Source organism: Sphingobium sp. PNB (assembly GCF_019873065.1).
GTDB lineage: Bacteria > Pseudomonadota > Alphaproteobacteria > Sphingomonadales > Sphingomonadaceae > Sphingobium > Sphingobium fuliginis.
In genome coordinates, this window is sequence record NZ_JAINEZ010000028.1 from 1 (window position 1) to 57,671 (window position 57,671).

Sequence of the window (57,671 nt, forward strand, 5' to 3'; positions counted from 1 at the left end):
TCGCCAGCCTGACCGTCAGCGCCGACGGCATCGGCAGCATGGGCGGCGGCGGGGGGACCGGCGGCGCCGGCGGTACGGGGACGGGCGGCGTTGCGACGCTCGATCTGGCGTTCGGCACGACGACGGTGAGCGGCGCGCTGCGCGTCACCGCCGCCGGCCTGGGCGGTGCTGGCGGCACGGGCCATGACGGCAGCGGCGGGCGCGGCGGCGATGCCTTTGGCGGTAGCGCGACGTTCGGCCTGACCGGATCGTCCACCCTGCTGGATGCCGGCGACATCGGCGTGCTGGCCGAGGCGCTAGGCGGGGCGGGCGGCCAGAGCGGCGTGCGCAGCGGCGCAGGCCTTGCCGGGGCGGATGGCGGCGACGCGACCGGCGGCACAGCGCTGCTCGATCTCAATGCTGGAGCGGCGGCGATAACAGGGCTCGCGCTGCGTATCAGCGGCAATGCCACGGGTGGCGATGGAGCCATCGGTACGGCCGGGCCGGTTGGCGGCAATGGCGGTGCGGGCGGCAATGGGTTCGCCGGCTCCGCCACCTTGCATATTGCGGATGCGCGCATGACGACTGGCAGCGCTTTGCCCCAGATGCCGGCCTACAGCATCACGGCGGTCGGCCTGGGTGGCAACGGAGCCGATGGCAGCGCGGGCAGCAATGCGGGCCTCACCGGCGGCCTGGGTGGTAGCGGCGGGAACGGCACCGGCGGCCTTGCGGCGTTCGACGCGGGTAATGGCGATTATGTGCTGGGCGGCCTCGCCCTGCGCGCGGATGGATTGGGCGGGCCTGGCGGAATCGGCGGCGCCGGGCCGGCTGGCGCGTCGGCCGGGGGCGCGGCAGGCCTGGGCAGCGGCGGCACCGCCAGTCTTGCCAATGGCGATGGCGGCCTGCTGTCACCGGGCGCGCAGCGGCTGATCGACGCATTGTTCATGGGCGCGAGCGGTGACATGAGCGGGCTGGTCCGCTTCACCGACAGCAGCACCGCCGCGAACGGTGGGCTGCGCGTCAACGGATCGCTCGCGCTTTCCAGCCTCGGTGTTCCGGTGGCCGGATTTTCCGGGATCTCCTTTGCGGCGAGCAATGCCGTGCAGGTGGGTGGGAATGCCGGCTTCACGAGCGATGGACCGCTTTCCTTCGCCTTCACAGGGTCGGGGGGGCTGGCCGCGACCGGCGCCCTCACCGGAACTTCGGGCACGCGCATCGACCTGAGCCATGCCGCGCGGCCACTGGGCAGCGACAGCCTGTTTGCGAACAGCATCCTGTTCACGACTCCCGGCGATGTCACCCTGTTGACGGCGGGCAGCCTGCGCGCGGTGGCAGGTTTGACGATCCTCGCCACGGGGGGCAATATCGGCCTCGGCAGCGGCAGCGCCCTGACGGCGGGCGGCGACCTGCGGCTGTTCGCGCAGGGCAGCGTCAACGGCACGGGCGCTGCCGCCAGGGCGGGCGGCACGGCAGCCATCGGCCTGGGCGGGGCGGGCGACATAGTGCTGGGTGATCTGGCGTCAGGCACATTGCTCGATCAGGTTGATTCCGCCGGCAATATGTTGGGGACGGGCGGCATTGCGATCGGGGGCGACTTCGCCGTCTCCGGCCGGCTGGACATTGGCGCGGGCACCGGCACCCTGTCCGCCGCCAATATCGACATCGGGACGCTGTCCGCCGATACCCAGCGATTGGCGGCGTCCGGCGCTCCGGTCCGCATCGGCAATGCGCTGATGAGCGGCGATCTGATCGTCAATTCCAGCCTGCTGCTGCGCAATGCCGATATTGCAGGACTCCTCCAGGTGCGCGCGCCGGGGCCGTCGGGCCTTGCGCAGCTTGGCGGCGCAGTGGCGGCGGGCGCGATCGACATCGCCGCGGGCGCCATCGTCAGCAGCGGCCTGACGGCGCGCAATGGCGACCTGTTGCTGCAATCCTCAACCGACCTGAATGTGACGGATGCCCGTGCATCAGGCGCGATCGTCATGGCCGCCGCCAATCGCCTGACCATCGGCAACGCAGCATCAGGCAGCAGTCTGGCCCTGTCCGGGCAGGGGATCGACGCCGCCAGCCTAAGCGCGGGCGGCCAGAGCCTGCTGAACGCGGGCGCCGGCAGCCTGATGGTGGGCGACATCGCATCGGCTGGAGCGATAACGGCCAGCGGAGACGTGGTGAGTCTCGGCGCGACCGGCAACATGGCCGTAGCGCAGGCCACGGCATCGGCAGGCGCGTTGCTGTTGAACGCTGGCGGCGCTCTTTCCATTGTCGATGCGAGTGCGGGGGGCAATATGACGCTCACCGGCGGATCGATCGATGCGACCGCGCTCGACGCCACGGGATCGCTGACGGCCACCGCCTCGGGCGTGGCGAGTTTCGGCAATGTGACGTCGCAAACGGGCGGCATCCTGTTGAATGCGGGAGGGTTGCTGAGCCTGACGGCTTCCGTCGGCGCACGGACGATCACGATGGCGTCCGGCGACATCGTCCTTGGCGGGGCAGCGCGGATCGGCAGCCTGAGCGGAACGAGCCGCATCGTCTTCAACGCGGTGAACCTGCAACAGCCCGCTTATGTCGGCGGCAGCGACGTCGCCGGAACCTACAGCCTGTCGGCGGCGGAACTGGCGCGGGTAGCGGCGGCGGACATCGCCATCGGCGCGCCCGGGCGGGGCGTTGCGGGATCGCCCGACATCGTCGTGCGGGATCTGACCCTTGGCACCGCCAATCTGCCGGGTGGCGGCCTGCTAACGATCGGCGCCGGCGGGCATCTGCGCGTCGAGGGGGCGGTACGGCTGACCGGACGCTCGGGGCAGGGCGGGCTGATCCTGTCGGCGGGGCAGATGTTGGACATCGTCGCCGGTCCCGGCTCCATCGACATCAGCGACGGCAATGGCGGATTGGGCGGCGTCTTGACACTGGACAGCCCGAACATCATCGCCGCGTCCCTGTCGGCCATGGCGGACGTCGCTTCGACAGGCTCGCTCATCGCCAGGGAATTGCGGCTGGCGCAGAATGATGGGCTGGTGAACGATACGGGCATCCTGCGCGCGGGGACGATCCTGGCGAATGCGAGCCAGACCTTCTTCATCCAGAATAGCGGCCTCTCCAGCACGATCCCGGACCGGCGCGGCTTCACGGCCAATGCGCTGCTGATCGGCTCGGGCGGCTCCGCGTTGCAGATCGCCATCAACGGGCGGCTTGCCCTGCCCATGGGCGGTTTCGCGCAGGGGCTGGAGACGGTTCCGCTGGTCGCCGTCAATGGTTCCTATGCCCTGGGGTCGAAGGTCAACGGCTGTCTCATCGGCAATCCCGCCGCCTGTACCGGCACCGGCTTCGACAGCCGGGATACCTGGAACGGCGTGCTCGATCCTTCGGTGTCGGTCAGCCGCATCTTCACCCTCTCCCTCATCGAATTGCGCGACATCGTGGCGCAGGGCTATCCGCCGCTGATCGACGAGCCGGTGACGGGCGCTGGCAATGAGGATCTGTGGGAACGCTCCTGCGGCGGACCGGATGAACCGAACTGCGCGGAAGGCGGCGCGCGATGATCGGCGGACAAAGGTAAAACGGGATTGAAACAACGGGTTGAACCCGTAGAGAGAAATGCACGGCGGACGCAGGGGAAAGCGTCCGAATCAGCCGGCACGGGGGCGTGACGAATGGGGGGCGGTAAGCGCAGGGTGATAGGCAGGTCCTTGGGCGGCATGGCGCTGTGCGTCATGCTGCTGGGATGGCTGCTGCTGTCCGGCCTGCCCGGTGGCGAATGGGGCGTGGCGGATGCCGCGCCGGCGGCGCGCGCCTATACCGGCGTAGCCTCCTGCGCGGGGTCCACCTGCCATGGCCGGATGGAGGGGGACGGCAAGGTCGTGCGTCAGGACGAACTGATGCGGTGGCAGGAGCCGTCGACGCCGGGCGGTGCCCATAGCCGCGCCCATGCCGTGCTGAACGGCACGCGCGGCCAGCAGATCGCGGCGACATTGGGGCTGGGCGACGCCGCCTCCGCGCCGGCCTGTCTTGGCTGCCATTCCACCCCGGCGGCGGCGCGCGGCGCGCGCTTCCTGACGCAGGATGGCGTCGGCTGCGAGGCCTGCCATGGCCCGGCGAGCGGCTGGATCGCCTCCCACTATGCCGTGGGCGCGAGCCATGCCGCCAATGTCGCGGCGGGCATGACGCCGCTCGACCGGCCGCAGGCACGGGCATCGGTCTGCCTCGATTGCCATTTCGGCAGCGCGCGGGACGGTCAGTTCGTCACGCACCGCATCATGGCGGCGGGTCATCCGCGCATCTCCTTCGAACTCGACCTCTTCTCCTCCATGCAGGCGCATCATGACGAGGATGGCGACTATGCGCAGCGCAAGGGGCGGACAGACAGCCTGAAGCTCTGGGCCGTGGGGCAGGCGATGGCGGTGGAACGGGCGCTGACCCTCTATGCCGGGGAAAAGGGGACGGAGGGGGCCTTCCCCGAATTCTATTTCTTCGATTGCCAGAGCTGCCACCGCCGCATCTACGACCAGGCGGAGCGCAGCAAGACCTGGGAAGCCAATCCGGGCCGGCCCATTCCAGCGGGCATGCCGCCCTTCAATGACGAGAACATGATCCTGCTGTCCGCGGCGGCGCGTGTGGCTGCGCCGGGACTGGCCGGGCGCTTCGATGCGGACAGCCGCGCCTTCCATGCTGCGATTGCGCGGGATCGGGCCGGGGCGGTCGCGGCGGCGGGCAGGCTGGCGGGCAGCGCGCGAGCGCTGGCGGATGCCTTTGCGGCTGGCGGGATGCAGGGCGACATGGCCTTCGCCATCGTGCGCGAGATTGCGGGCAGCGCCATTTCGCCGCGCTTCACCGATTATGAAGGGTCGGTGCAGGCGGTGATGGCGGTCGACACGCTGCTCAACGGTCTGGTGAAATCCGGGCGCGTCACCATCGGCGCGGCGGCGGGCATCCGGGCGGACGTCAACCGCGCCTATGCAGCCGTCAGGGAACCGAACGGCTATCGCCCCGGCGATTTCCGCGCCGCACTGGGCAGCGCGGCGCGCAGCATCGGGGCGCTGCAATGAGGGCGCAGCATCATCGGCTGAGCGCACTCGCCGCGAGCGCAGCGTTGATCCTCTCCTCCTGCGGCGGGGGAGGCGGCGACAGCAGCGGCACGCCGACGCCAGCGCCCACCCCGACGCCAACGCCGGCCAGCCTCTATGGGACGCCCGCGCAGGAATCGCTGACGGTCGCGGATGTCGAAACCGTGGTGGCGCATGCCGTGGCGGAGGCAAAGGCGCGCAACCTGCCCGCCGTGATCGCCGTGACCGACCGGGTGGGCAATGTGCTCACGGTCTTCCGCATGACCGGCGCGCGGGCAGGCGCCACCACCAGCGCCGCACCCAATGGCGACAATATCGACGCGCAGAACCTGACCGTTCCCGCAGAGGCCGGCGCCATCGCCAAGGCGATCACCGGCGCCTATCTGTCGAGCGGCGGCAACGCCTTTTCGACCCGCACGGCGAGCATGATCGTGCAGCAGCATTTTCCGCCCGCGCCGACCACGGCCGGGCTGGAAAGCGGGCCGCTGTTCGGCGTGCAGTTCAGCCAATTGCCCTGTTCCGACCTTTCGGCGCGCTTCGTCTCCTCGGGCGCGCAGGCGATGATCGGGCCGAAGCGGTCGCCCTTGGGGCTGGCGGCCGATCCGGGGGGCTTCCCGCTCTACAAGAATGGCGTGGTGGTCGGCGGCATCGGCGTCATGGCGGACGGCGTCTATGGTTCCGACGGCAATGTGCTGGACGACGACAATGATCCGGAAGAATATATCGCGCTGGCGGGGACCCTGGGGTTCGAGGCGCCCGAGACTGTCCGCGCTGATCGCATCACGGTGGACGGCACCTCGCTGCGCTATTCCGATGCGGCCTATTCCGGGCTGATCGCGACGGGTGCGTTGAGCTTCGCCGCGATCAACGGAAGCGAAGGCGCGCTGGTCGCGGTGCGCGGCTATTATGGCGATCCCGCACCGATGATCCTGGCGGGTGTCGCTTATGGTACAGAGGCGTCGGGCGTCCGCCGGGCCCGGTCCGCCGAATTTTCCAAGACCGACGCCTTCGTCCTGACCGACGGGTCGGGCAATGACCGCTTCCCCATCCGCGCCGGAACCGACGCGGGCGATGTGGCGCAGCCGCTCACGACGGCGGAAGTGACTGCGATCCTCGAAGAAGCCTTCACCGTCATGAGCCGGGCGCGGGCGCAGATCCGCCAGCCGCTGGACAGCCGGGCGCAGGTGACGATCAGCCTGGTCGATACGCGCGGGCAGTCGCTGGGCATCGTCCGGTCGCCCGACGCGCCGATATTCGGCACCGACGTCAGCCTGCAAAAGGCCCGGACGGCGGCCTTCTTCTCCGGTTCCCATGCGGCGTCGGACCTGCTGGGCAGCAGCAGCGCCGATGTGGCGGCCTTCGTGGGGAAGGCGCGGACCTTCCTTAACGATCCGTCCGCGTTGACCGGGCGATATGCCTTCACCGATCGCGCCAATGGCAATCTTTCCCGTCCTTATTTTCCCGATGGCGAGGTTGGGCGGCCCAACGGGCCCTTTTCGCGTCCCATAGCGCAGTTCAACCCCTTCTCCACCGGCTTGCAATCGGCGCTGGTGGTGGGCGATCTCGCCGCCCATCTCGCCTTCGTGACGGGGGCCAGCGCGACAGACGCGCCGCAGCGCTGTTCGGCCGTGCCGACCGTCTCCGACCGGAACCGGGTGCAGAACGGCATCCAGATCTTTCCCGGTTCCGTGCCCATCTATCGCGGCAATGTGCTGGTCGGCGCCATCGGCGTGTCGGGCGACGGCATCGATCAGGATGACATGATCAGCTTCCTTGGCCTGCACAATGCCGGCCTGCGCATGGGCGGCGTCGGCAATGCGCCCGCCGCGATCCGCGCCGACCGGATCGTGGTGGACCTGGGCAATGCGACGGTGCGGCTGCGCTATGTGGGCTGTCCCTTCGCGCCGTTCCTGGACAGCGCATCGCAAAATGTCTGCACGGGGCTGTAGGGGATGGGCCTTGTCTCGCTCATGCCCCTGTTCGCGCTGGCCCAGCCGGGCGAGCCTGTGCCGCCCCCTCCGCCGGAAAACTGGCAGGAGCTTTTGGATGCCGACCGTCAATCCATAGAGGGCCGCCGTCGCCCCGGCTATGAAGCGCCGCTGCCCCAAGCCGTGACGCAGGACAATAAGGGTGCGGTTCGAGCGCCGCCGCCGGAGGCCTTTCCGACCGATCAGGTGCCGATCCCGGATCGCTGGCGCCTGATCGAAAGCCTGGGGGTGGTGAAGGAACGCTGGTTCGATCCCTATAACCAGAATATGCTGAAGGGCGACCGGCCGATCGACCGGGAAAAGGCGAAGTGGCTGCCGATCAAGGGCGACGACTGGTTCTTCGTCGCCAATGCAGTGAGCGATACCGTGCTGGAACCACGGACCTTCCCGATTCCGGTGGGCGTGCAGACGACGGAGCGGCCGGGCAGCATCGATGTCTTCGGCAAGGATGCGAGCTATGTGTTCAGCCAGACCTTCATCGGCGGCGTGGCGCTCATCAAGGGCGCGACCGCCTTCAAGCCGCCGGAGATCGAATATCGCCTGACGCTGGCGCTCAACGTCAATCATGTGAACGTGCCCGAACGCCGCGTGCTGTTCGTGCAACCCTCCCGGCCGTCGCGCCGCACCGACCATTTTCTGGGCGTGCAGGAAGCCTTTGTCGACTATCACCTCGCCAACACGTCGGACCGCTATGACTTCCGCTCGCTGCGCGTCGGTATCCAGCCCTTCCAGTCGGATTTCCGCGGCTTTCTGTTCAATGATCAGCAATTGGGCATCCGGCTGTTCGGCAATCGCGACAATAACCGCTTCCAGTTCAATCTGGCGGCTTTCTGGCGGTTGGAAAAGGACACCAATAGCGGCCTCAATTCGGTCGTGCAGTCGCCGCGCAGGGACTGGATATTCCTTGCCAATCTCTACCGGCAGGATTTCCTGATCCCCGGCCTCACCAGCCAGATCACCGCCGTCTACAACATGAACCGCGAGAAGCGGGACATAGAGATCGACGACAACGGCTTTCCGGTGCGTCCGGCGCTGCTGGGCGACCTGCGCGGGCGGGAATATGATGTCGTCTATCTCGGCTATAATGCCGACGGGCGGATCGGCCGGCTGAATCTGACGGGGTCGCTTTACGGTGCGCTGGGGGAGGATCGGAACAGCATCTTCACTTCGCGGCCCGCGCAGATCAGGGCTTTTTTCGCCGCCGCCGAAGCGAGCGTCGACAAGGACTGGATGCGGTTCCGCATTTCCGGCCTCTATGCCAGCGGCGACGGCGATCCCCATGACAATCGCGAAAACGGGTTCGATGCGATTTTCGAGAATCCCGTCTTTGCCGGCGCGGACACCAGCTATTGGATCAGGCAGTCCATTCCCTTTGCCGGCGGTGGGCGCGTGATCGGGATCAACGGACGCAACGGCATATTGAACTCCCTGCGTTCCTCGAAGGAACAGGGGCAGTCGAACTTCAACAATCCCGGCACGATGCTGCTGGGCGCGGGGGCCGATTTCGACCTGATGCCGGAACTGCGGCTGTCGGCCAACGCCAATCACCTCTGGTTCCAGAACACGGCTACGCTTCGGGCGCTGCGCAACGAGGGCAGCATTCCCAGGGCCATCGGCTGGGATTTGTCGACGGCGGCGATCTGGCGACCCAGGGCGACGCAGAACATCGTCTTCCGCCTGTCGGGCGCGACCCTGTTGCCGGGCGCGGGATTTCGCGACCTCTTCACCAATAGCGAGCGCAACAGGAACTATTATTCCGTGCTCGCCAATTTGATCTTGAGTTACTGATGCGTTGGCCTTTTTCCCCTCTGTCATTCCCGCGAAGGCGGGAATCCATCTCCGGCGCTGCGTCCAGACGACGGGGTGGGAGGTGGATTCCCGCCTTCGCGGGAATGACGGTGGCGGTGGTGCTTGCGGCGTTGCTCCTTCCCGTGGCTATCCTCTACGCTTCCGACGCCGAAAAGCCGGTCGAGCGCCACTATGCCCCCGCGCCGCCAGCGCCTATGAGCCAGACCGCCGAGCAGGTCGCGGCGAAATCGGACGGCTGCTATAGCTGCCACAGCAAGACCGACGAGCCGTCCATGCACGCGACCCCTGCGGTGATGCTGGGCTGCACCGACTGCCATGGGGGCAATGCGGCGGTGCGGGGCGATCCCGCATTGGGCTTCGAAGACCCCGCCTATGTCGCAGCGCGGGAGAGGGCGCATGTGCTGCCGCGCTATCCCAAGAGCTGGCACTATCCCTCCTCCGCCAATCCGCAGCGAACTTACACGTTGCTGAACCGGGAGGCGCCGGAGTTCGTGCGCTTCGTCAATCCCAGCGACTATCGGGTGGCGCGGGACGCCTGCGGGTCATGCCATATGCAGGTCATCGAGGCGGCGGAGCGTTCGCTGATGGCGTCGGGCGCGATGCTGTGGGGTGGGGCGGCCTATAATAACGGCATCGTGCCGTTCAAGAACTACATCTTCGGCGAGGCCTATACCAAGGATGGGAAACCCGCGAAGATCGTCTCGCCCGGCAGCCCGCCCGGCACGCTGACCGCCGAACAGAAGGCGCGCGGCGCCCTGGCGGAACTCTATCCGCTGCCGACATGGCAGGTGATCCCGCCCGGCGACGTCTTCCGCGTGTTCGAGCGGGGCGGGCGCAATATCGGCACGCAATTTCCCGAAATCGGCCTGCCCAATCCCACCGGATCGATCCAGCGGCTGGAGGAGCCGGGGCGGCCCGACCTCAAACAATCCAATCGCGGCCCCGGAACGGGTTTGCGCGTGGCGATTCCGGCGCTCAACATCCACAAGACCCGCCTCAACGATCCCTATATGTGGTTCATGGGGACGAACGACCAGCCGGGCGATTATCGCCATTCGGGCTGTTCGGGGTGCCATGTCGTCTATGCCAACGACCGCGAACCGCGCCACAGCCTGATCTACGCCCAATATGGCCGGGACGGGCAGACCGCCACGGTCGATCCCACCATCGCGGCCAAGACGAGCCATGGCGGATTGAAAGGCCCGCATGGCGAGACCGTCAAGCCGGATCATCCGGCCAGCCCCGAACACCCTGTCGGCGCCGTCAAGGAAAGCGGCCATCCGATCCGCCACGCCTTCACCCGCGCCATCCCGACTGCCCAGTGCATGAACTGCCACATGCACCAGCCCAATATCTTCCTGAACAGCTATCTGGGCTATACGATGTGGGACTATGAGTCCGACGCGCCGCTGATGTGGCCGGAAAAGCAGAAATATCCGACCGCCGCGCAAGTGCATGAGACTCTGGAGCGCAATCCGGAAGGGGCTTCCCCACGCGGCAAATGGGCGGACCTGGAATTTCTGCGCAACGTCTACGACCTGAACGACAAGGCGAAGGATACGCAGTTCGCGGACTATCACGGCCATGGCTGGAATTTCCGGGGCGTGTTCAAGCGCGACCGGGAGGGCAATCTGCTCGACGCGGACGGCAATATCGTGTCGGCCGACGATCCGGAAAAATGGCGCAGGAAGGGGGAGGACAAGTTCGTCCCCGTCGGCACCAATCCCGGCAAGTCCGTACACCTGATGGACATTCATGCCGAAAAGGGCCTGCAATGCGCCGACTGCCATTTCGCGCAGGACAGCCATGGCAACGGCTTCATCTATGGCGAAGTGGCCAATGCCATAGAGATCGGATGCAAGGACTGCCATGGCACGGCGGATGCCTATCCGACGTTGCTGACCTCCGGTCCGGCCGCGCCGCCCAAGGGCACCAATCTCGCCCTGCTGCGCAATCCGGACGGCAAGCGGCGCTTCGAATGGTATTTCGACGCCAGCGGGCGGCAACGGCTGATCCAGCGGTCGATCGTCGATCCGAAACTGGAGTGGGAAGTGAGCCTGGTGAAGGATTCGGTCGACCCCGCCAATCCGCACTTCAACGCCAAGGCCGCCCGCGCCAAGCTGGTGAGCCGTTCGGGCGCGGAGGATGGCAGCTTCGCCTTCGGTCCCGGCGTGGCGAAGGCGGACCGGGCGCATGGCGACGACAACATGGCATGCTTCACCTGCCACCTGAGTTGGACGACCAGTTGCGGCGGTTGCCATTTGCCCATCGAGGCGAACTGGAAGACGTCGCTCCACCATTATGACGGGGAGGAGACGCGCAACTTCGCCACCTATAACCCGCAGGTGGCGCGGGACGAGATGTTCCAGCTTGGCAAGCATATGACCACCAAAGGCAATGAAACCGCCCCGGTTCGCTCGACTTCGGCGCTGGTCCTGTCGTCCACCAACATCAACCGTGAACGCATCTACATCCAGCAGCCGCCCATATCCGGCATCGGCTTCTCGTCCCAGGCCTTCGCGCCGCATTTCCCGCATACGGTGCGCAGGACCGAGACGAAGACTTGCTCCGACTGCCATTTGTCGGCCAAGGACGACAACAACGCCATCATGTCGCAATTGCTGCTGCTCGGCACCAATTTCGTGAACTTCGTGGGGTTGAATGCCTGGACCGGGCTGGAGGGTGGGTTCGAGGCGATCCGCGTTACCGAATGGGATGAGCCGCAGGCGGTGATCGGCAGCTATCTCCAGAAATATGCCTATCCCGACTATTGGAAGCTGCATGTCGAGCAGAACAAGCGGGAACTCAAGGATTGGGTGCGCGGCAAATATTTCGACAAGAAGGCGTCGGGCGAGACCCATGCCGTAGAAGAGTTCCGCAATGTCGTGAAGGGCACGGCGGGGCGCGTCGGATGCCTGCAACTGCGCGGCGAATATATGTATGTGGCCGAAGGGAAGGGCGGTTTCCGCGTCTATGACGTGGCGTCCATCGCGAACAAGGGCTTTTCCGAGCCGATCCTGAGCGCGCCTTTCTCGAAGCTGGGTCACAATAGCGGCGTGCCGTCGAAGAACGCGACATGCATGGCGCTGGCCACCAACCAGCCGGTCAACCCGCTGCGCAACACGCCGGAACTGCGCCGGATCAATCAGGAGCAGGCGTTCCTGCCGATCTACAGCTATGCGGCGGTGACGGACAGCGTCGAGGGGCTGATCATGGTCAATATCGAGACCATGGCCGATGGCGAATTCCGCAACAATTTCCTAAAGCGGGCCGTGACCTGGAACCCCGATGGCGTGCTGAACGGCGCGCGGCACATCCAGCTGGCGGGGCAGATCGCCTATATCACGGCGGATGTCGGGCTGGTGGTGGTGGACCTCAGCGATCCGCTCCACCCCCGTCTCGCCGCCGTCCGCCCGATGAAGGATGCGCGGGCAAGCGCGATCCAGTTCCGCTATCTGTGGGTCACGGATGCGGAAGGATTGAAGCTCTTCGACGTGACGAAGCTCACCGATCCGGTGGTGGTGCCGTCCGCCACCGTGCCGCTGGCCGATGCGCGCCGCATCTATCTCGCCCGGACCTATGCCTATGTCGCGGCCAAGTCCGAAGGGCTGGCGATCGTCAACATCACCAACCCGTTGCGGCCGGTCGTCTACGCGAAGGAGACGTTCGGCGGGCAGATGACCGATGTGGAGGATGTGATCGTCGGCACCACCAATGCGTCGCTGTTCGCCTATGTCGCGGACGGCCGGAACGGGCTCAAGGTCATCCAGCTCACCAGTCCGGCGAGCCAGCCGAATTTCTATGGCTTTTCACCCGCGCCCAAGCCGGAACTGATTGGCTGGGCAAGGACGCCTTCGGCGGCTTTGGCGCTGTCCAAGGGGCTGGACCGCGACCGGGCGGTCGATGAAACGGGCGGGCAGATCGCGGTGTTCGGACGCCTCGGCTCGCGGCCCTTCACCCGCCCGGAAATGGAGCGACTGTTCCTGAACTCCAGGGGGATTCCCTATAAGGTCAGCGACGAGGTGGATATGAAGGGCTGGCGGCCGCCTCTGCTGCGCTGAGCCGGGTTTCAGACGCCCGGCACGCCCAATGTCCGCGCCTCATCCCTGATCCGTCCCGCCTGCGCCGGATTGGCCGACCGCGCCTGCGCATAGGCCGCCGTCGCCTTGCCCGTCTCGCCCAGCGTCATGCGGCTGCGCATCAGCATGATCCAGCCGTCGACATTGCCCGGATTGGCCTTCAGCCTGGCCTCCAGGCTGGCCACCATGCCCTCGACCATCGCATCCTGCTGCCCCTTGGGAAGCTGCGCCGCGGCCTGCATCTGCTCGCGGCTTGGACCCGGTATCGCCGCTGCCGCCACGGACATGCCGGCGCCCATGGGAGGATGCGGTGCGGTCGGCTTCACCGCCGCCAGCCGCTCCGCGACATTGATGCCGTTGATCTTTCCCACCTGCTCTATCGTCCGGCGCAGATCGGCTTCCCATGGCGCGCCCGGCGGCGTGTCGCCCAGCAGGGCCAGCCAGTCGCGGATCGCGCCGTCATGATCCTTCGCCAGATCCTTGCGCACCGCCAGGAAATAACGTGCCCTGGGGTCCTTGGGGTCGAGCGAGATCGCCTTGTCGAAGGCGTCGGCCGCCTCCTTCGGCATGGGATCGCGCTCGCTCGCCATCACTGCCGCTTCGCCAAGCGAGGACCAGAAGGTGGCGTTCCCCGGCGCCAGCTTCGTCGCATGGCGATAGGCGCGCACCGCATCGGCATGGCGGCCGCTCTCGAAATAGGCCCAGCCCAGCCTCTGCCAGCCCTCCGCATCGTTGGGATTTGCCCCGACCCGGTCCTGTAGCGCGCGGATCGCCGCTTCCGGGTCGCTCGGCCCTTCGTTCGTCAGCGGCGAGGGCAGGACGGGCGCTTTCGTCTCCTCCGGCGCGTGCGTCAGATTATAGCCGATCGATAGGGCGGCGATGCCGACCGCGCCCATCAGGACCACGCGCCTCCAGTTCCAACCCATTATTCTTCCACTCCCCGGCTGTTCCCCGCGATCTTCTCTAGCGTGACGCTGCGGAAATGATAGAGTGCCGCCCGGGACAGGCATCCGGTAACAGCCGGAACGCAGGGGCATATTGGGGGATAATCATTGACTGACCGCGTGCGTATCGCGATCGTCGGATCGGGGCCGGCGGGGCTGAGTGCGGCCGCGCGCGCCGCTGCACTGGGGCTTTCGCACCTGCTGATCGAGAAGACGGACCATCTGTCCGACACCATCTTCAAATATCAGAAGGGCAAGCATGTGATGGCGACGCCCAGCCAACTCGTGCTGCGGTCCGACTGCGATTTCGAGGCAGGCAAGCGCGAAGCGATTCTCGACCGCTGGAACGCGCAGGCGGCGGACCAAGGCGTCAATGTCGCCTATAATGCGGAGGTGAAGGCGATTGTCGGCATCGGCGATCCCATCCCCGGCAGCATCCAGAAGATCGTCGAGCGCAGGCGCGACGGCACGACCGAAACGAAGGAAATCCAGCGGCTCGCTCCGCCCTATCGACTGACCCTGAGCGACGGGCGGGATGTGATTGCCGATGCGGTCGTCATGGCCATCGGCACGCAGGGCAATCCCAATCTGATGCGTGTGCCCGGCGCCGACCTGCCCCATGTCCAATATCAGCTGGACGATCCGGGGGAATATAATGACGAGCATATCTTCGTCGTCGGCACGGGCGATGCGGGCATAGAAAACGCCCTGGGCCTGGCCGCCGACGTGGCGCAGGGCAATGCCGTCACGATCCTCAACCGCTCGACCGAGTTCGCCAGCGCCAAGGCCGCGAACGTCAAGGCGCTGATGGCCGCCGCCGAAGCGGGACGCCTTGCCATCATGACCGAAACCACCACGGCGAAGGTCGAACCCGGTTTCATCACGCTCGACAGCCGCGACGGCGAGGTGAAGCTGAAATGCGACCGCATCATCGCCCGCATGGGTTCCGCCCCGCCGCGCGCCTTTGTGGAGAGTTGCGGCATTGAGTTCACCAGCGGCGACCGCCTGGCCTTCCCCAAATTGTCGCCGGTATTCGAAAGCACCGCCCCCGGCATTTTCGTAATCGGCGCGCTGGCGGGCTATCCGCTGATCAAGCATTGCATGAACCAGGGTTATGACGTCGTCGAATATATCAACGGCAATCGCGACCTGAAGCCCGCCGACGAACCCATACTCGCCGCCAAATTCGCGGGTTTGCCGGAAAAGAAGAGCGTCGCGGACTGGCTGGAGCATCTGCGCGCCAACGTCGCCATCCTGGAGGGCCTTTCTCCCCTCCAGATGCGCGAATTCATGCTGGACAGCGAAGTGCGCGCCTATCGCAGGGACGATGTGATCTTCGAGAAGTTCGATCCCGGCTCCTCGCTCTTCGGCATCGCGCGGGGGCAGGCGCTGGTGGAGGTCGCGCCGGGCGTCGACATACCCATCGACCAGGGATCGATCTTCGGAGAAGTCGGCCTCATTTCCGGCCGCCGCCGCGGCGCGACCGTGCGGGCGGGCGCGGACTCGATCATGGTGGAGGTGTCGCGCACGGCGGCGCTCAAGCTCATGTCCTCCAACCCGCCGGCCAAGCGCGCCATCACCCGCATCTCGACCGAACGGCAACTGCTCCAGATGTTCGGCGCCGGCCTGACCCCGGCGGATCTTGCCGACATTCTCGACACGGCGGAAATCCGGACCGTGAAGGCGGGGGAAGCGATCCTCAGCGAAGGCGACCTTGGCAATGACATCTATGTGATCCGGGTCGGCTCCATGATCGTGGAGAAGAAGATCGGCGGGAAAAACGTCTTCCTCTCCTATCTTCCCGCCGGCAGCTATGTGGGCGAAATGGCGCTGATCGCGGGCGGGCCGCGCACGGCCACGGTCAAGGCGACGGTCAAGTCGGAGGTCATCAGGCTGAATGGCGACGCCTTCGCCCGGCTGATGGCCGCCAAGCCCGCCCTGCTGGAACGCGCCCGCCGCGACATGGCGGCGCGGCAGGACGTCAACGCCTTCATCGAAAGCCGCAAGGACAGCTTCTCCACCATTGTCGACATGTATTCGGAAACGGCGAAGTTCCTGGTCGACAACGGCATCGGCGAAGCGACGGACGTGCTGCTGATCGACGAACATCTCTGTGTCGGCTGCGACAATTGCGAAAAGGCCTGCGCGGACAGTCACGACGGCCTCTCCCGCCTCGATCGGGAGGCGGGCCGGACCTATGCCCATCTGCATGTGCCGACGAGCTGCCGCCATTGCGAGCATCCGCACTGCATGGCCGACTGCCCGCCCAACGCCATCCATCGCGGCCCCGATGGAGAGGTCTTCATCGACGAGACCTGCATCGGCTGCGGCAATTGCCAGCGCAACTGCCCCTATGGCGTGATCCGCATGGACAGCGTGCCGCCCAGGAAGCCGGGCCTGCTGAACTGGATGTTCTTCGGCGCAGGCCCCGGCCCCGGCGAACCATCGAAGAAATGGCGCACCAAAAATGCGGAGCCCGGCGTCGAAAAGCCGAAGAAGGCCATCAAATGCGACATGTGCTCCGGCATTGATGGCGGCCCGGCCTGCGTGCGCGCCTGCCCCACCGGCGCGGCCATCCGTGTCGCGCCGGAGGATTTCCTGACGGTCGCCCGGCTGGGCGGGGAGGCGCGCTGATGGCTGCCGGAGCCGCCAGCCCCATTCGCCGCGCCAAGGGTGAAGTGCTGCATGACGGCTTTCTTCGTCACGCCGGTTTCCGCTGGCTGAAGATCGCGACGCTGATCTGCGTCCTGTCGATCGCCAGCTACATGCTGGTCGACGTCACGCCGCGTCATAATGGCGGCAGCTGGTACGGCTATACCATGGGCACGATCGGCGTGCTGCTGATCCTTTGGCTGACCCTGCTCGGCCTGCGCAAGCGGGCGATGACTCGGGGACGCTGGTCGCTCAAGGCCTGGACCTCCGCCCATGTCTATCTCGGCCTCAGCCTGATCGTCATCGCCACGCTGCACACCGGCTTCCAGCTCGGATGGAATGTCCATACCCTCGCCTATGCGCTGATGATGCTGGTGATCCTGTCGGGCCTGTTCGGCATCACCGTCTATGCGACCCTGCCCGCCGCGCTCAGCAACAACCGCGCCGAAATGACGCAGGTGCAGATGCTCGACGCGGTGCGCGCCATCGACCGGCAACTGCATGATGCCGCGCAGCCATTGACCCATGAACAGGCCGCGCTGGTGCGCCAGTCGCTGGAGGATGATCCCTTCGGCGGCGGCCTGATCGCCCGCCTGTCGGGCCGCTATCCCCGCTGCGCCACGGCGAGGGCGCAGGCTGCGCTGCGCCGCTGGACGGGCGAGACGCCCGATACCGGCAACGACCCGCTGGAGAGGATCGACGCCCTGCTGGAGCGCAAGCAGGCCATGCTGGCCCGTCTGCGCCGCCACCTGAAGCTGAAGGCGCTGCTGGAAATCTGGCTCTACGTCCATGTGCCTGCCACCTTCGCCCTGCTGGCCGCGCTGACCGCGCATGTCGTCAGCGTCTTCTTCTACTGGTGAGCCTGAGATGAGCTTTCTAGTCCGCCAGATCAGCCTCACCGCCGATGGCCGTGAGATCGTTCGCGCCGCCACCATCGCCCAGGCGCAACTCTCCCTTGGACGAGCGGCGGAAAGCGACATCCACTTGCCCGACCTGGCGCTGGAGCCCGACCATGCCCGGATCGAGCAGGTCGACGAACGCACCATCCGCGTGCGCGCCACCGGCACCTTGGGCTTCGAGCTGGAGGGCCGCACGGTGCTGCGTGCGGAGATCGACCCAGCCAAGGGCGCGGAACTGCGCTTCGGCGGTCATCGCGTCACCCTGTCGCGGGGCGACGACGGCGCGACCATTCTCTCCATCCGCCGCGTCGACGCCGTGTCAGAAGCCTCGGAGGAAAAGGAGGAGACGAAGGTCTTCTCCCTGCGCGGCCTGCTGCCCGGCAAGCGGCTGACGGCCTGGGCGCTGGCGCTGGCGATCCTGATCGGCTTCCTCGCCATTCCGATCTGGAGCTATGCCGGTCGTCCCGCGGACGACACGCGCAACATCTACAAGATGGTAGGCGACAAGGCCTGGTCCTCCGGTCCGCTCAGCCAGGCCCACCACGCCCTCGAAGGCCGCTGCGAAACCTGCCATCAAAAGGCGTTCGTCTCGGTCCGCGACAGCGCCTGCCAGACATGCCACAGGGATGCGCACGACCATGCACCGGCCGCCCGCATCGCCATGGCACGGGCTGAAGGGGGGCTGGGCGTCAAGCTGCTGGCGGGAGTGGCCGCCGCTTTCGGCAAGCCGCCTGAGGGCGCCTGCATCGACTGCCACCGCGAACATGAGGGCGCAGGTCCGATGCAGCCGACGCCGCAGGCCTTCTGCACCGACTGCCACGGTACGCTGAAGGACCGCCTGAAGGACGCGAAACTGGGCAATGCCGCCGATTTCGGCACCAGCCATCCGCAATTTTCCGCGCTGGTGCAGGCGCGGCCGGGCCAGCATCCCCGTTTCTCCCGCGCATCGCTCGACAGCAGGCCGATGGACGATAGCGGCCTCAAATTCCCGCACGACATCCACCTGTCCGCGAGCGGCGGCGTCGCGAAAATGGCGCGGACGATGAAGGCGCAATATGGCTTTGGCGACGCGCTTGCCTGCAAGGATTGCCACAAGCCGACCGCCGACGGCGTGCGCTTCCTGCCAGTGGACATGGAGCGCGACTGCCAGATGTGCCACAGCCTCGCCTTCGAGACGATCGGCGGCACCGTCCGCACGCTGCGCCACGGCCAGCCGGATCAGGTTGTCGCGGACCTGCGGGCCTATTTCCGTTCGACCGGCCCGGCCCAGCCGGCGGCCTTGGGCGGAACGGCGCGGCGGCGGCCCGGCGATTATGCGCAGGGGCGGCTCTACCATGCCTATTTCGGGGCGGCGGCGGCACGTCCGTCGCGCGCGGACGACGCCGTCACGGCGGTCTTCTCCAGGGGCGGCGCCTGCTACGACTGCCATATCGTCACGCCGCCGGGCACGAACGGCAATGCGGGTTGGCAGGTGCTGCCGGTGCATCAGCCGATGCGCTATATGATGAACGGCTGGTTCGACCATGCCGCACACCGGACCGAGAAATGCGAAAGCTGCCATGCCGCGCCCAAATCGCACGATGCCAAGCAGCTACTGCTGCCCGGCATCGACAGTTGCCGCACCTGCCATGGCGGGGAAAAGGCCAAGGCGGACGTGCCATCGGGTTGCGCCATGTGTCACAGCTATCATGCCGGCGATGACGCGCCATGGGTTCCCGCCAGCCGTTCGATCGGGAAAGATGCGGCCGACAAGCGGAAGGCGCTGAGCACATCAGCCTATCGCGTGCTGCTGCGCGGGCGGGAGCCCGGTTGAAACGGCGGAACCGGGCATAGCCTTTGCAGGAGCGGATGGCGCCGAAGAGTGGCCGAGGACACGAATAAGGGGAGCAAGGACCAATGCTGATCGCGCAGGTCACGGACATCCATCTGGGGTTCGATCCGGACAATCCCGCCGAGTTCAACCGCAAGCGGCTGGACCAGGTCCTGCGTGCCCTGAATGATGGTCCCAACCGGCCCGATCTGTTGCTGGCGACCGGCGACCTGACCGACCGGGGCGATGCGGACAGCTACCGCCGCCTCGCCAACGCCTTCAGCCAGTGCGATTTCCCGGTGTGGCCCTGCATGGGCAATCATGACGACCGGGCGCATTTCGCAGCGCATTTCCCCCACATTCCCCAGGAGGATGGCTTCGTCCACTATGCGATCGCGCAGGATGGGCGGCGGATCATCATGCTCGACACGCTGGAGCCGGGGCGTCATGGCGGCGCCTTCTGCGAGCGGCGCGCGCAATGGCTCGCCGCGCGGCTGGACGAGGACAGCATCACTCCGACGCTGATCGTCATGCACCATCCCCCGGTGGAGGTCGGCATCGACTGGATGAACACCCATCCCGAAGAAGCCTGGGTCCGGCGCTTCGCTGCGACGATCGCCGGTCGCCCCAATCTGCAAGCGATCCTCTGCGGTCATATTCACCGATCCGCAGTGGCGCCGTGGAAAGGCACGACCATTGCGATCTGCTCGTCGACCGCGCCGCAGCTTGCCCTCGACATGCGGCCAATGGACCCGGACGCTCCGGACAACCGCCCGATGATCGTTGCCGATCCGCCGGCCTATGCACTCCACCGATGGACCGAAGAGGGGCTGATCACCCATTTCGAAACCGCGGACGATCATGTGATGCTCGCGAAATTCGACGGCAGCATGCAGCTTCTGGTCCGGACGCTGATGAACGAGCGGCCCTGAGGCAAGGGTTGTACATTGCCGGACCGGTTTGGTTCGTTCCGGGCTGCTGCCGGATGCCTCGGCATGCGTTATCCTTGTTCACAATTGGATATGGCCGGGGCAAAGCCGGCAAAAGGAAGGAGCCGATATGTCGCGCATTTTCATAACCGGCAGCACCGAAGGCCTGGGACGTGCCGCCGCCGAAGCGCTGATGGACGATGGGCATGAGGTGATCCTGCATGCGCGTTCGCCGGAGCGGGCCGCGGCACTGGACGGGCTGGGCAACCGGTCCGGCGGGCTTGTCGTGGGCGATCTCGGCAGCGCCGCCGAAACACGCGACGTGGCCGTTCAGGTCAATGCCCTGGGCAGGATGGACGCCATCATCCACAATGCCGGGATCTACAGCACGGCGGACCGGGGACCGGCTGCAGCGGGACATGCGACGATCTTCGCCGTGAACAGCCTGGCGCCCTATATGCTCACCGCCCTCATCGATCGGCCGTCACGCCTCGTCTATCTCAGCAGCAGCCTGCATCGGGGCGGCGAGGGCTCCCTTGACGATCTCGACTGGGAAAAGCGCGAATGGGACGCGGGCAAGGCCTATGCGGAGACCAAGCTTCATGTCGCTGCCCTTGCCGCCGCGCTGTCGCGCCGCTGGCCGGATGTCGTCTGCAGCGCCGTCGACCCCGGATGGGTGCGCGCGCGCATGGGCGGGGCCAGCGCGCCCGTCGACATAGACACAGGCCGCAGGACTCAGGTTTGGCTTGCCGCCAGCAACGACCCGGCGGCGCTGGTCAGCGGTCGCTATTGGCACGATCTTCAGATGGAGGAGCCGGCCGGCGAAGTGACCGACACCGGCTTTCAGGACCGGCTGCTTCAGAGGCTGGAGGAGATAACGGGCATAGGCCTGCCCTGATTGCGGCAGCCTGCCGGACATGACCTGCCGCCGCGATCAGGCGGCGAGCGCACCCCGCGTCGAGGAGATCAGAAGGGCCTCAGCCAGCGCCAGACATTGTTCGAGCGACGGGCCGGCCAGATGCGTGTCGCTGCCGTCCCAATGCCGGATGCTCAATTCCCAGAGCGTTCCGCTGTCGATGCAGGCGGCGCGAGCGTCCTGACCGGCGAAATGCAGCACGTCGCCGAGCCGCTCGCGGTGGAGAAGATGACGCGCAACCGTCGTGTGGCTTTCATGATGCGCGTTGAAGTGCAACTGGATATTTTCGCTATTGGCTGCCAACCATGGAAGAATATTGCTGTCGATCATCGTGCCTGCTTTGCATGATGCGGCCGGTACACAGATCGCCGCTTCTGGCGTATACTCGCGGAACCTGCTTATGTTCCTCGACATTTCTCCTTATTCACTCAGGTTAATGAAATAGGGGGTGCTGGCGAACATTTCGGCTGCCAGCGGATCGACATCACCCTCCAACCGGCTGTCGCTCCACCATTGGGCCGGGGGCAGGGCGCCCTGTTCGGTCAAAATCCGTCCGCAGCGGATCATGACGGCGCAGCAAAGGCGCACGCCCGCATGACGGCGTTCGAACGCGAACATATGCGCCGCCAGGGGGCCAGCCGGGCAAAGCGGACGATAGCTGCCCAGCGCGAACAGGTCGGGATGATCCTTCCGGTAGCGGAGCAGGCGCTGGATGAGGGCCATCTTCTCCCCCTCTGCCACGTCGCCGTGGTCCAACAGGCGGAGCCGGCGTGCATAGTCGACGGGCCGCCGGTTGTCGGGATCGACGAGGCTCAGGTCTTCCAGTTCGCTACCCTGATAGATGTCGGGCATGCCGGGCAGGGTGAATTTGAGGGCGGTCTGGACCAGGCTGTCGGCGCGCGCCGCGGGGAGGAGCCGCGTCACGAAGGCCCCCATGTCCTGCGTGAATTCCGGTTTTGCCAGAAGGTGATGCAGCAGCTTACGGGCGTCCGCCTCATAGCCCGCTTCGGGTTGTTCCCAGCTCGATCGCAGCCGCGCTTCGCGGAGGGACTTTTCAAGCCAGCCGGAAATGCGGCCGGGAAAATCCTCCGGCAAAGCCCGATCGGCCGATGCCGGCCATGCGCCGAAAAGCGTCTGAAAGAGCTGGTAACGATCAGCGGGATGAATGTCGGCGCCGCATTCGTCCGCCATGCGCGACCATCGGCCGACCGCCTCCTCCCACAGTCGCGGGACGGCGCTCAGCACCGCAAGCCGCGCACGAACATCCTCGCCGCGCTTATGGTCGTGGGTCGCCGTCGCGAGCATGGCATGGGGAAAGACCTCTGCACGGGCCTGCACCCTTCGGTGAAATTCCTCCGGAGAAAGGGCGAACCGTTCCGGATCGGCGCCCACATCATTGGCAGATAGCAGCGGAGCGTAGCGGTAGAAGGCGGTGTCCTCCACGCCCTTGGCGGCGATGGGTGCGGAAAGCTGCTGGAAGCGCCGCACGGCCTCCGCAGCGCAGTCGGCATCGCCCGGACCAGTGCCTCCCAACCAGTCAAGGATATGCCTTGCCACCTCTGCCTCGCCGGGTGGGAGGTGCGGCTGAACGGCGTTCCAGGCCCGTTCACGGACCGTCGCGTCGCTCATCGGCGCAGCGCGGCCGTCGCCATAGGTGCGATAGACGGGAAAGACCCAGAGCAGCCGTTCGATCGCCCTGCGGATCATTGCGGGGGTGACGGCTTCCAGTGCGGCGTCGGCGGTCCGCGCCGAACCGGCAAGGGCAGCGAACGCAGCGACGCAGGCGGCAAGCTGGCCTTCGAACTGCCAGGACAGCATGTCGCGGCGCGCCTCCAGCAGCACCCTGGCCGGATCGCCATGATCGGGATCGAGGTTCTGCCACAATGCCCGGAGCGGCGCTTCACCGGACGGATCGTGGAGAAGCGCCGTCATGTCGCTCATGAAATCATAGCCGCTGGTGCCGTCGACTCCCCAATCGTGCGAAAGCGGCTCGTCCGCGGCCAGGATCTTCTCCACCACGATATAGGCGCGATCCGGTCCGGAACGGATCGCATCGAATGCGGCGCGCAGGGACCGGCAATAGGCGGCGGGGTCGGACAGGCCATCGACATGGTCGACCCGCACGCCGTCGATCAGCCCCTCCCCGAACAGGTCGAAATATAGCCGGTGCGTGGCATGGAATATGGCGGCGTCCTCGATCCGCAGGCCCGCCAGATCGTTGATCGAGAAAAAGCGCCGCCAGTTCAGCAGGTCATTGGCGGCGCGCCAGTGGACCAGCCGGTAATGCTGCATGTCCAGCAGGCGGCGCAGCTCGTCAGGTTCCTGTTCCAGCGATCCGGGCTTTAGCGGCAGCCGTTGGTCGCCATAGAGCAGCAGGTGCGGATCGTTTCCGGCTGAAAGCCTGATGTCGCCATCCTCGATCGCTTGGGTCAGGGGCGCCCCCAGCAGCGGCAGCACCAGCGGACCGCTCTGCCAGTCGATGTCGAACCAGCCCGCATAGGGGCTATCCGGGCCAAGGCGAAGAACGTCGTTCCAATAAGGGTTTTCGCCGCCCGCCACGCCCATGTGATTGGGCACGATGTCGATGACGATGCCCATGCCCCGCGCGCGAAGCGCGGCGACGAGGCTGCGGAAGCCGCTTTCGCCCCCCAGTTCGGGATTGATGCGGGTCGGATCGATCACGTCATAGCCATGGCTCGATCCGCTGCGCGCCATCGTGATCGGGGATGCATAGACATGGCTCACCCCCAGCGCCGCCAGATAGGGGACGATGTCCTCCGCCGCCGCGAAGGGGAAGTCGCGGGTCAGTTGCAGGCGGTAGGTAGCGCGCGGGATCAAGCGCCCCGCTCCCGGTTCAGCCGGTCGATGCGGCGGGATACATCCGGCCGGTCGAGCAGCTTTTCCATCCTGTCGGGCAGGCGCCGCCGCCAATTGGGATGCGTGTCGACGGTGCCCGGCAGATTGGGCTGTTCGATCATGCCGACCATATCCTCCATCGGAACAAGAAGCAGGGACGAAGGCGTCCCGGCCAGAAAGGCGAGCGCCCGGTCGATCACCATGTCCGGATCGTCTTTCGCGGGCATGGGCGTTGCTTCACCGATGGCGCGCCACAGCGCCTTGCGGTTCTGGTCCCGCTCCGCCCCGCTGTCCCCGCCGCGATCCAGCAGGTGGCTCCACTCAAGATCGCGTCCGGTCCACCAGCCCGCCAGCGTCGGCGTGTCATGCGTCCCGCTCATCGCCACCGATCGCGCCGGATAGGCGGCGGCGGGCAGGAATTCGCCAGCCTCATCGCGCGAGAAGGGCAGCACCGCCATGCCATGGATGCCCGCCGCCTCCAGCGCGGCGCTGAAGCCTGCAGGCCGGGTGCCCAGATCTTCCGCGATCACGATGGCGCGGGCGCGCCACGCCTCCAGCTTCACCAGCCGCAGCAGATCGTCGAACGGATAGCGGAGATAGGCGCCTTCGCTCGCCGCCCGTCCCTCCGGCACGACCCAGAGCCGTTGCAGGCCAAAGCCGTGATCGATGCGGATGCCGCCGCCCGCGGGCATATTGGCGCGCAACATGGCGATGAAGGGTTCGAAACCCCGTTCGACCAGCGCCAGCGGGCTAAAGCCCGTCAGCCCCCAATCCTGCCCCCGGGGGCCGAGCGGGTCGGGCGGCGCGCCGATCCGCAATCCCTGAAGAAAGGCGGCGGGATCGGATCGGGCGTCGCTGCCGCCGGGATCGACGCCGACGGCAAGATCGGCGATGAGGCCGATGGCCATGCCCGCCTCCCGCGCCGCTTGCTGGACGGCATCCAATCCACGCCGGGCATGGGATTGCAACAAGCCGGCGTCGTCACCGCCGACAGTCCGGCGGAGCGCCGCCAATTTGGCCGGGCCGGCCTTGCTCCAGTCGATCAGGTCCGATCCATCCGCTGCGGCTATGGGCTCGGCTTCCCCGAAAAGGATGTTGAGGGCAAGGCGGCTGGAAGGGGAATAGGGCGCGAAGCGGGCAGGGTCGTCCAGCGCATGGACCGGGCTGATCGCCACGGCATCGGCGCCCTTCGCGCCCAGCAGCCGCACCGCCTCGCAAAGCGTGCCGAAATCCCCGAAATCGCCGGAGCCGCGAAGGGATGGGATCTGGATGGCGACACCCCAGCAACGGCGGCCTATCGGCGGGCAGCGATCCGGCGCGATGGCGATGCGGATGCTGCCCTGTGCGGATTCCAGGCGGTAATAGCCCGGTTCCCCCACGCCGGATCGACGCAGGCTGTCCATGCCGATGTCGACGGCATGGCCTGCTTCGTCCAGCAATTGCGCGTCATGCAGCCGGTCGGGCAGGGGGATGGGCTTGTTCCGGTCCGCCGTGATCATGGCCGGCAGGCGATCCAGCCGGTGGCGGAGCGAGGCCCTGCTTCTGGCGATCTCCTCCGGCGTCCCGGCCGGCAGGTCCAGCGCCGTCAATATGGCGCGCAGGCTGCCGTCGCTGACCTCCTGCCGCGCGCCATCGGCATCGGTCCAGCATCGCATCAGCCCGGCTTCGGCGGCAAGGCGGTGAAGGTCGCTCATGGCTCCTCGATCCAAGCGGCGAAGCTGGCAGGGGCGCCGGGGGAATTGGTGGCGAACAGGGGTGGATCGGCCAGGATCGGATCGACGGGTGCGTCGCCCAGATTGAGCAGAATGGAAAGATGGCGGCCTGTTCCCAGCCGCCACCGGGCGCTGACGCAGTTCGGGGACAGCGCCCGGGCGCCCATTGCGCGGCATCCTTCCAGACCGGGCACGACATAGGCGTGGCGCAGGGCAAGCAGATTGCGGTAGAGGGCGCGCCATTCCTCCGCATCCTCGCCCGCGACGATGCGGGATTGCCCGAAAGCCTCAATGGCATTGGGGTCGGGAATGCGCGCGCGGGCTTCCGCGCTGGAAAAGCCGGCAAAACCGGCGAATTCACGCCGCCGCCCCTCGCGCACGGCATCGGCCAGTTCGTCATGGAAATCGGTGAAGAAGAGGAACGGGCTGCGCGCGCCCACCTCCTCCCCCATGAACAGCATCGGGATTTGCGGCATCAGCAGCAGCAGCGCCGTCGCCGCCCTGAGCCGCGCCGGATCGGTCAGGTCGATGATCCGCTCGCCCATCGCCCGGTTGCCGACCTGATCGTGATTCTGGAGGAAGGCGATGAAGGCCGTGGGCGGCAGATGCCCGCTGGGTGCGCCCCGCGTCCTGCCCTGCTGGTGCGGCGAGGCTTCGCCCTGATAGATGAAGCCCTGTTCGAGGCAGCGGGCGAGCTTTTCCGTAGGCTGCCGGGCGAAGTCGGCATAATAGGCGTCCCGCTCGCCGGTCAGCAGCACATGCAGGACATTGTGGAAATCGTCGTTCCATTGCGCGTCATAGCGGCGGCCGGGCATGAGCCGGTCGGGATCGTTGCGTTCATTTTCCAGCATCAGGTGGACATGGCGCTGGGGCCCGATGGCGCCGCGGATTTCGCCCGCCAGCCAGTCGAGGAACCGGTCGTCGCCTATGGCATGGACGGCATCGAAGCGCAGACCGTCGAAGCCATAGTCGTTGAGCCACATCAGCGCGTTTTCGCGGAAGAAGGCGGCGACCGGAGGACGGTCCACGGCGACCGCGCCACCCCAGGGCGTATGCCGCTCCGCATGGAAGAAGGGCGAGGCATAGGCGCCGAGATAATTTCCGTCCGGCCCGAAATGATTATAGACCACGTCCATGAAGATCATGAGGCCATGGCCATGGGCGGCATCGACCAGCGCGCGCAGGTCTTCCGGCGAGCCATAGGCTTCGGCCGGGGCGAAGGGCAGGACACCGTCATAACCCCAGTTCCGTGCCCCGCTGAAGGCATTGACCGGCATCAGTTCGATCGCTGTCACGCCCAGTTCCGCAAGTTCCGGCAACCGGGCCCGGACTCCAGCGAAGCCCTCTGCAAGACCGGCATGGATTTCATAGATGACCGTTTCGGTCCAGGGACGGCCGCGCCAGCTTTCGGCCGGCGGGTCGAGCGCCGTGATGACGCTCCACCCATGGACTCCGCCGGATTGCCGTCGGGAGGCGGGGTCGGGCACCGCCCGTTCCGGATCGAGGCGGAAGCGGTAGCGCGTTCCGGGCCCGGCGGGCGCTTCGGCAAGGAACCATCCGTCCGCCTGCGCGGCCATGGCGATCGGCGCGGCGTCTTCGATCTCCAGCGTCACCGCATCCCGGTCCGGTGCCCAGAGGCGGAAGCGCCAGCGGCCTTCTTCCAGTTCGACAGGGCCCCAGAGCGTCATGCGTCCGGCTTCTCGCCCACCCAGCGCACCAGCACGGCCGAATGGGCCTGCACGCCATAATCGCCGGCGATCTCGAACGATTCCCGCTCGGGCTGGGCGCTGTCGATCAGCACTTCATGCGAAGCGGAGGGCGCCGACAGGTGGAAGTCGATGGGCGCATCGCTGGCGTTCAACAGCAACGAAAGGGCCTCTACCCGTCCGTCCTCCAATCGGTGCGCGCGGCGCATCGCCAGCGCGCGCCCCTCCGGATTGTTCCAGTCCTCCTCGCTCAGCGGGTTCCCGCGCTCGTCCCACCATTCGATGTCGCCCACACCGGAGCCCGGGCCGTCCTGGCCGTAGAGAAAGGTCGATGCGCGCAGCACGGGATGGCTCCTGCGCAGGGCGATTAGCCGGGCGGTGAAGTCGAACAAGGCCTGGCCGGCCTCGCCCTCCATCATCGACCAGTCGAGCCAGCTTATCTCATTATCCTGGCAATAGGCATTGTTGTTGCCGCCCTGGGTCCGCCCGAACTCGTCCCCCGCCACCAGCATCGGCGTGCCGAGCGAGGCGAGCAGCGTCGTCAGCATGGCCCGCCGCACCCGGTTGCGCATGTCGTTGATGGCGGGATCGTCCGTCGGTCCCTCCGCGCCCCAGTTGCGCGAGAGATTATTGTCATGCCCGTCGCGATTATCCTCTCCATTGGCCTCATTATGCCGCTCCTCATAGGAAACGAGGTCGGCCAGCGTGTAGCCGTCATGGCTGGTGAGGAAATTGACGCTGGCCCAGGGCCGGCGGGCGCGGCGGTCGAACAGGTCGCCGGACCCGGAAAGCCGCGCGGCGAGATCGGCGCGCTGCCCCGGATCGCCGCGCCAGAAGCGGCGGGTGGTGTCGCGGAAGCGGTCGTTCCATTCGGCAAAACCCGGCGGGAAATTGCCGAGCTGGTATCCGCCCATGCCGACGTCCCATGGTTCCGCGATCAGCTTCAGCCGGCCCAATATCGGGTCCTGCCGCAGCACGTCGAACAGCCCGGCATTGGGATCGAACCCATGGTCGGTGCGCCCCAGCGTCAGCCCCAGGTCGAAGCGGAAACCGTCGACGCCGAAGCTGGTCGCCCAGTAACGCAGCGAATCCGCCACCATCTGGATCACGCGGGCATGGGTCAGTTTGAAGGTGTTGCCGGTGCCGGTGTCGTTCAGGCAATAGCGTGGCTCGCCCGGCACCAGCCTGTAATAGGTCGCATTGTCGATACCGCGCCAGGACAGGGTCGGCCCCAGTTCGCTCCCTTCGCAGCTATGATTATAGACGACGTCGAGAATGACCTCGATCCCCGCGGCATGCAGCCGGCGCACCGCGACGCGCAGTTCATCATGCGTATCCCCGGCGAAATAGCTGGGTTCCGGCGCGAAGAAGCTGAGCGTGTTATAGCCCCAATAGTTGCGCAGCCCCTTTTCCTGAAGGAAGCGGTCCTGCACGAAGGCGTGGATCGGCATCAGCTCCAGCGTCGTGACGCCCAGTCGCTTCATATGGTCGATGACCCTGGGGTGCGCGAGCGCGGCGAAGGTGCCCCGTTCCTGCGGCGGCGCGGCCTCCAGCAATTTGGTCAGTCCCTTCGCATGGGCTTCGTAGATGACGGTTTCCGACCAGGGCACGTTGGGCCGCACGTCGCGGGACCAGTCGAAACTGTCATGAGTCACCACCGCCTTGGGCATGGCCGCCGCGCTGTCCCGCCGGTCGAAGCCCAGATCGGTGCGCCGCCCCCGTACCGGATAGCCGTGCAGCACGTCGTTCCATCGCAGGCTGCCCGTCAGGCGCCGGGCATAGGGGTCGAGCAGCAGCTTGTTCGGGTTGAAGCGATGCCCCTGTTCCGGCGCATAGGGTCCGTGCACGCGATAGCCATAGAGCAGGCCGGGCCGCGCATCGGGAAGATAGCCGTGCCAGACCTCATCCGTGCATTCCGGCAGGGTCAGGCGGGCGATTTCCTTGCGGCCTTTCGGATCGAACAGGCAGAGGTCAACCCGGTCTGCATTGGCGGAGAAAAGGGCGAAATTGACGCCCAACCCGTCGAAGGTGGCGCCCAGGGGGTAGGGTGATCCGCCCTCAAGGCGGTCGGGATATTGGCTCAAGCGGGCTCCGGCTATGCTGGAATGGACGGATCAGGCCGATTTCGTTCGGGAGGCGGGCCTGGAGAGCAGCTCGGCGGCGGCACCGGTCGCCAGCGGATTGGGGAGGGTGCTGTCCTCCGGAAGTCCGCCGATCTCCGCCTCGGCCTGCCGCCAATGATCCTCGGCCAATCCTTCGGGGTGGCCCTGCGCCTCCCATATGGCATAGGCGCGCTCTCGAATCCTGTCTTCGGTATCGTCCGGCATGGAGCCTCCCTCGGCGGCCCTGATGGCTGCCTCGGTCAAATGCGTGGGATGCGAATAGGATGCGCAGTCTGATCTGGATCAGTAAAATTTCAGCCCGGACGTCAGCCCCGCCCAGCGCCATTGCGCGTCATTCGGTAGCAAGTTCGGGATATTTCTCCATGATCGCGCTGGTCACGCCATTGGTCCAACCGAAGCCGTCCTGTGTCGGATATTCGCCGCCGCCGCCGGGCTTGCGTTTCTCCACATCATATTTTTCCAGCATCCGGCCGGTCTCGACATAGGCGGCCGTCACCGTGCCCAGCCAGCGCCTGGCGATTTCGCGCGCCAGCGCGGCTTCACCCGACCGCTCAAGTCCCGCAATCGCGATCCATTGCAGCGGCGCCCAGCCATTGGGCGTATCCCATTGCTGGCCGGTGCGCAGCGTCGTTGTGCGCAGCCCGCCCACCGCCAGCAACCGGCTCCGCACGGTCGCGCCGACCGCCTTCGCCTGGGCGGGCGAAGCGGCGCCGGCGAACAGCGGGTAGAGCGTGGCGGCCGACAGAACCGGCGTCGGCTTGCGGGCGGTGCGGTCCCAATCGGCATAGCGGCCCTCGCGCGCTACCCAGAAATAGCGGTCCAGCGCTCCGCGCCTCTGCCTTGCCAGACGGGTGAAGCGATCGGCGCAGGCGCCGTCCCGCGCTTCGCCGCAACGGCGGGCGATGGTCTCCTCCACGATCAGCATCAGGCTGTTGAGGTCGACGGGCACGATGTCGGCGGTGCGGATCGATGAAAGCCGGCGCGGGTCCGCTAGCCAGCGGCTGCTGAAGTCCCATCCGCTTTCCGCCCCGGCGCGCAGATGGCGGTAGAGCGCCTGGGCGGGGCGCGTCCGGTCCTCTGCCGCCGTCGCCACATCTTCGGCATAGGATTCGTCGCGGGGCTGCGGAACATCGTCCCAATAGCGGTTGAGCAGCGTGCCGTCCGGCATTTTGACGACCCGCGCGCATGCGCCGCCGGCGTCGACACAGCTGGCGCCCCTCATCCAATAATCATATTCGCGGCGCAACGCGGCAAGCCGTCGGGCGTCGACCGTGGGATCGCCCTGTTTCGACAGGCCCAGCATCAGCGCGAAAAAGGGCGGCTGCGACCGGCCCAGATAATAGCTGCGCATGCCGTTGGGAATATGGCCATAGCGCTCGATGGCCGCCGTGAAATCCGTCAGCATGGATTCGATCAGCGGCTGCTGCCCGTCGACGGCCAGGCCGAGCATGGTGAAATAGCTGTCCCAATAATAGATTTCGCGGAAGCGGCCGCCCGGCACGACATAGGGCGCCTCCATCGGCAGGGCGGAACTGCCCGGCGCCACGGCTTCGGGCTGGCGCACCAGCGTGGGCCAGAGCGTCCGGATGTGCCGGCGCAGGGTGCCGGCGTTACGGTCATTGACGCCCGGCACGGCGAAATTGGCAAGGACGAAGCTGCGCAGCGCTTCCTTGTCCTGCGGCCTGCTGCTTCGGAAATCGGCCATGATCGCGTCCGGCGCGCGCCGGGGCACTGCGTCGACGAAGGTCTTGCCGTCGGGGAACAGCCGCTGCGTTTGCACGGCCCGGAACAGGTCGCCATAAATCTCCGCCGGGGAGGTTTGGGCCGAAATCGACGCCGGCAGCGTCAATATTGCAGCCAGCATGACGATACGCCGCCAGGGCGACGACTTCATGGCCGATCGGACGTGCATGGTTCCTCTCTCCTTGACCGAAGACTTTATTATGATGCGCTCCCGTGCCGCGCGGACCGGCTTCTTCTCGCTCTCTTCACCGGAGGGATCAAAGGAAAACCTCTCTCCATTGAGACATTAATGCAACGATTGCGCGGAAAAAAGAAGAGCATAGCGGCTATGGATGCACTTTCCATTCCGTCATCGAAAACAGATGCAGTATGTCAGCGGCAGATCGGCGGGGCATCGATCGCGCCGACTTCGGAAGAGGGAGGAAGTCATGCCGAAAAGCCTTCAACGCCGCCTGATGGCGGGTGTTACCGTCAGCGCCTTTTTCACCGCCTTTCCCGCCCTGGCCCAGGTTGCAGGCGGCAGCGCCGCTCCGCCGGAAGAAGCCAGCGACGTGGAGATCGTGGTCGTCGGCACCGCCGGCGCGGGCACGCGGCGGCAGGATGCGTCCTTCGCCGTCACCTCGCTCAATAGCGAAGCGATCACGCGGGCGGCGCCCAACAGCACCGCCGACCTTCTGCGCACCGTGCCGGGCGTCATGGCGGAAAGCTCCGGTGGCCAGAACGGCGCCAATATCTTCGTGCGCGGCTATCCGTCGGGTGGCGACGCGCAGTTCGTGACCTTCCAGCTTGCCGGCGTGCCGATCTTTCCGCCGCCGACATTGTCCTTCCTGGAAAACTCGCAACTCATCCGGCTGGACGAGACGGTGCAGCGCGTCGAAGCGGTGCGCGGCGGCACCGGCTCCCTCTTCTCCAGCGGCCAGCCGGGCCTGACCGTAAACGTCGTGCCGCGGATCGGCGGGGCGGATTTCAAGGGTTCCGCCAAGATTTCCTATACCGATTATGACGAGATTCGCGGCGACGCCTGGGTCTCCGGCCCGCTCGGCCCCGACACGGGTTTCATGGTCGGCGGCTTCTACGCGCAGGGCAACGGCATTCGCGATCCGCGCTATCGGGCGGAAAAGGGCGGCCAGATCACCGCGAACATCCATCATGACTTTGGCGGCCGCGGTTCGGTGGAGGTATATGCCCGCTATCTCAACGATCACGGCCAGTGGCTGCTGCCGATCCCCGTCGTCTCGAACGGCGGCAAGATCAGCGCCTATCCCGGCTTCGATGCGGGGACGGACACGCTGAACGGTCCGGATACGCGCCGCGTCACCAATCTGGTCGGGCGCGCCGTCGATCTGGCCGACGGACGCGGGGCCAAGGTGATCAACACCGGCATCACCTTCGACTACGAACTGGTCGACGGGCTGCGTTTCCGCGAGCGCATGAGCTTCCTGGGCGGGCGCGCCGACACGGTCGGGCTGGTGCCGGTGGCGGCGCCGGTAGCCGCTTCCGCCATGGTGCAGACGCTGGGCGGAACGGGCGCGACGCTGGCCTCGCTCACCTATGCCAATGGCGGTGGCGTGGTTCCGACCGGAGCCAATACGCAGGTGCTGCGCGCCGGCATCTGGGAAGTGCGCAAGAAGATCTCCTCCTTCGTCGCAGACAGCGCGCTGGAATGGGCATCGGGCAACAACAAGCTGACCGGCGGCTATTATTTCGCGGACTACACCACCCGCGACCAATGGGTGCTGGGCAATCAGGTGCTGTTGCAGGCGGAACCCAATGCGCGGCGGCTCGACATGACGCTGACCAGTGGAGCCGGGGTGTTGCAGGCAGCGACGCTCAACGGTTTCTCCAGCGGGCCCGCCTTCCAGGTGCGCGGCAATTATGAGGGCAAGGACTATGCCTTCTACGCGGTGGATGAATTGCAGATCACGCCCGAACTGCGCGTGGATGGCGGCGTGCGGTGGCAGCGCCATGTGGTCGATGCGACGCTCAGCACATCGGCCGATGGCGGTTCGTTCGATCTGGATGGCAATCCCAACACATTGTACGACAATGCGATTACTCGGCTGGGGCCGCCACGCTCAATCCGTTACCGGGACTCGGCCTGGTCGTGGACCGTCGGCGCGAATTACGATTTCAGCCGGGAGATCGGTGTGTTCGCCCGGTACAGTCGGGGCAACAGCTTCCCGCAATTCGACAATCTGCGCGAGGCGTCCGCCACCAATATTGCAGACAAGACTGGTCTTGCCGCCGTTGCCGAGGTGGATACCTATGAGGCGGGCGTGAAAATATCGACTGCCTTCGCCAATCTCTATGCGACGGTATTCCACAACAAGTTCGATGGTCTTGCCACCACGACGCTGATCAACAATGTGCCGATCAGTTCGAATGGCGGCGCGAAGGCGACGGGCGTGGAACTGGAAGGCGCGCTGCGGCCGTTCGAGGGGTTCAGCATTTCCGGCGCGCTGACCTGGCTGGACGCCACCTATCGCGGCTTTTTCAGCGGCGGCGGCACGATCGACAACACCGGCAACCGCGTGCAGCGGCAGCCCAAATGGGCCTGGCGCGTCACCCCTGCCTATGAAGTGACGGTGGGCAGCCTCAAACCCTCCGTCTTCGCGACGCTGCAATATACCGGGGACCGCTTCTCCGATCCGGAGAACAACCAGTTGCTGCCGAATTTCTACCAGCTTGACGCGGGCGTGGCTGTCACCGTCAACGACCGCATCCGCCTGGCCGTCACGGGCAACAACCTGACCGACGAGATCGGATTGACGGAGGGCAATCCGCGCATCATCGGCGGGCAAGGCTCCGGCCCGATCCTGGCGCGCCCGATCCTGGGCCGATCCTTCCGGTTCAGCGCCGCGGTCAATTTCTGATCGCTGATGGACCGGCGCGACCTTCTGAAGGGAATGGCCGGGGCGGCGGCAGCGTCCGTCGCCCCGACCGGCCTGTCCCAGACGCGGCGGGGCAGGGCGCGCAACGTGCTGCTGCTGATTTCCGACGATCAGGGCCTGGACCTCGGCTGTTATGGCGTGCCGATCCGCACCCCGCGCATCGATCGGCTGGCGGGGGAGGGGACGCGCTTCACCCAGGGCTTTGCCGCCGTATCCTCCTGCAGTCCCAGCCGGGCGGTGATCAATAGCGGGCTCTACACGCACCAGAACGGCATGTACGGGCTCCAGCACGACATCCATCACCAGTCGTTGCTGCCGGGAATAGAAACGCTGCCCTCGCTCCTGCGGCGGGCGGGCCATGCGACGGCGCTTGTGGGCAAGAAGCATGTGGGGCCGGACTCGGCCTTTCCCTATGAGGCGGAACTTGTGCCCGAACGGTCGGGCATCCGCGATGTCCGCGAACTGGCGATTGCGGCGTCCAGCTTCATCCGCTCCACGGACGATCGGCCTTTCTTCGTCACCATCGCCTATAGCGATCCGCATCGCGCCGCCGTCGATTATGGCAACGACCGGCCGTGGCCGGGCGTGAAGCCGGCCCGCTACGATCCGCGCAAAGTGCCCGTTCCGTCCCATCTGCCCGATCTGCCGGCCGTCAGAGCCGACCTGGCGGAATATTATGAGTCCGTCAGCCGCCTGGACAGCGGGGTCGGCATGGTCCTGGACGATCTTGCCGCGACCGGCCGCGCCGACGATACGCTGGTGATCTTCCTCAGCGACAATGGGCGGCCCTTTCCCGGCGCGAAGACCAATCTCTACGACGCCGGACTGCACCTGCCGCTGATCATCCGCGCCCCGGGAAGCGCGACCGCGGTCAACGATGCGATGGTGAGCTGGGTCGACATCGCGCCGACCATATTGGAATGGACCGGCGTCGCCGCGCCGACCGCCTATGCGCTTTCCGGCCGTTCGCTGCTGCCGCTGCTGGGCCGCCGCGCCGATCCGCAATGCGACGCCGTGTTCGCCAGCCACGACTTTCATGAGATCAACCAATATTATCCCATGCGGGCCATCCGCACGCGGACGCACAGCTATATTCTCAACCTCGCCTCGCCGCTGGACTATCCCATCGCCGGAGACGTGGCGGGTTCTCCGGCGTGGAAGGCGATCAGCGCCGATCCCGCCATCCGCCTGGGGAAGAGGACGCAGGCAGCCTATCTCAAGCGGGACGCGGAGGAGCTTTACGACCTGACGCGAGATCCGGATGAGCTGGGGAACGTCGCCGCCGATCCCGCCTATGCCGGGGTCAAGCGGACGCTGGCCGAACGTCTTCATGCCATGCGGGCGGCGACCAAAGACCCCTGGCTGGCCGGACAGACCGATCCCTATTCGCATATGGGACGGCCGTGATGGCGGACGAGCTGGACCGGCGCGGCCTGTTGCTGGCCGGCAGCGCGGGGGCATTCGGCCTTTACAGTTGGGCGACGGCGGATGCCGCGGCCGTTCCGGCCAAAAAGAAGCGGTTGAAGCTGCGCCGCCGCGCGGGGACCAGGCCGAAGAATATCCTGGTCGTCCTCACCGACGATCATCGCTACGACGCGATCGGCTTCATGAAGGCGCAATCCTTCGGGGAGACGCCGACGCTGGACCGGCTGGCGCGGGAGGGGGTGCATTTCAGGAACGCCTTCGTCACCACCGCCCTGTGTTCGCCCAGTCGCGCCACGATCTTCACCGGGCTCTATGCACATCAGCACAGGGTGGTGGACAATAATCATCCGATACCGGCCGGCCTCATCTACTATCCTGAATATCTCCGGCAGGCGGGCTATGAGACCGCCTTCATCGGCAAATGGCACATGGGGCAGGAAACGGACCAGCCCCAGCCCGGCTTCGACCATTGGGTCAGCTTCAAGGGGCAGGGCACCTATCTGCCGGGCGAGGATGGCCTGAACGTCAATGGCCGCAAGGTGCCGCAAAGGGGCTATATCACCGACGAACTGACCGACTATGCGATAGACTGGATCGGCAAGCGCGACGGCAAGCGCCCGTGGATGATGCATCTGGCGCACAAGGCCGTCCATTCGGAGTTCATTCCGGCCGAGCGGCATGCAGGGCGCTATTCCGGGGAGACGTTCCGCTATCCGGACACGATGAAGCCAGATGTTCCGGGCCGGCCGATGTGGGTCGAAAACCAGCGCAACAGTTGGCACGGCGTCGACTATGCCTATCACGGCAAGCTCGACATCGCCGACTATTACAAGCGCTATATGGAAACATTGCTGGCCGTCGACGAAGGACTGGCGCGTATCATGGACCTGCTGGAACGAAGGGGCGATCTGGACGACACGCTGATCCTCTATATGGGCGACAACGGGTTCATGTTCGGGGAACATGGGCTGATCGACAAGCGCGCTGCCTATGAGGAATCGATGCGCGTGCCGATGCTGATGCGTTGTCCCTCCCTCTTCGGCCCGCGGACGGTGGACGACATCGTCGCCAATCTCGACGTTGCGCCCACCATGCTCGCCGCCGCGGGGCTGGAGGCGCCGGATGGGCTTGCCGGCATGGACATGTTGCCGCTGGCGCAGGGACGGGTGGTCCCGTGGCGCAAGGATCTGGTTTATGAATATTATTGGGAACGCAACTTCCCGCAGACGCCGACCGTCCATGCCCTGCGCGAGGATCGGTATAAATATATCCACTTCCACGGCATCTGGGACGTGGACGAACTCTACGACTTGGCGGCCGATCCGCAGGAGAGCGACAATCTGCTGGCCAGGCCGGGGCATGAGCAACTGGCCGAACGGATGAGCGCGAAGCTGTTCCGGATGCTGGAGGAAACGGGCGGCATGCAGATTCCGCTCAGCCCGGATGCCGGGGAGCGGAACGAACTGCGCGATCCCAAAGGCTCGCCGGCCGCTCCTTTCCCGCCGCGCTTCTATCGGCCATCGGGAAGATAGCGACGCGAAGATAGGGCGGGGCGGACGGAAGGGGACCGGAAGATGAAATTGGTCATCGAACCGTTGCCGACGCCTCCATCACCGCGCGCCCGAACTCGTTGCGCTCGACGACAGCCATGCACCTCTGCTGGCTGAGGAATCGCCGCCGGAAACGCCATCGTCCAGTCCCACCGTATCGGGCCGGAAACCGGCATGGCGCGGCAAGGCATCGGCCATTTCGAACCAGGCAATGCGGCTGGCATCCCAGATATGGAATTGAGGGGCAAGGGCGGAGGGATCGTCAAGCGTGGCAATCGTGAAGTCGATCGTGTCGGGCTGGTGATCGACCTGCATGGTGAGAGGCGTTCCGCACGCGGCGCAAAAGCCGCGCTCGCCAAAGTCGGAGGACCGGCGGACGGCGCGTTCGCCCGCGACGATGCGAAAGTCCCCGACCGGAACCGTGGCAAAGGCCATGACCGGCGCGCCGCTCGTCAACTGGCATAGCCGGCAGTGGCAATAACCTGCATCGAAGGGCGGGGAATGAAGCGCATAACGCACCGCGCCGCAGGCGCAGCCGCCGGAAAGCATGGCAGAGGCGTTCATCATCCCTTCTCCCTGGCGCGCGGCGGCGGCGCATCCGCCAGTTCGATCCAGACCGGCGCATGGTCGCTGGTCTTTTCCCAGCCGCGCACGTCGCGATCCACTTCGGCGGCGACGAGCCGGTTCGAAAGGGCCGGACTGAGCAGCAGGTGATCGATCCTGAGTCCCGCATTGCGCGCATGGGCGTTCCGGAAATAATCCCAGAAGGTGTAGATGGTTTCATCGGGATGAAGCGTGCGGAGGCTGTCCGTCCAGCCCTGGTCGAGCAGACGGAAATAGGCTGCCCTGACCTCCGGCGCGAAGAGCGCGTCGTCGCGCCAGCGTTCCGGCTTATAGACGTCGAGGTCCGTGGGCATGACGTTGAAGTCGCCGGCGAGCACGACCGGCAGTCGCTGGTCGATGAACCCGGCGGCATGGTCGATCAGCCGGTCGAACCAGCGGAGCTTATAGTCGAACTTGGGGCCGGGGCGGGGATTGCCATTGGGAAGATAGAGGCCGCCTATGAGGATGCCGTTCACCGCCGCCTCGATATAGCGGCTGTGGCTGTCGTCGGGATCGCCGGGCAGGCCGCGCCGGGTTTCGTGGATTTCGCCGACGCGGCTGAGGATCGCCACGCCGTTCCAGCTTTTCTGGCCATGCCAGACCGCATCATATCCAAGGTCACGGATCGGCCCTTCCGGAAACTTCTCGTCGGGCGCCTTGAGTTCCTGAAGGCAGACGATGTCAGGCCGCGCCTCGGCCAGCCAGCGAAGCAGGACAGGGAGCCGGCCGTTGACCCCGTTCACATTGTAGGTCGCGACCTTCACGGCCCGGGCGACAGCCGGCGGGCGTCATGGGCCATGACCGCCGCATCTTGCGCCAAAATATCGTCGCCTGTCTTCATGGTGATTCAGGAGACGCCCGTCCGCGGGACTCGTTCCGCCCTCATGTCGCTTCTTCGGCCATTATCCATGCGGCGCGGCTTTCTTCGTCAGAATTGCCATAGCAGCCCCACCCGCGCGGCATGGTTCTGACTGGCCGGCGAGAGCGCGCCGCTGTAGCCGAGATTGATCCGCATGTTCGATCCCACCGCCGCTTCCAGCCCGATCTCGCTGACCAGCGTGTCGCGGGCGATCGGCAAGCCCGTCACATGGAAATGCTGGCCGCCCAGGGCGGCTCCCACCACCGGAAGCTGATCTCCCAAAGCATGCTGCCAACCGGCCGATGCGCGCAAGGTCAGCGATGAAGCGCCCCATTGCAGCCGGGTGTCGCCGCGCAGACCGGCGGTCGCGAAGCTGGTCCGCATCGAATCCCCGCCCAATGCCAGCGCCGCGCTGCCGCCGCTTTCCTGCCCTTTTCCGACGCGAAGCTGCACATGCGCCATGCTGATGAAGGGTTCCAGCGCTCCGGCGGACAGGGCGAAGCGATGGGCCGCCTCGGCAAAGGCCTGGGTCGTCGTGGCGCGGTACCGTGTGCTGAGGCTATCCGCGAACCCAGCGAAGGCGACCGAGCGTCGCGCGTCAATGTCCTGCCAACTGACGATAAGACCGCCGCGCAGCGTGACTGGCGCCAGCGCAGCGCCGCCATAGAAACCGGCATGGTAGCTGTCGATGTCGGCATAGCCCTGCGCCCTCATGGCGGCGCGATGATGGCCGCCGACGATACCCAGCCGCAGCGTCGTTTCCGGCACCTGCCATTCGGCCCCGAACAAGGCGCCCGACGAACCTTGCGCCACGACCGACGCATTGTCATGGCCCCGCCGGTTGCCCCATTCGTCAAGCGCCTTCCCCCAATAGGCAGGCCCCGGCCGGTCGTCGGCCGAACCGCGCAGCCGTTCCAGCGTGGCATCGCGCGAAAGGCCGCTGGCCTCCACCAGCGCCGTACGGATCGAGGCGTGGAACGCCCCGGAAAGCCGGTCGAAGGCATTGCGCGCCGTGTCCGCATCGCTCAGCAGCACGGCGTCATAGGCCGCATTGCCCGAACCCAGTGTCTGGAGCGCGGCTCCGGCGGCGCGCTGGTTGGACGTGGCGGCCACCTCATCGAACCGGACGTCGTTGCGCCTGAGCGTCAGGGTGACCGCATTGGCCGAATAGCCAAGGCTCGGCGTCAGGAAGGCGAAGGAGGAGGTGACCGTGTCGAACCGCCCCCGGATTCCAGCCTGGGCGGTGAGGATGGTATAGGTCGCGCTTGGCCGATATGCGCCGTTCGCGCCGATATGCGCCACCGTGCCGCCAAGCGTCGCCGTGCCCAGCACATCGATGCGGTCAGTGACCGTGCCCGATGGATCGACCTCGATCTCCGTACGGCTGCCCGGCGACAGTTCCAGATCGCCTTCCACCGTGAGCGTCGCGATGCCTGGCCCTGGCGCGATTATCCCTCCCGGTGCGATCCGCACCGAGCCCAGGCGGCCGCGTCCCGCCAGAAGGCTGCCGCCCTCCACCGCCAGCGCGCCGCCTAGCGCGCCGTCGACCGTCAAGCGACCGAACCGCACTTGCGTGGCGCCGGTAAAATCCCGCGATCCGCCGGTCAGCGTCAGATCGCCGGTTCCTGCCTTGATGAAGCGGCCGGCACCCGCCAGCGTGCCTGCATAGCGGCTGTCGCCCGGTTCCTCGAACAGCAGTTCGGCGCCCGGGTTCAGAACGGCGTCGCCGGTGAAGCGGCTGGCGGCGGTGGCCAGCCGCCCTTCTTCCAGCCGCCAGTCCAGCGTGCTTGCTCCCATGAGCGTCAGAACGCCGCTGCCGCGCTTCACCATCCGGCCCGCAATGCCGCCAAGCGGGCGGATGCCACTGGCAAAGCCTTCATTGGTTCGCTGGTCGAACACTATTGTCGCCGCGTTCGATATGTCGCCGCGGATCGACAGCGCATTGCCGACCAGCGTGCCCGCCGCAACCTCCGTATTGCCGGCATAGCCGTTCACGCCCGACAGGATCAGCGTGCCCGCGTCCTGCTTGACGAGCGTGGTGTTGCCCGACAGAGCCGCCGCGATTTCGGCGGTCATCGTTGTGCTCCAGACGCTTCCGTCACCGACCCGGATGACCGTGCGGTCGCCTCCCGCCAGCGTCAGCTCGCTTCCCGACAGTTGGTAGCCGGTCACGGCGAACTGCATGCCCGCGGTCGACAATGCCCCCGCGCTGTCGTCCAGGACCACCTGTCCGCCACGCCCGGCAAAGATGGCGAAGGCGGCGGGATCGGCGGTGCGGCTGCTCGCGCCATCCTCCCCGGTCCAGTCCGGCGTCCCGGCGCGCCATGTGCCGGGCCCGCCATCCACCCTGCCGTCGGAATGGCGCGTTGGATCGCCGCCATCCCAGAAAAGCAGCGGGCGTGCGGACGCGCCGGACAGCAGGTTCACCTGACCCGCCATCGCCGTCTGGACCGACAGCCTGCCTGGAACCTGTCCGGGCGGCGGAGCGCCGAGTTCCAGGCCATGATCGGTCAACTGCCCGCCATAGCTGAACAGCCGGTAGAGGCCGTCTTCCAGAGGATCGCTGCCGCCAAGGTCGAGGATGCCGTCGAGTGTCAGGTTCCCGGCTATATCGAACAATGCCGGATCGCCCGACCGGCGCAGGGCGGCCACGACGACCGATCCCGAACCCAGCTTCAGGCTGGCCATGTGGAGCGTGTCGCCACCCCTGCCCAGCAGGCGGCCGCCGCCTCCGACATCGACCGCGCCGACCCGGCCCGTGCCGCTCAGCACGCCGCCGTCGGAAAGGCGAAGCGTGCCGCCCAGCGCGCCATCGACCCGCAATGCGCTGCCTTCGACGCGGGTGGCGCCAGTGAAATCGCCCGATTGCCCGGTCATCAAGAGCGTTGCGGAGCCGGTCACGTCGAATCCCCCGCTGCCGGATAGCCGATAGGGATATACCGTTTCCGCGCCCGTCATGTTGCCGGAGGAGAAGGTCAGCGCACCTCCACCGCCGATTTCGACATCGCCGCCAAATCCCTGGGCGCGGGCGATCAGCCGCCCCTCGTCCACCCGCCAGTTCAGTGCATTGCCGCCGCCCAGCGTGAGGGCACCCGCGCCCTGCTTGATCATATATCCCCAGAAGCTGAACACCCCGCTGACATTCCCGGCGAAGGTCGCGTCCTCCTCCTGGCCGAAGATCACGGTGCCGCCATTTTCCAGATCGCCCCGGATCGAATGGACATTGCCAATGACGGTGCCGCCATCCACCCGCGTGTTGCCCAGATAGCTGTTCTTGCCGGTCAGCACGACCGTGCCCAGATCGTTGAAGAACACGCCGCCCGTGCCGGTCAGTTCCGCATCGATCCGGGTGGTGGTGCCCATTTCCGACCGGATCGAGGTATAGGCGCCGCCGTCCAGCTTCAACGACCCGCTGGTGAGGCGATAGCCGTCCGACCGGAACAGCATGCCGGTGACGGACGGCACGCCCTGGCTGTCGTCCATGGTGACCGTTCCCGGCCTTCCCTGGAATATCGCAAAGGCGGGCACCGGGCGCATCGGGCCGTTGATGACGCCGTTGCTGTCGGTCCAGCTCGGTTCCGTCATGCGCCAGAGGCCGGACCCCCCGTCTACGGCGCCATTGGCGTGCAGTTCAGGATCGCTGCCATCCCAGAAGCGGAGCGCCGTCTGCGCCTCCGCTTCGGCGGGCGTCATCATCATGCCCCCCAGGAAAAGCGCTGCGGTCGTGTCCCGCGCGATCGATCCGGACTGCGCAAACCCTCCGCGTCGACCCCTACGTCGCATCGGCCTGTTCCCTTTTCACGCCAGCCCCCGAAGGGGATTGCGCCCGCTAAGCAGTTCATCGGCAACGCTTTTGCGCCGATCTGTGAGATTGGCGCGGGGAAGGGAGGCGCGCAACATTCCATCCGCCGATGGAGCGCCGGCATGCCGCAGACCGCTGGCGGCAAGCGACTGCGCGCTCCGGGATCAAACGGCGTTTCCATCGGTTCGAAGGCGATGGACATCGCGACCAATCCCGAATGGCAACGCCTTCTTCCCTATGCACTGGCAGGCGCCGTCTTCCTCATCCTGCTCTTCAACATTCCCTTCATCGGACGCGTCCTCCGCGCCCTCCTATCGGTGGCCCTGCTGGCGCTGTGCCTTCTGATCCTTGCGCAACAGGCCCCGTTCGACCCAATCTGAGCCCGCTGATGAACCGATTGGGCCTTAGCAGCCAGCAGGTGACGGGGGATATGATCCGCATCCGCATGGCGGCAGATGGCCATTTCTGGGCACGGGCCGAACTCAATGGCGTGAAGCGCCGGATGCTGATCGACAGCGGCGCGACGGTGACGGCGCTCTCCCGGGAGACTGCGCGCCAGGCCGCGGTCAGCGTGGACGATGGTCTGGTGCCGGTCCTCATGCGGACGGCGAACGGAACCATCCGGGCCGACACCGGCACCGTTGCGCGTCTGAAGGTCGGCGGAATGGAAGCCCGCAACCTCAAGGTGATCATTTCCCCGGCGCTGGGAAATGTCGACATATTGGGCATGAACTTTCTGACGCAGCTCGCGTCCTGGCGGGTGGAAGGACGCGAGCTGATACTGGTGCCGGCCAAGGATCGGGACGGCTGAAGCAAAGGGAAGCCGCTTCTCGCATCGGCGGCCCGCTCAGGCGGTAAGAAGGGCGTCCCGATAACGGGGCGCGACATCGCTCTTGGACAGATTCGGTCCCATGGCGAGGCGCGCCTCCTGCAAGGTCAGCCATTGCTGTTCGTCGGACAGCGGCGGAATAGTGACGGTCTCCCCCCTGTCGAAGCCGAGCAGGGCGGCATCCACCATATCGCCCGCTTCCATCACGAAGCCTGCGGGAAAGGCATCGACATCCTTGCCCGACCGCGCCCAGATTTCGGTTCGCGTGGCGCCCGGCAGGACGGCCTGCACGCGGACGCCCTTGTCGCGCAATTGTGTGGCCATCGACTGGCTGAGGTTCAGGATGAAGGCCTTGGTTCCGCTATACACCCCATCGAACATCTCGGGCGCGAGGGCGAGCACGGAGGACAGGTTGACGATCGCGCCACGGCCCGCCGCGACGAAGGCCTTGCCCGCCGCGGAGGCGAGCCGGGTCGGCGCCGTCACGTTGAGGGCGATGATCCGCGACAATTGCGGCGTGTCATTATCCAATATGCCGCCGTTCAGCGACATGCCCGCATTGTTGACGAGCATGGTGACGTCGCCTGCGGCCAGACGCTCCTCGATCCGTTGCAGGTCGCCCTCGGCGGTCAGGTCCGCCGCGATGACCTCCACGTCCACGCCCGCTTCGCCGCGCAGCCTTTCGGCCAGCGCATCCAGGCGCGGCCGGTCCCGCGCGACGAGAATGAGGTCGAAGCCGCGTCTGGCCAGGCGGTCCGCATAGACCGCGCCGATACCGGTCGAAGCACCTGTGATAAGGGCGATGTTCTTTTCAGCCTGTGTCATGGCAATACTCCTGGGGATGGTCGAAAGAGCCGTTGAGGCCCGTCACATCAGCGGCGGCATCGGAAAAGCGGCAGGCTCCAGCACGGGCTGGTGCCGGCGGATCCTAACATTATCTCGGGCTGCATCATCGCCCTTCCTGACACCGTTGCTAATATGACGATCATCATATATATGACGATTGTCATTTGTCCAGAGGGAAGGGGCATGGCAAAGACGCAGAAGAAGAAGAGGACGAGCGGTCATGGCTGACAAGAGCGCGCACAAGGCGAAGACGCGCGCGCGTATCCTGGGCGAGGCGGCCGGGGCCATGCGCATGGCGGGCGTGCAAGGCATCGGCGTCTCGGCGCTGATGCAGCGGGCGGGGCTCACTCATGGCGGCTTCTATGCTCATTTCGAGTCGCGGGACGATCTGGTGGCGCATGCCGTCGACCGCATGTTCGAGGAAAGCGCCATGATATTGGACCGCTTTCTGGGGGAAAGGCCGGACCTTTCCGGCCTGATCGACCATTATCTGTCGGAAAGCGCCTATCGGGCGGCGGACCGTGGTTGCCCCTTGCCCGGCCTTTCGGGGGAGGCCGCACGCATGCCACCCGCCGCGCGCCTGCGGTTCGAAGCGGGGGTCAGGCGGTTTCGAGAAGGGATTGCGCGGGCGCTGGAGATTGCAGGCCGGTCCGATGGCGCGGCGCTCGCCCATTCGCTGCTTGCGGAGCTTGTCGGGGCCATGACGCTGGCGCGGGCGATGTCGGATGAAGGCGCGGCGCTGGATTTCCTCGCTTCGTCTCGCGACCGGCTCAAGGAACGTATCGATCTGGCCTGACCGCCGCTTCCCTTCTGGGGGTGTTCATCGCCGGCCCCAGTTCATGCAGCAGGCAATCCACAACCTGCCGCACCTTTGGCAGCAGATGCCGCCGCTGGGGATAAACCGCCCATATGGGCTCATCGTCCGGCTGGACATCCTCCAGCAGCAGTTCGACCATGCCGTGCTTGAGATAGGGGAGGATGTAGAAATCCGGGAGCTGGCAGATGCCGAGCCCCGAAATGCACGCTTCCATGACGGCATGTCCGCTATTGCACCTGAAGCGCCCCTTGGGCCGATGGATCATTTCCTGGCCGTCGACCTTGAAATGCCATGTGCCTGCGGAGCCCGCGATGCATTCATGCCCGGCCAGCGCACCGACGCCGGCGGGGCGGCCCGCGGAAGCCAGATAGCTGGGGGCGGCGCAGGTGTAGAGCGTGCGCGACGCCACCCGCGTCGCGATCAGGCGAGGGTCGTTGACCGTCCCCGTCCGCACCGCGACGTCGAATCCCTCGCCCACCAGATCGATGACCCGGTTGGACAATTCGATCGACACGGCCAGCTTGGGATGCTGCATGGCGAAGCGGCGGATGATCGGCGCCACGAAGCGCTCCCCCATGGCCGTCGAGCAGGTGACGCGCAACTCTCCCTGCGGCTCGCTTCTCTCTCCGATCAGGGCGATGGCCTCGTCCCTGTCCTTGGCGATGCGCTCGCACCGTTCAAAGAACACCCGGCCGGTGTCGGTCAGCCGGACGGTCCGGGTGGTCCGGTGGAAAAGCTGCGCCTGCACGCGCTGCTCCAGCGCCATGATGGACCGGCTGACATGGGTGGTGGAGACACCCAGCGCCCTTGCCCCGCGCGTGAAGGAGCCTGCGGTGGCGACACTGATGAACTCGTCTATGCCATCCCAGTTGGACATGTGATTATACCAGCTCAGGAATAATGATTTTCCGAAACACTATATTATCACCATTGCGGAACAGCGCTAGGGAGGGTGGAAAGAGAGGGCGCGGCGGGAGCCATGGCCTCTCTTCTCGCAAATGATCATGACGAGGAATGAGAGATGAAGACCCGCGCCGCCGTCGCCTTCGAGGCGAAGAAGCCACTGGAGATCGTCGAAGTCGATCTGGAAGGCCCGAAGGCGGGCGAGGTTCTGGTGGAGATCATGGCGACGGGCATCTGCCACACCGACGCCTATACGCTGGACGGTTTCGACAGCGAGGGCATTTTCCCCTCGATCCTGGGCCATGAGGGCGCTGGCATCGTGCGGGAGGTCGGCGCGGGCGTCACTTCGGTGAAGCCCGGCGACCATGTGATCCCGCTCTACACGCCCGAATGCCGCCAGTGCAAAAGCTGCCTGTCGGGCAAGACGAACCTGTGCACCGCGATCCGCGCGACCCAGGGCAAGGGACTGATGCCGGACGGCACGACCCGTTTCAGCTACAAGGGCCAGCCGATCTTCCACTATATGGGCTGCTCCACCTTCTCCAACTTCACCGTCCTGCCGGAGATCGCTGTGGCGAAGATCCGCGACGATGCGCCCTTCCAGACGAGCTGCTATGTCGGCTGCGGCGTCACCACCGGCGTCGGCGCGGTCGTCAACACGGCCAAGGTGCAGGCGGGCGAGAATGTCGTGGTCTTCGGCCTGGGCGGCATCGGTCTCAATGTCATCCAGGGCGCGAAGATGGTCGGCGCGGACAAGATCATCGGCATCGACATCAACCCGGACCGGGAGGAATGGGGCCGCAAGTTCGGCATGACTCATTTCATCAACAGCAGGGGCCTTTCGCGCGAGGAGACCGTCGCCAGGATTCTGGAGGTGACGGACGGCGGCGCCGACTACAGCTTCGACGCGACCGGCAATACGGAGGTGATGCGCACCGCGCTCGAATGCTGTCATCGCGGCTGGGGGGAAAGCATCATCATCGGCGTCGCCGAAGCGGGGAAGGAGATCAGCACCCGCCCGTTCCAGCTCGTCACCGGCCGGGTCTGGAAGGGTACGGCCTTCGGCGGCGCGAAGGGCCGCACCGACGTTCCCAAGATCGTCGACTGGTACATGAACGGCAAGATCGAGATCGATCCCATGATCACCCACGTCCTGACGCTGGAGGAGATCAACAAGGGCTTCGACCTGATGCATGCGGGGGAGAGCATCCGCAGCGTCGTGCTGTTCTGATACGGCGAGGAGAAAATTTATGGCGGTGACTTCCGGCGCCGTTCCCACGCGATCGGATGGCAGGTGATCATGGAACAGGTGAGCGCCAACAAGGCCTTTGGCGGCGTGCAGGGCGTGTACCGGCACGCCTCCGCCTCGACGGGGACGGACATGACCTTCTCGGTCTATGTGCCGCCCCATGCGGAGGGGACGAAACTGCCGGTCGTCTGGTATCTGTCCGGACTGACCTGCACCCATGCCAATGTCACTGAAAAGGGCGAGTTCCGCGCCGCCTGCGCCGAACTGGGCCTGATCTTCGTCGCGCCGGACACCAGCCCGCGCGGCCCGGACCGCAACGGCGATGCCGTGGCGGACGATCCGGACGGGGCCTATGATTTCGGTCTGGGCGCCGGTTTCTATGTCGACGCGACGCAGGCCCCCTTCGCCGCCCATTATCGCATGTGGTCCTATGTGACCCAGGAACTGCCCGCGCTGGTCGCGGCCAATTTCCCCGCGGACATGGAACGCCAGTCGATCATGGGTCACAGCATGGGCGGCCATGGCGCGCTGACCGTCGGCCTCGCCCTTCCCGACCTGTACAAGGCGGTATCGGCCTTCGCGCCGATCGTCGCGCCGGGGCAGGTGCCCTGGGGACAGAAGGCGCTGGCCGGCTATCTGGGCGACGACCCGGCCGCCTGGCGCCGGCATGACGCGGTCGCGCTGATCGAGGACGGCGCCTGGGTTCCGGCGCTGCTGGTCGACCAGGGGACGGCCGACAATTTCCTGGAACAGGAATTGCGCCCGGAACTGCTGAAGGCGGCTTGCGAGACAGCGGGGATCGACCTGACGCTGAATCTGCGCGACGGCTATGATCACAGCTATTATTTCATTTCCACCTTCATGGCGGACCATCTGCGCTGGCATGCGGCCCGTCTTGGCAAGGATTGATCGATGGTGCAGATTTTCGTGACCGGCCGCGACGGCGCAGAACATGCTTGCCATGCCCATGTGGATGACGGACGCGCAGCCGGTCTGCCGCCGCTCGGCCCTGATGAGAACGACCTGCTCGACAGCAGCGATCATCGTATCGACCGGTCGCGCCTGTCCTGCCAGGTTCCGCTGACGGTCGAACTGGACGGCCTTCGCGTCACCATCGCGCCGGAGGATTGAACGCCATGGCTGCGGACCTGCTCGGTCGCTATTATGCGGCCTTCAATCGCGGCGACAGCGCGGCGATGCTCGATCTGCTGGCGCAGGATGTCGTGCACGAACCCTCGCAGGGTTCGGTGCGGGAAGGGAAGGCGGCCTTTGCGCAATTCCTCGACCATATGAACCGCTGCTACAGGGAAAGGGTCATCGATCCCGTGTTCCTGGCCTCCGCCGATGGAAAACGGGCGGCCGCGGAATTCATGCTGGAGGGCGAATATCTGGAGACGGACGGCGATCTGCCTCCTGCATCCGGCCAGCGCTATATTTTGCGCGTCGGCGCCTTCTTCGAACTGCGCGACGGCGCGATCGCGCGGGTCAGCAACCATTATAATCTGGCCGACTGGCTGGATCAGGTGAAGGCGGGATGAGGCAGGCCGGGGAGGGCGATCATCCGACGCGCTTCGGGCGGAAGCCGCTACGGGACTCCGAATGACCGAGGTCCGCATTGCAGCCGCGCAATATCCGATCGAACTGTTGCCGAGCTACGGCGCCTGGGAAGCGAAGCTCAGCCGCTGGGTGTCGGAGGCGGCGGTCGGGCGCGCGCAGCTCCTTGTCTTTCCGGAATATGCCGCCATGGAACTGGCCGGCACCGATCCGGCGGCGGCGGCCGATCTTCATGCTTCGCTCGATCATGTCGTGGCGCTGGGGGAACGGATCGACGAACTGCACCGGCAACTCGCCATCCATTATGGCGTGACGATCCTGGGCGGCAGCCGCCCGTGCCGCGACGCCCGGGGAGCGGTCGTCAACCGCGCCCGGCTCTTCTGCCCCGATGGCCGGACCGGTTATCAGGACAAGATCGTCATGACGCGGTTCGAACGGGAAATCTGGGGCATAACGGGCGGCGAGGCCGTTCATGTCCTGGATGCGCCCTTCGGCAGGGTAGGGATTTCCATCTGCTACGATGCCGAATTTCCGCTGATCGCGCGGGCACAGGCCGAGGCGGGCGCCAGGATCATCCTGGTGCCGTCTGCGACCGACAGCATGCAGGGCTATTGGCGCGTCCGCATCGGGGCGCAGGCCCGCGCGCTGGAAAACCAATGCTATGTCGTCCAGGCGCCCACGGTGGGGCAGGCGCCCTGGCTGCCCTCTCTGGATGACAATCACGGCGCGGCAGCCATTTACGGTCCGCCCGACGGCATCGCGCCGGATAATGGCGTATTCGCGGTCGGTGAAGTCAACCGGCCGCAATGGCTGTTCTCGGATGTCCGGCTGGATCAGGTTGATGTGTGGCGTGGCTCCGGTACGGTCCTGCCCTTCCTCCACTGGCCCGAGCAGCATGTGGCCATGCGACCGGATGATGCCTGCCGGGACGAGCCTGCGCTTCCCGCTCCAATCACGGCTCCGGACAAGTCTGAGGATCGTCCCGAACCGATCTTCGGAAGTCTTGAATGAGCAGCCATCGATTTTATCGAGCCTGACCGAAGCTGGCGCAGATGCCTCGCGCCATGTCCTCTCATTTCCACCAAGCAGATACAGGATATTCCTGTCGGGTCGTCCAAAGTCGCCGGACCCTATTACCTAAGTTATCTGACATAGGTTAAATGCAGAACAATTTTCAGCCCAAAGGCAGAAGCGTTAAATCAATCATAACCATTCGGGGCGCAGTCAAACGGCAAGACAAGGCTGGTCAGACGGGGGCTCTTACATCGTGCGGCATCTAGCCCCATTGACAGGTGCACTTCGCCGCCTGCCCGGCGCTATCCTGCCGCTCATCGCGTTGACGCTCGTGACCTTCATGACCTGCGGCATCCTCGTCACCGTGCTTGTTTCGAGGATGGACGATGCTGCGGCGCTGGAAAAGGCGCGCATGGTCAACGGCGCCATGAAGCGGGAGACCAATGCTCTTGCAGCCACGGCCCGGGATTATGCGCTCTGGGATGACGCCGTCGATCATCTATACGGCGGGATCGACCGTGAATGGGCAGCCTCGAACTTCGGCGGCGCCATGCCCCTATATGTTCTCGACGAGCGCGGCGGGACCATTTTCGGCTGGCAACCCCGATCGACTGTCAGAACCACGCTGATGAGGGATGCGCCGGAAGCGCTTCGGCATCTTGAACGCACGCTGCCCAAGCATGTCGATGATCGCCGCAATTTCCCCATCCGCCCGTTCATCCAGCTTTATCGGGGCCGTCCGGCCTTGTTCGCCGGCGCCCCGATCCTTCCTTTTTCCGCCAACCGGCCGCTCCCTTCCGGGCCGCTCCGCCATGTCGTCGTGGTTCGCCCGCTGGATGCCGAGCTGTTCGCCAGTTGGGAACAGGCCTATGCATTGGCGGACATCAGCTTCAACCCGCCGGAAGCGGATGCCGAGACATCGCCCGGTCATCCCTTGATCAGTCCTGACGGCGCCGATTTGGGCCATATCCACTGGTTGCCGGTGCGCCCGGGCATAGCGGCGCTCAAGAGCCTTTCATGGCTGCTGGCATCGGCCGCCGCGCTCTTCATCCTGTTTTTCCTCGCCGTCTCGCGCGCCATGTTGCGGACCCATGCGTCGTTGCTCGCCGGCCGGTTGCGGGCCGAACGCATCTCCAGGGATCGGGAGAATGCGACTCTGGCCGCGGAAGAGGCGCGCCAACAGGCGGAACAGGCGAGGGAGCAGATCGCCGCCATTGCAGAGCGGGAAGGGCGGGAACAGGCCGAACATCGCGAAGCGCTGCGAAACGCCGCGCATGAGGTCGCCAATCTTCTCTCCACCAGCGTGGGTGACCTGTCGGGATCCTTGCTGAGGCAGGCGGATCAGCTTGAAGCCAGCGCCCGCGACACGCTGGCCGCTCTCGCGGAACAGCTCACCGGGACGGCCCTGGTCCGCGACCGCAGCCGTGCGTCGGCGCAGGCCGTGCACGAGATCGAGGCGCATGTGCAGGAGTTGAGCGTCGCCATTGGCCAGATCCACACCCAATCGATCGCCACCCGTCAGAACATGGACAAGACGGAAGTCGAGGCTCGCGCGGTGATGGGCGCCAATGACCAGTTGCAAAGGGAGATAGAGGCGATCGACCTTGCCACCCGCACCATCCGGCAAATAGCGGGCCAGACGAACATGCTGGCCCTGAACGCCACGATAGAGGCTGCGCGGGGCGGCGAGGCGGGAGCCGGCTTTGCGGTCGTCGCCGGCGAGATCAAGACGCTGGCGAACAGGGCCGGCGACATGGCGGGCCAGATCGAGCGGCGGATCGAGGCGGTGAACGCATCCGCCTCCTCGATCGCGTCGCTGCTCAACCTGCTGAACACCGTCGTCCGCCAACTGGAGCGCAACGTGTCGGATGTGTCCCTGGCCGCCGATAAGCACCATCAGGGGGCCCGTACGATCCTGGCGAGCAGTCAGAGCGTCGGCGGCGACGCGCAAGCGGTGCACGACGCCATCAGCGTCATCGCCGCGGGCCTGGATGCGGTGAAGGCGAACGCCGAACATACGCTCAATGTAGGGGCCGCGGTCCGGTCCAGCGCCAGCGAGCTGACGCAGCGGTTCGATCTGGTCATTGCCCGCCTGCGCGCGGCGTGAAGGGGTAATCATGCATCCTCGTATCTTCCCGGCCCTGACGGCCTGTGCTGTCATGCTGCCGCATTCCGCCTCTGCCGAGGACCTGCCGAACCCCATATCGGCGGCGGAGATCACCGTCACGGCGCAGCGCCGGGAGGAAGCCATCCAGACCGTTCCCGTGGCGATCTCCGCCTTCGGCGAAGCCTTTCTCGACCGCACGCGGCTGGACGACGTCAAGGACATCGTCACCTTCACGCCCGGTTTTTCAGGCAATTCGGACGACAGCTATATCGACAGCATCGCCATCCGGGGCATCACCTCCAACGACTATGGCATTGGCGGCGATCCTTCGATCGGGATCTTCAAGGATGGGGTCTATCAGGGCAGGACAGGCGCTGCCGTGACCTCCCTGTTCGATGTCGCGCAGGCGGAAGCCTTGCGAGGGCCCCAGGGGTTCCTCTTCGGCCGCAATGCCATTTCCGGTGCGATCAGCATCATGACCAACAAGCCGGATCCGGGGCGTATTTCCGGGCATCTCTATGTCGGGGTCGCCAGCTTCGGCCGCAAGGATGCAGAAGGCGCCATCAACCTGCCGGTGGCGGAGGACTGGACGCTTCGCATTGCGGGCTATGCGACGGATTATGATGGCTGGATAGACAATGCCTTCACGGCCGGCCGCAATGATCGCCTGATGGGCGGCAACAAGCAGGCCGGCCGCGTCGCCCTGCGCTACAGGGCCGGCGATGCCGATGTCCTGCTGAGTGCCGAACATGAGCGTCGGCGGCTCGACGGCGCGCCTTATCGGGCGTCCAATGACGATCGTGAAGTTCTCGACTATCTCAGCGAAGTCTTGCAGCGGGATATTGTTATCCGGGGGTCTCGCCGCGACGTGGATACCGATCTCCTCAGACCGCGTGACGATGGCGACATCACCAGCCTGACCGCATCGATCGATCTCGATCTTGGATCGGCGCGCCTCAACAGCCTGACCGCCTTTCGCAAGTCCGATTTCCATTATCTGGAGGACTATGACGGAACGGCGCTGCAACTGGGCAATTACGACCAGCGCCAGCATGCCCGCTATGTCAGTCAGGACTTCCGGCTGATGTCCAGAGACGATCGGCGCCTGACCTGGTCGGCGGGGGTCTCGCTTTATTGGGAGGATGTCGCGGCGCGCTTCACCAACCAGGCTGCCGAGGATCTCGTCTGCACGGCGGGCTATGGCTATGCCGATTGCGGCGGGATGACCATGGACCTTTACGGCGCGCCCTACCGGCCGGCGCCGGGCGGCCTGCTGACCGACATCAACGACGTGCGGTCCCGCAACCGCGGATGGTCCGTTTTCCTGGATACCAACTTTCATTTCTCGAAAGCGCTGGAGGCTGGCATTGGCATTCGATATGCGCGAGACCGCAAGCATTTCAGCATCGATGTGCTGCCCAGCCAAAGCAGCCTCGGCAATGTCTGGACCTTCACCTATTTCACCGATGGTCCCGTTTCTTCCAGCAAGAGCTGGGGCGGACTGACGCCACGCGCCTATGTGCGATATGCGGTGGGGCCGGACATCAACCTCTACGCCAGCATCACCCGCGGCTACAAGGCGGGCGGATTCGGATCGTTCACGGTCGCCGCGCCTGTCCCGGTCGAGGCGTATCGGCTGGTGCCCGACGGAACGAAGCCCGACGCCTTCGCGCCGGAGACGATATGGAGCAAGGAGCTGGGGATAAAGGGCCTGGCCCTCGCCAGGACGCTGAGCTTCGACATAACCGGCTTCCATTATCGCTACCGCAATCTTCAGACGGTCTATTTCGACACGGAAAGCCGGACCCAGCAGGTCGTGAATGTCGGCAGCGTGACCGGATATGGCGTGGAAAGCGCCCTCAATTGGAAGCCGAGCCGCTATTTCGACCTGTCGGGCCATGTGACCTGGACGCGAACCGAAAAGCAGGACGACCGCGACTGTGGGCAAAAGGACTGCAGCGGCCTGCCCAATCCGATCTGGTCGAGCGCGGGCGTCGCGACCGGCCGTTATCCGATCGGCCCGGCCGAGATCTATCTGCAAGGCGAGTGGATGCATGAGGGGCGTCGAAGGGAGAGTTTCGACTGGCGGGGCATCACCCGACGGGAAGCTTATACGCAGATCAATCTGAGGCTGGGCTATGACAGCGGCAGGGGCGTCGAAATCGTCGCCTATGCGCAGAACCTGTTTGACGCCTATTTCGTCAGAGGGGTGGAAAATGGCGGCGATCTTACGCCCGCCAATAGCTGGGGCATCGCCCAGCCACGCAGCTTCGGCGTCGACCTTCGATTGCGGTTCCGGTGACGATCCGCGATTCCCACGGCGCACTCGCGACGATTGCGCCTGCCCGGTAACGCTGCCGGCCGCGGATGCCCCTGCCGACTTGATCCCTCACGTCATGGCAGATCGAATGTGCTCGTGACGCGCGGTCAGCGCTGCACGAGCTGTTCGGTCAGTCGGCGCAATCGGTCTCTTTGTTGTCATAACGTCTCCGAGCGCCGCATGCGGAACAAAAAATCTGTTTATTACAGAAAGATAAGTCGATATTCTTGGACCAGGATGTCTTTTGCAGAGGCACATGGTTCCGACGCTTTATGTTATGGGATAGAGGTCAGCGATACGCTCCAGACCGAATCGGGCTGCGGTCAACTACCCCTGGCTCCAATCGAAGCGCGCAGAGCGGGAGATCGGCAATGGCCTGGGTTTCGGTGCCGTCGGGAAGGAGAATGATGGCCTCGTTCCCGTAGCGCGCGAGCGCATGGGCGGCGCCCGGCGTGCCGGCGATTGCGATGCTGGCGGTGAAGCCGAGGCGTTCAAGAAACGGCAGCAACCGCCGACAGAAGCGCGCCTCGCCGCCGAATAAATGGGTCGTCCCCGTGAGATCGAGCCAGAGGCCGTCGGGTCCAGAGACGCAGGCTGTCGGCGTCCAATGCGCGACCGCGTGCAGCGCCAGCCGATCCAGCCAGGCCTGGTCCGCCACTCGCTGCGCGTCGCGTACCTCAAGGTCGGTCACCAGCGCTCGCGCATGGGCGGCGGCCATGCCGGGGCCAAGGCCAAGTTCCAGCGCAAGCGGACAGGCGGCGGTCACGACGTCTCGTTGCCCGGTGCGCGTGATAAGGACGGTGGGCTTCCCCCAGAGCGTCGCCCATGTGAGCGCGGATACGGGGAGCGATGCTGCGCGGCCGCCACCGTTATCGGCGGGCATGGCCTTGAATGGATGCTCGGCTGCTTCGCTGCGCCGTCCCATCTCGCGCATGGTCGGCCGTTGTTGCGCTGGCATGGCGTCGATATCGGCCTGGGTTGGCCGACTACCGAGCGCGCCATCGCGCGCCCAGCGGGCGCCGGGACGCCAGCCGCCCGCCTTGGGGACGGAACAGGCGCCAGGATTATCGTCGATCGGCGGTGCGAAGCGCGGTGCGACCGGGGCAGGAGCCGGCTCAGGCAGCCTGGCGGGCCGCTCTGCCTTCCGCAATCGCTCTATCGGGAGCTGCGGCAGGTAGAGCGAGGCGACCCGTGTCATCGCACGCCTCCAGTTCGATAGAGAAGGGATTGCCGTTCCGCTGCCGGACAAGCTCGACTGACCAACGCGGCCGACCAAGGCCGGCATGGGGGAGGGGGCTCGACGGCGCAGCACCGATGCGCCAGCGCGTCATCGCCGAGGAGAGGCCGCTCAACGGGCAACGCTCGCGGCTGCGATGGCGGCGAAAAAGCAGCATAGGCGTCTTGCCGTCGCAGGCCGCCAGCTGAAGCCGGCGGGTCGCGGTCTGGTCGGCCGCCTTCACTTCCACGACCACGCAGGCGAGCGATCCATCGAGCAGGCCATCTTCGGCAAGCGCCAGGACGTCGGAATCCTTGCGGCCCTGGGCATAGAGGATCTTGTCAGGGCTAAGGCCGATCTGCTCAAGCCCCGGCGCATAAAGGTCGAAACGCGACACGGCCCAGAGGATGGTTAAACCGGGCTTCGCGCAAAAGCGCGACGCGATTCCGGCGGCAAACAGCGTGGCGCAGCCATCATCGGTGAGCTGGCCGAGGCAGCAGCGATTTCATGCAGTCCCGCGCCATCGAGACCATGATCCGCGAGGCGCTCGTCCAGCTCGGGCAGTCCGAAGGCCAGAGCCGGCCCGCGGGCGGCGCGGACGTGCGCCAGGCTTGCGCGAAGCGCGGCCAGCTGATCGACCTGATTATGGTCGAGGGGGGAGGGACAAGCAGACATGGGAACAACGACTCAATATGTTCCCCATATGTTCCTTTGAGTCTGCCAACTCGTCAAGGCGGATGATTCGCGATTCGTCTGAGACTTAGGCGAGGAGGTGTAAGGTCGAGGCATCTCGCTCGCCATCGAACCATCGTTCGAGGGCGTCGTCGAGCAGCGGCGGCCCACCCGCCGCAGCGAACAGGGTGAGCGACGAGCGGAGCTTCATCGCGTCGACCGAGCCGAAGACAGCAACCGGGTCATTGTCACCCAGCTTTTGAAGCGCTTTTATGCATTCGAGATAGCGCGAACCCAAGACCGGATGACTGAGATAGGCTCGGGCTTCTGCAAGCGTGGCGATCCCATAATAGTGCGCGGTCGGGCTTCGGCCCAGGCCGCGGAGCTGCGGAAAAATATACCACATCCAATGGCTGCGCTTGGCGCCGGCCCGGATCTCGGCAAGCGCTGTGTCATAGATATTTGCCTGAGCCTCGAGAAAGCGGGCGGGGGTGGCGTCCTGCGTCATAGCAGCGCGGCTTGCGCCGGCGGCGCGCCATAGACCTGGATCACCGGCAGGCTGCCCTGCGGCAGCCGTCCCAGCACGTGTTTCGCGGGCACGGTGGGATCGAGCCAGTGCCCCCATTGATCGTGAGTGAGCGGAATAATCTGGCGGTGGTGATAGGGCGACACGTCGGGTCCGGCGTTCATGGTGAGCATCGTGAAGGCTTCTCCAGCCGGGCTTTCGCGCCAAATGCCGGCGATGCAGAACCAGTCATGATCCTTCATCGTGAACAGCCATTTGTCGAGGCGTTTATCCTTTGGGCGAGGCACCGGCGGGTCGGTGAACTGGTAGAAGCCGTCCGCCAAGATGAGAGCGCAGTGGGATCTCAACTCGCGGCCCTCGGTGCGGAAATTATAGATCGGTTTGCCGCGGTTGCCCGGCCAGCTCCATCTACGGTTGACCAGTTCGCCCATGCCCCGCGCGCCCTCGACGCTGCGCACGATCGGCGTTATATCGGTCATCCTGATATCGTCGCGCGCCGGCACATTGGGCTTGCCCTCGGGCATCTTGATCCTGATCTTGAGGTCTTCGAAATCCTCGACGATCGAGGCGATATCCACCTTCAACCGGTAGATGGTGTGATTGCGATTTGCCATTCTGCCTGCCTTCTTCGTCTCCAAGGTATGTGAACAGTGACCTTGATGGGAGGAAGCGATGAAGTTTTATGCTGGGTTGGACGTGTCGTTGGCGGAGACCGCGATCTGTATCGTGGACGAGAACGGTGTCATCTATCGCGAGGGAACTGCGGTCTCTCACCCTGACGACATCGCGCTGTGGCTCAGCAAGGTGGAGCACAGCCTTGAGCGCATCGGACTCGAGGCCGGAGCGACCGCGGCGTGGCTGTTCAACGGGCTCCGCGAACACGGATACCACATGGTCTGCATCGACCCGCGCAAGCTTCGCGCTGCCACCAAGATGATGCCGGTGAAGAACGATCGGAATGATGCCCGGGCTATCGCCAGCTGTATGCGTGTAGGCTGGTACTCCGTCGTGCATATCAAAAGCGATGTCAGTCAGGAGCTGCGCATGCTACTCGCCAATCGTCGAACCTTGAAGATCAAGGCGATCGACATCGAGAACGAGATCCGCGGGACGCTGAAGGTGTTTGGGCTGAAGCTGAGCGGCCGCGTTACGCAAGGACCGTACGAGCGGATGATCCGCGAGCTGATCGAGGACGTTCCGCGCCTGGCCGCGATGGTCCAGCCCATGCTCATCGCCCGTCGAGCTCTTCGGGAGCAGAGTGCGGTGCTTGAAAAGATGTT

At 65.7% G+C, this 57,671-nt stretch carries 41 protein-coding genes and 1 pseudogene (1 of these 42 running past the window's edge); 25 read left to right on the forward strand and 17 right to left on the reverse strand.

Annotated features, from left to right (window positions below; translation table 11 throughout):
• From K7W03_RS11475 to K7W03_RS28335, 5 genes are all read left to right on the forward strand, one after another.
• On the forward strand, window positions 1-3,521 hold a 3,521-nt coding region (locus tag K7W03_RS11475; RefSeq protein ID WP_413469326.1), incomplete at its 5' end, for a beta strand repeat-containing protein.
• A 111-nt stretch (window positions 3,522-3,632) separates the two neighbouring features.
• Window positions 3,633-5,024 carry a multiheme c-type cytochrome gene (locus K7W03_RS11480; protein ID WP_103001030.1) on the forward strand — a complete coding sequence of 464 codons (1,392 nt, stop codon included), beginning with the start codon at window positions 3,633-3,635 and terminating at the stop codon, window positions 5,022-5,024.
• The gene (locus K7W03_RS11485; RefSeq protein ID WP_103001029.1) at window positions 5,021-6,991 is read left to right on the forward strand and encodes a heme-binding protein; all 1,971 of its coding nucleotides are present in this window, start codon (window positions 5,021-5,023) and stop codon (window positions 6,989-6,991) included. The genes K7W03_RS11480 and K7W03_RS11485 overlap by 4 nt, the downstream gene beginning before the upstream one ends.
• A 3-nt stretch (window positions 6,992-6,994) precedes the next feature.
• Window positions 6,995-8,818, forward strand: a complete 1,824-nt coding sequence (locus tag K7W03_RS11490) for a hypothetical protein (RefSeq protein ID WP_103001028.1) — start codon at window positions 6,995-6,997, stop codon at window positions 8,816-8,818.
• 3,251 nt (window positions 8,819-12,069) lie between these two features.
• Window positions 12,070-12,900, forward strand: a complete 831-nt coding sequence (locus K7W03_RS28335; RefSeq protein ID WP_413469327.1) for an LVIVD repeat-containing protein — start codon at window positions 12,070-12,072, stop codon at window positions 12,898-12,900.
• Between the two features lie 8 nt (window positions 12,901-12,908).
• On the opposite strand, the gene K7W03_RS11500 is transcribed toward K7W03_RS28335, so the two are convergent.
• On the reverse strand, window positions 12,909-13,814 hold the full coding sequence (locus K7W03_RS11500; protein WP_222886378.1) for a tetratricopeptide repeat protein: 906 nt from the start codon (window positions 13,812-13,814) through the stop codon (window positions 12,909-12,911).
• A gap of 168 nt (window positions 13,815-13,982) precedes the next feature.
• Here K7W03_RS11500 and K7W03_RS11505 point away from each other — a divergent pair, with 168 nt between their 5' ends.
• The 5 genes from K7W03_RS11505 (at window position 13,983) to K7W03_RS11525 (ending at window position 21,050) form a co-directional block, all read left to right on the forward strand.
• On the forward strand, window positions 13,983-16,496 hold the full coding sequence (locus K7W03_RS11505) for a cyclic nucleotide-binding domain-containing protein (protein ID WP_222886379.1): 2,514 nt from the start codon (window positions 13,983-13,985) through the stop codon (window positions 16,494-16,496).
• Window positions 16,496-17,374, forward strand: coding sequence for a hypothetical protein (locus K7W03_RS11510; protein WP_103001025.1), 879 nt, complete (start codon window positions 16,496-16,498; stop codon window positions 17,372-17,374). The genes K7W03_RS11505 and K7W03_RS11510 overlap by 1 nt, the downstream gene beginning before the upstream one ends.
• 7 nt (window positions 17,375-17,381) lie before the next feature.
• On the forward strand, window positions 17,382-19,226 hold the full coding sequence (locus K7W03_RS11515; protein WP_103001024.1) for a cytochrome c3 family protein: 1,845 nt from the start codon (window positions 17,382-17,384) through the stop codon (window positions 19,224-19,226).
• Window positions 19,227-19,309: 83 nt separating this feature from the next.
• Entirely contained in the window at window positions 19,310-20,155 is an 846-nt protein-coding gene (locus K7W03_RS11520) for a metallophosphoesterase (RefSeq protein WP_103001023.1), read from the forward strand.
• Window positions 20,156-20,282: 127 nt separating this feature from the next.
• Window positions 20,283-21,050, forward strand: a complete 768-nt coding sequence (locus tag K7W03_RS11525; protein ID WP_222886365.1) for an SDR family NAD(P)-dependent oxidoreductase — start codon at window positions 20,283-20,285, stop codon at window positions 21,048-21,050.
• Window positions 21,051-21,086: 36 nt separating this feature from the next.
• Here K7W03_RS11525 and K7W03_RS11530 read toward each other — a convergent pair whose 3' ends face one another.
• The 7 genes from K7W03_RS11530 to treA all read right to left on the reverse strand — a co-directional run bounded on the left by K7W03_RS11530 (window position 21,087) and on the right by treA (window position 31,377).
• Window positions 21,087-21,398, reverse strand: a complete 312-nt coding sequence (locus K7W03_RS11530) for a hypothetical protein (RefSeq protein ID WP_044660774.1) — start codon at window positions 21,396-21,398, stop codon at window positions 21,087-21,089.
• Window positions 21,399-21,488: 90 nt separating this feature from the next.
• A complete protein-coding gene (treY, locus tag K7W03_RS11535; RefSeq protein ID WP_103001021.1) occupies window positions 21,489-23,906 on the reverse strand; it encodes a malto-oligosyltrehalose synthase in 2,418 nt (805 codons plus the stop codon).
• Window positions 23,903-25,618 carry a 4-alpha-glucanotransferase gene (malQ, locus tag K7W03_RS11540; RefSeq protein ID WP_103001020.1) on the reverse strand — a complete coding sequence of 572 codons (1,716 nt, stop codon included), beginning with the start codon at window positions 25,616-25,618 and terminating at the stop codon, window positions 23,903-23,905. The genes treY and malQ overlap by 4 nt, the downstream gene beginning before the upstream one ends.
• Window positions 25,615-27,324 (reverse strand): malto-oligosyltrehalose trehalohydrolase, encoded by a 1,710-nt coding sequence (gene treZ / locus K7W03_RS11545; protein ID WP_103001019.1) that lies wholly within the window; start codon window positions 27,322-27,324, stop codon window positions 25,615-25,617. Before treZ ends, malQ begins: the two co-directional genes overlap by 4 nt.
• Complete coding sequence (glgX, locus tag K7W03_RS11550; protein ID WP_103001018.1) at window positions 27,321-29,426, reverse strand: glycogen debranching protein GlgX; 2,106 nt, start codon at window positions 29,424-29,426, stop codon at window positions 27,321-27,323. Before glgX ends, treZ begins: the two co-directional genes overlap by 4 nt.
• Before the next feature lie 30 nt (window positions 29,427-29,456).
• Window positions 29,457-29,669, reverse strand: coding sequence for a DUF2934 domain-containing protein (locus tag K7W03_RS11555; protein WP_025550207.1), 213 nt, complete (start codon window positions 29,667-29,669; stop codon window positions 29,457-29,459).
• 127 nt (window positions 29,670-29,796) lie between these two features.
• Complete coding sequence (treA, locus tag K7W03_RS11560; protein ID WP_226870074.1) at window positions 29,797-31,377, reverse strand: alpha,alpha-trehalase TreA; 1,581 nt, start codon at window positions 31,375-31,377, stop codon at window positions 29,797-29,799.
• Window positions 31,378-31,636: 259 nt separating this feature from the next.
• Here treA and K7W03_RS11565 point away from each other — a divergent pair, with 259 nt between their 5' ends.
• The 3 genes from K7W03_RS11565 to K7W03_RS11575 are packed head-to-tail and all read left to right on the forward strand — an operon-like array spanning window position 31,637 to window position 37,056.
• Window positions 31,637-34,081, forward strand: a complete 2,445-nt coding sequence (locus K7W03_RS11565) for a TonB-dependent receptor (RefSeq protein WP_222886366.1) — start codon at window positions 31,637-31,639, stop codon at window positions 34,079-34,081.
• Between the two features lie 6 nt (window positions 34,082-34,087).
• A complete protein-coding gene (locus K7W03_RS11570; protein WP_222886367.1) occupies window positions 34,088-35,506 on the forward strand; it encodes a sulfatase-like hydrolase/transferase in 1,419 nt (472 codons plus the stop codon).
• Entirely contained in the window at window positions 35,506-37,056 is a 1,551-nt protein-coding gene (locus K7W03_RS11575) for a sulfatase (protein ID WP_222886368.1), read from the forward strand. The genes K7W03_RS11570 and K7W03_RS11575 overlap by 1 nt, the downstream gene beginning before the upstream one ends.
• A gap of 78 nt (window positions 37,057-37,134) precedes the next feature.
• On the opposite strand, the gene K7W03_RS11580 is transcribed toward K7W03_RS11575, so the two are convergent.
• From K7W03_RS11580 to K7W03_RS11590, 3 genes are all read right to left on the reverse strand, one after another.
• Window positions 37,135-37,641 carry a GFA family protein gene (locus K7W03_RS11580; protein ID WP_216614602.1) on the reverse strand — a complete coding sequence of 169 codons (507 nt, stop codon included), beginning with the start codon at window positions 37,639-37,641 and terminating at the stop codon, window positions 37,135-37,137.
• Window positions 37,638-38,441: an exodeoxyribonuclease III gene (gene xth / locus K7W03_RS11585; RefSeq protein ID WP_140043359.1), complete on the reverse strand. Its 804-nt coding sequence runs from the start codon at window positions 38,439-38,441 to the stop codon at window positions 37,638-37,640. Before xth ends, K7W03_RS11580 begins: the two co-directional genes overlap by 4 nt.
• A gap of 164 nt (window positions 38,442-38,605) precedes the next feature.
• The gene (locus tag K7W03_RS11590) at window positions 38,606-42,235 is read right to left on the reverse strand and encodes an autotransporter domain-containing protein (protein WP_226870075.1); all 3,630 of its coding nucleotides are present in this window, start codon (window positions 42,233-42,235) and stop codon (window positions 38,606-38,608) included.
• 225 nt (window positions 42,236-42,460) lie between these two features.
• On the opposite strand from K7W03_RS11590, the gene K7W03_RS27785 reads away from it, so the two are divergent.
• Window positions 42,461-42,718 (forward strand): hypothetical protein, encoded by a 258-nt coding sequence (locus K7W03_RS27785; RefSeq protein WP_226870076.1) that lies wholly within the window; start codon window positions 42,461-42,463, stop codon window positions 42,716-42,718.
• Between the two features lie 8 nt (window positions 42,719-42,726).
• Window positions 42,727-43,149, forward strand: a complete 423-nt coding sequence (locus K7W03_RS11595; protein WP_226870078.1) for a TIGR02281 family clan AA aspartic protease — start codon at window positions 42,727-42,729, stop codon at window positions 43,147-43,149.
• A gap of 36 nt (window positions 43,150-43,185) precedes the next feature.
• Here the strand turns inward: K7W03_RS11595 and K7W03_RS11600 are convergent, their stop codons facing one another.
• Complete coding sequence (locus K7W03_RS11600; RefSeq protein ID WP_025550200.1) at window positions 43,186-43,992, reverse strand: SDR family NAD(P)-dependent oxidoreductase; 807 nt, start codon at window positions 43,990-43,992, stop codon at window positions 43,186-43,188.
• A 241-nt stretch (window positions 43,993-44,233) separates the two neighbouring features.
• Between K7W03_RS11600 and K7W03_RS11605 the strand changes: the two genes are divergently transcribed.
• Window positions 44,234-44,809 carry a TetR/AcrR family transcriptional regulator gene (locus K7W03_RS11605; RefSeq protein WP_140043357.1) on the forward strand — a complete coding sequence of 192 codons (576 nt, stop codon included), beginning with the start codon at window positions 44,234-44,236 and terminating at the stop codon, window positions 44,807-44,809.
• Here K7W03_RS11605 and K7W03_RS11610 read toward each other — a convergent pair.
• Window positions 44,784-45,707: a LysR family transcriptional regulator gene (locus K7W03_RS11610; RefSeq protein WP_137709005.1), complete on the reverse strand. Its 924-nt coding sequence runs from the start codon at window positions 45,705-45,707 to the stop codon at window positions 44,784-44,786. The two genes, K7W03_RS11605 and K7W03_RS11610, sit on opposite strands and share 26 nt — an antisense overlap.
• 144 nt (window positions 45,708-45,851) lie before the next feature.
• On the opposite strand from K7W03_RS11610, the gene K7W03_RS11615 reads away from it, so the two are divergent.
• From K7W03_RS11615 to K7W03_RS11645, 7 genes and pseudogenes are all read left to right on the forward strand, one after another.
• The gene (locus K7W03_RS11615) at window positions 45,852-46,964 is read left to right on the forward strand and encodes an S-(hydroxymethyl)glutathione dehydrogenase/class III alcohol dehydrogenase (RefSeq protein ID WP_048576202.1); all 1,113 of its coding nucleotides are present in this window, start codon (window positions 45,852-45,854) and stop codon (window positions 46,962-46,964) included.
• Between the two features lie 69 nt (window positions 46,965-47,033).
• Window positions 47,034-47,891, forward strand: a complete 858-nt coding sequence (fghA, locus tag K7W03_RS11620) for an S-formylglutathione hydrolase (RefSeq protein ID WP_222886370.1) — start codon at window positions 47,034-47,036, stop codon at window positions 47,889-47,891.
• Between the two features lie 48 nt (window positions 47,892-47,939).
• Window positions 47,940-48,113 (forward strand): annotated as a pseudogene (locus tag K7W03_RS11625) (ferredoxin); the annotation flags it as partial.
• Window positions 48,114-48,118: 5 nt separating this feature from the next.
• Window positions 48,119-48,520, forward strand: coding sequence for a ketosteroid isomerase-related protein (locus K7W03_RS11630; RefSeq protein ID WP_222886371.1), 402 nt, complete (start codon window positions 48,119-48,121; stop codon window positions 48,518-48,520).
• Window positions 48,521-48,581: 61 nt separating this feature from the next.
• Window positions 48,582-49,547: a carbon-nitrogen hydrolase family protein gene (locus K7W03_RS11635; RefSeq protein ID WP_222886372.1), complete on the forward strand. Its 966-nt coding sequence runs from the start codon at window positions 48,582-48,584 to the stop codon at window positions 49,545-49,547.
• A 274-nt stretch (window positions 49,548-49,821) separates the two neighbouring features.
• Window positions 49,822-51,657 (forward strand): methyl-accepting chemotaxis protein, encoded by a 1,836-nt coding sequence (locus K7W03_RS11640; RefSeq protein ID WP_222886373.1) that lies wholly within the window; start codon window positions 49,822-49,824, stop codon window positions 51,655-51,657.
• Window positions 51,658-51,667: 10 nt separating this feature from the next.
• The gene (locus K7W03_RS11645) at window positions 51,668-53,959 is read left to right on the forward strand and encodes a TonB-dependent receptor (RefSeq protein ID WP_222886374.1); all 2,292 of its coding nucleotides are present in this window, start codon (window positions 51,668-51,670) and stop codon (window positions 53,957-53,959) included.
• A 307-nt stretch (window positions 53,960-54,266) separates the two neighbouring features.
• On the opposite strand, the gene K7W03_RS11650 is transcribed toward K7W03_RS11645, so the two are convergent.
• Both K7W03_RS11650 and K7W03_RS11655 read right to left on the reverse strand, forming a co-directional pair.
• A complete protein-coding gene (locus K7W03_RS11650) occupies window positions 54,267-55,175 on the reverse strand; it encodes a hypothetical protein (protein ID WP_226870079.1) in 909 nt (302 codons plus the stop codon).
• A complete protein-coding gene (locus K7W03_RS11655; RefSeq protein WP_319024308.1) occupies window positions 55,093-55,590 on the reverse strand; it encodes a protein ImuA in 498 nt (165 codons plus the stop codon). The genes K7W03_RS11650 and K7W03_RS11655 overlap by 83 nt, the downstream gene beginning before the upstream one ends.
• Before the next feature lie 110 nt (window positions 55,591-55,700).
• Here K7W03_RS11655 and K7W03_RS27790 point away from each other — a divergent pair, with 110 nt between their 5' ends.
• On the forward strand, window positions 55,701-55,934 hold the full coding sequence (locus tag K7W03_RS27790) for a hypothetical protein (RefSeq protein WP_226870081.1): 234 nt from the start codon (window positions 55,701-55,703) through the stop codon (window positions 55,932-55,934).
• Window positions 55,935-55,953: 19 nt separating this feature from the next.
• Here K7W03_RS27790 and K7W03_RS11660 read toward each other — a convergent pair whose 3' ends face one another.
• Together K7W03_RS11660 and K7W03_RS11665 are read right to left on the reverse strand one after the other, a co-directional pair.
• Entirely contained in the window at window positions 55,954-56,373 is a 420-nt protein-coding gene (locus tag K7W03_RS11660; protein WP_222886375.1) for a DUF1810 domain-containing protein, read from the reverse strand.
• On the reverse strand, window positions 56,370-57,005 hold the full coding sequence (locus tag K7W03_RS11665; RefSeq protein WP_222886376.1) for an SOS response-associated peptidase family protein: 636 nt from the start codon (window positions 57,003-57,005) through the stop codon (window positions 56,370-56,372). The genes K7W03_RS11660 and K7W03_RS11665 overlap by 4 nt, the downstream gene beginning before the upstream one ends.
• 58 nt (window positions 57,006-57,063) lie before the next feature.
• Here K7W03_RS11665 and K7W03_RS11670 point away from each other — a divergent pair, with 58 nt between their 5' ends.
• Window positions 57,064-57,671: the 5' portion of an IS110 family transposase gene (locus tag K7W03_RS11670; protein WP_222886377.1), read on the forward strand. Its footprint extends 277 nt past the window's final position; only the first 608 of its 885 coding nucleotides appear in the window; its start codon is at window positions 57,064-57,066; its stop codon lies beyond the right edge, outside the window.

Excerpts from the sequence above, each read along its gene's own strand:
- K7W03_RS11480 (WP_103001030.1), top strand. The coding sequence starts at position 3,633 with ATGGGGGGCGGTAAGCGCAGGGTGATAGGCAGGTCCTTGGGCGGCATG.
- K7W03_RS11485 (WP_103001029.1), top strand. The coding sequence starts at position 5,021 with ATGAGGGCGCAGCATCATCGGCTGAGCGCACTCGCCGCGAGCGCAGCG.
- K7W03_RS11490 (WP_103001028.1), top strand. The coding sequence starts at position 6,995 with ATGGGCCTTGTCTCGCTCATGCCCCTGTTCGCGCTGGCCCAGCCGGGC.
- K7W03_RS28335 (WP_413469327.1), top strand. The coding sequence starts at position 12,070 with ATGGCCGATGGCGAATTCCGCAACAATTTCCTAAAGCGGGCCGTGACC.
- K7W03_RS11500 (WP_222886378.1), bottom strand. The coding sequence starts at position 13,814 with ATGGGCGCGGTCGGCATCGCCGCCCTATCGATCGGCTATAATCTGACG.
- K7W03_RS11510 (WP_103001025.1), top strand. The coding sequence starts at position 16,496 with ATGGCTGCCGGAGCCGCCAGCCCCATTCGCCGCGCCAAGGGTGAAGTG.
- K7W03_RS11515 (WP_103001024.1), top strand. The coding sequence starts at position 17,382 with ATGAGCTTTCTAGTCCGCCAGATCAGCCTCACCGCCGATGGCCGTGAG.
- K7W03_RS11520 (WP_103001023.1), top strand. The coding sequence starts at position 19,310 with ATGCTGATCGCGCAGGTCACGGACATCCATCTGGGGTTCGATCCGGAC.
- K7W03_RS11525 (WP_222886365.1), top strand. The coding sequence starts at position 20,283 with ATGTCGCGCATTTTCATAACCGGCAGCACCGAAGGCCTGGGACGTGCC.
- K7W03_RS11530 (WP_044660774.1), bottom strand. The coding sequence starts at position 21,398 with ATGATCGACAGCAATATTCTTCCATGGTTGGCAGCCAATAGCGAAAAT.
- malQ (WP_103001020.1), bottom strand. The coding sequence starts at position 25,618 with ATGAGCGACCTTCACCGCCTTGCCGCCGAAGCCGGGCTGATGCGATGC.
- treZ (WP_103001019.1), bottom strand. The coding sequence starts at position 27,324 with ATGACGCTCTGGGGCCCTGTCGAACTGGAAGAAGGCCGCTGGCGCTTC.
- K7W03_RS11555 (WP_025550207.1), bottom strand. The coding sequence starts at position 29,669 with ATGCCGGACGATACCGAAGACAGGATTCGAGAGCGCGCCTATGCCATA.
- treA (WP_226870074.1), bottom strand. The coding sequence starts at position 31,377 with ATGCACGTCCGATCGGCCATGAAGTCGTCGCCCTGGCGGCGTATCGTC.
- K7W03_RS11565 (WP_222886366.1), top strand. The coding sequence starts at position 31,637 with ATGCCGAAAAGCCTTCAACGCCGCCTGATGGCGGGTGTTACCGTCAGC.
- K7W03_RS11570 (WP_222886367.1), top strand. The coding sequence starts at position 34,088 with ATGGACCGGCGCGACCTTCTGAAGGGAATGGCCGGGGCGGCGGCAGCG.
- K7W03_RS11575 (WP_222886368.1), top strand. The coding sequence starts at position 35,506 with ATGGCGGACGAGCTGGACCGGCGCGGCCTGTTGCTGGCCGGCAGCGCG.
- K7W03_RS11580 (WP_216614602.1), bottom strand. The coding sequence starts at position 37,641 with ATGATGAACGCCTCTGCCATGCTTTCCGGCGGCTGCGCCTGCGGCGCG.
- K7W03_RS11590 (WP_226870075.1), bottom strand. The coding sequence starts at position 42,235 with ATGATGATGACGCCCGCCGAAGCGGAGGCGCAGACGGCGCTCCGCTTC.
- K7W03_RS27785 (WP_226870076.1), top strand. The coding sequence starts at position 42,461 with ATGCCGCAGACCGCTGGCGGCAAGCGACTGCGCGCTCCGGGATCAAAC.
- K7W03_RS11595 (WP_226870078.1), top strand. The coding sequence starts at position 42,727 with ATGAACCGATTGGGCCTTAGCAGCCAGCAGGTGACGGGGGATATGATC.
- K7W03_RS11600 (WP_025550200.1), bottom strand. The coding sequence starts at position 43,992 with ATGACACAGGCTGAAAAGAACATCGCCCTTATCACAGGTGCTTCGACC.
- K7W03_RS11605 (WP_140043357.1), top strand. The coding sequence starts at position 44,234 with ATGGCTGACAAGAGCGCGCACAAGGCGAAGACGCGCGCGCGTATCCTG.
- K7W03_RS11610 (WP_137709005.1), bottom strand. The coding sequence starts at position 45,707 with ATGTCCAACTGGGATGGCATAGACGAGTTCATCAGTGTCGCCACCGCA.
- K7W03_RS11615 (WP_048576202.1), top strand. The coding sequence starts at position 45,852 with ATGAAGACCCGCGCCGCCGTCGCCTTCGAGGCGAAGAAGCCACTGGAG.
- fghA (WP_222886370.1), top strand. The coding sequence starts at position 47,034 with ATGGAACAGGTGAGCGCCAACAAGGCCTTTGGCGGCGTGCAGGGCGTG.
- K7W03_RS11630 (WP_222886371.1), top strand. The coding sequence starts at position 48,119 with ATGGCTGCGGACCTGCTCGGTCGCTATTATGCGGCCTTCAATCGCGGC.
- K7W03_RS11635 (WP_222886372.1), top strand. The coding sequence starts at position 48,582 with ATGACCGAGGTCCGCATTGCAGCCGCGCAATATCCGATCGAACTGTTG.
- K7W03_RS11645 (WP_222886374.1), top strand. The coding sequence starts at position 51,668 with ATGCATCCTCGTATCTTCCCGGCCCTGACGGCCTGTGCTGTCATGCTG.
- K7W03_RS11650 (WP_226870079.1), bottom strand. The coding sequence starts at position 55,175 with ATGACACGGGTCGCCTCGCTCTACCTGCCGCAGCTCCCGATAGAGCGA.
- K7W03_RS27790 (WP_226870081.1), top strand. The coding sequence starts at position 55,701 with ATGCAGTCCCGCGCCATCGAGACCATGATCCGCGAGGCGCTCGTCCAG.
- K7W03_RS11660 (WP_222886375.1), bottom strand. The coding sequence starts at position 56,373 with ATGACGCAGGACGCCACCCCCGCCCGCTTTCTCGAGGCTCAGGCAAAT.
- K7W03_RS11665 (WP_222886376.1), bottom strand. The coding sequence starts at position 57,005 with ATGGCAAATCGCAATCACACCATCTACCGGTTGAAGGTGGATATCGCC.